This window comes from Rickettsia helvetica (genome assembly GCF_963970025.1).
Taxonomy (GTDB): domain Bacteria; phylum Pseudomonadota; class Alphaproteobacteria; order Rickettsiales; family Rickettsiaceae; genus Rickettsia; species Rickettsia helvetica.
In genome coordinates this window covers 1-57671 of record NZ_OZ018776.1, presented here as the reverse complement: position 1 = coordinate 57671, position 57671 = coordinate 1, and the positions used below count along the sequence as shown (strand labels likewise).

The window sequence follows — 57671 nt, the reverse complement described above, 5'->3', positions numbered from 1 at the left end:
GCGGTTATGCCGAAAGTTAAATAACCGATAATTAGAGTCAAAAGAAACGATATAAAAGTACCGATAAAAGGAATAATAACTAAAAACCCCGTTAAAATGCCAAGTAAAAGAGCAAGATCAATACCTATTACGGTAAATGCAATACTATAATAAGTAGATAATAATAAGCAAATATTTAGCTGTCCTCTTATGTAAGCAGATAACAGATTATTAATGGCCGATAATATTTCAAGGATTTTCGGTCGGGTTTTTATAGGTAATAATGATTTCATGTTTGCAATAATTTTAGCCCAATCACGTAGGAAATAGAATAATATTATAGGTATAAGTAAAAATAAAACAAATATGTTAATGGTAATAATGGTATAACGCCAAAAATTATTAGCAATACTACCAAGTATAGTAAATATACTATTTATAAAATTGCTTAAAGAATTCTTGATTTTATCGGCAATATCCGGTTCTATCGAATAAATTTTTGCCATTATAGGCGGTAATATTTCTGCCTGTAAATAATTTTTATATTTTGGAATATTATTTATAAAAGTAAAAATTTGTCCATAAATTATCGGCACTAAAATAGTTAAGCTTAAGAAAAATATGCTCAAAAATATCAAATAAATTATGCTTGATGCAAATTTATTTGATATTTTAAATTTTGATGCGATAAAACCTATAGCAGGTTGTAGTAAGTAAGATATTATAAATGCGATAAAAAATGGTTTTACTGTGTCTGAAATTAGCATAAAACCGCTTATAAAAAGCCCTAAAAAAACTAGCCAAAATATAGCGGTTCTATTCATATTCTTCTTCCCATTTTCTATACGAAGACCAACTTCAAAAAGAGCTAGGAGTCCACAAGGCGAGGTGAACTGCGTATACTTAATACGTGAGAACCGAAGCTCTTGTAGAACGACAACGCCAATTTTTGAAGTTCATCGAGTATTAAGGTTTTTTAACTACTTGCACGGTGGCAGGACGAAGTAGTCTATCCCTAATTTTATATCCTGATTGCATTAAAGTAATAATGCTATTCGGTACATGATCAGGATGTTCTATCTGCGAAATTGCATTATGTAAATTATAGTCGAACATTGATCCTATTTCCGGCTTTATTTCTTCAATATGATGTTTATGAAAGATTTTGTCCAGCTCATCTTTAGTCATTTGAACGCCTGCAATAATATTTGTGACTTCTACATCAGAATTTGCCGGTTTATGTGCTAATGCTCTTGAAAGATTATCACTAACATTTAGTAGTTCTTTAGCAAATGTAGCAATTGCATAATCTTTTGCTTCGTCACGTGCTTTTTCTAAACGCTTTCTTGTATTGTCTATCTCGGCAGTAGTTCTAATTAGCTTGTCTTTTAGCTCTTCAATTTCTGCTTTTAACGCTGTTATCTCCGGATTTGCCGTTTCAACTATCTCTTCAGCAATATCATTTATTGTTTGTTCATCATTTTCTATATTATCATCTATCATATTATTTACTTTATATTTATATCTTTATTTGAGATATATAGATATAATAAAAACTTTTTCAATGGTATACTCGTTTAATTTGAAAAATTGGCATCGTTACTTTTCGCTTATAATCCTCACGTACTATATATAGGCTGTGGTTGTAAGCTTCAAAGTGCCTTGCTCTTTTCCAAATTAAACTTCGTCTACCGATTCTGTATATTTATTAGGAGTACAAATTGTATTATGAGACAGTCAGGAAGAAAAAGCAACCAATTACGTCCTATTTCATTAGAATTATCCCCGCTTATTAATGCGGAAGGTTCATGCCTTATTAAAATCGGTAATACCCATGTCATGTGTAGTGCTACTTGCGAAGCTACCGTACCGCCATTCTTGAGGGGACAAAATCAAGGCTGGATTACTGCCGAGTATGGTATGCTTCCCGGTTCTACATCACAGCGTATTAAAAGAGAAGCGGCACTCGGAAAACAAGGCGGAAGAACGCAAGAGATACAGCGTTTGATAGGTAGGGCTATGCGATGTGTAATTGACTTGAAGAAACTAGGTGAGAAGCAAATTATCATAGATTGTGACGTTATTAATGCTGATGGCGGTACTAGAACAGCAGCAATAACGGGGAGCTATGTAGCGTTGCATCTAGCTATTAGATCCTTGATGAAAAAGAGAATTTTAAAAGTAAACCCGTTAATTAGTCAAATTGCAGCTATTTCTTGCGGTATATATAAAGGCGAGGCGATACTAGATTTGGATTATTTAGAAGATAGTGATGCCGAAGTGGATAGTAATTTTGTGTTTGCAGGTAACGGTAATTTAATCGAAGTACAAGGCATGGCAGAGAAAAATCCTTTTTCCGAAGAGCAGTTTTTAGCAATGTTAAAACTTGCTAAAGGCGGAGCTGCGGAATTATTGAAACTACAAAATCAAGTGCTGCTTGGGTCTTAGAGACATTAATTATATGGTTCTTTTGATGTTATTCCCGCATAGGCATTGTTGCGTGGACCGGGAAATGCTCTTGATGTCATTCCCGCGTAGGCGGGAATCCAGTAAAACATATAAAAAACTTATTTTTTATATGTTTATTTTATCAAATTATGTAAAACTTCTGTATCAATATTAAAGTTATTTTTCTGGATTCCTGCGGAAGCGGGAATGACATCGTGATACACGCAACAATGCCTATGCGGGAATAACATCGATTCATGCAACCAAACTTCCGCAGGAATAATGGATTTATTAAGTGTATGGATTATCATCAAAAGCAATATGTTCACCTGATAATTGTCTTATCTCGATTGGTATTATTTATAAATACCTTATGATTAAGATCTGTTACTTTAACATTACTATATGGTCCTAAGATCAATTCCTTAATATCACCTATGGGGTTTCAAACGTAACACGCTGATTAGCTCCAATTGTTATTTTATCGGGGGATATATTATATTTGCTGTTCTACTTTCTTCGGTAACAGTAATAGTTCTATATTTTGGATCGTTCATATTTTCCTCTTTGAATGAATTTTAAGTTGTAAAATCATTACTGCAATATTCCATATACTACTTCAATTAAAATTTTTTTTAATTTAGCTCTTTACTCGATTTATAATTACTATTATAGTGCATTTTTTAAATTTAAGCGGCTATGGCATTAAGATTGTATTATGGTCTAATGCTTTATAATTATTTTTGATATTAATAAGGTACATGCCTCGGCATGGTTGTTAGAGCAGGGAAGGTATAGATATATTGTAGGAGGCAGTAAAGTTAATAAGATATCAAAAAATGAGAAAAAGCAAAGAGAAGAAGACGTTCTATACATACATCAGAGGTTAGCAGCCCTACAGGAATATCTAAAAACGATAAATAATTCGGGTCTTCATGCAAAAATCTTACGATAAATAAAAAGATTAGAGCAGAAAATAGTAGAATTATTATCTTATCAAGATGAACAATTTGTAAGTAGTACTATAGAATATGGCATTACCGATAATCAAAATATGGGAGTACATTTTTTGTACAAAGAAGATAAATTTTTGAATGAAAAAAACATAAGCACGGATGCTTCTATTTACTATAAATTGAAGCTATTTGAAGATAACGATTTTGTTATTTCGGCTCAGCCTAAAATTTTAATGAGTAAGAGTAAAAAACTTAAAGAAGATTTTTTAGGGGAAGTATCATTATTAATGGGAATGTCTAAAAATATTCGCTCTGTTACTATCTTTAATCAAAATGTATTTAGCTTTGGACATTCAATTAATAATATAGATTCTCGGAAGATGTATTATAATTTTTCTACTTGCGAGGGAATTAAATTTAAAAACGGCATAATGCTTACTAGTTTTACAAAATACCATATTCGGCAAAATTACGGTTATGTATATGGTAGTTCGGTTTATGAACAGTTAGGTATTGCCAAGATAATTAATTTCGGTAAGGAAAATAAAAATTCAATCACTACTCAAATCGGTTATTTTTGGGATCGCAGCCTTTCAAATAAGAAATATAAAATATCAGGTATAAGTTTTTCAACATGGTTAGATGTATAAATGAAGATATAATATTACAGATAATCAGAGATAAAAACTTATTAGGTAAAAAACAAGCTACTAGTTTAAAAGCTATTATCGAAGAAGCAATTATCGATAATGAGATAATGATTGATATATTATATAGAAAATAAAATATTGCCGCTAATAAGCAATATTTCTTATATACAAGCCTATGTAGTGAATGGTTATTTTATATATGAAGATGTTCACGGTAATAAAATAACTACTATAAAATGATCTAAAAATATTGTTTAGTAATAATAATATTTTTAGATCTATAATGCTGATCAAGAAATATTATTTTTATAAATTATTAGAAAAAAATTTCGCTCATTTAACTAGTATCAAAGCAAAATATGCTCTTGAATTTAAAGTCGGACCGATTATTGCTAAGAATATTAATTATACCAATAAAATAATAATATTTTTTGTCGTGTTTATAGCCACCTTGATTTATCTGCCGGTTTTATTTCATGTTGCTCATAATATAAGCTATTGTTTGCAAAATATTTTAAAATCTCTGTTGTTTATAAGGACAGTAAGAGAATTGCCTTTGGTACGGTTGCATGGTTCTTTTGATGTCATTCCTGTGAAAGATTGCTTGGGTGGATACCAAAGTCGTCATTGCGAGCGACTGAAAGGAGCGTGGCAATACATAAAAATGATAAAAAAATGCTATGCATTTTTTACTGGATTGCTTCGTCAAAATTTTCAATTTTTCCTCGCAATGACGACGAAACCTATCCACGCAACAATGCCTTACATAGACGACAAAGCAAATAGTATCCAAGATTATCAGGCGAAACCAAAAATTTCTCAAAATGAGGAAAAAGCTTTACCGGTTTATACAGTTTTAGTGCCGTTATATAAAGAATTAAGTAAGTTAAGGTCAATAATTAAAAATATTTCATTAATTAATTACCCAAAAGATAAGTTAGATGTTAAAATTATTATCGAAGATGACGATTCTCTAATGATTAAAGAAGTAGCCTTATATAATTTACCGTCTTATTTTCATGTTATACTTGTTCCGAAAAGTCTACCAAGAACTAAAAAGCCGAAAGCCCTTAATTATGCTCTAGAATATTCACGTGGTGAGTATCTAGTAGTATATGATGCTGTGAAGATAAACCTGAATCTGAACAGCTACTTAAAGCTCTAGCAATGTTTAGAAACTTGCCTCTAGAATATGCTTGTCTTCAAGCTAAGCTCAATTTTTATAATAAAAATGAGAATATTTTAACCAAAATGTTTAATATAGAATATAGTTTATGGTTTGAATATATCTTGAAAGGATTTTAAGTTTGCTAAAACTTCCTACACCTCTTGGTGGTACTAGTAATCATTTTAAAACGGATATATATTAAATAAGCTTGGAGGATGGGATGCTTATAATGTAACAGAAGATGCCAAGCTTGGTATAAGAATTTACTCACAGCACTAATAAAGTAGCTATTCTTGATTCCTATACTCTAGAAGAAGCTCCGAATAGTTTAGGTAATTAGCTAAATCAAAGATCATGTTGGATTAAAGGCTTTTTGCAAACATTTTTTGTATTTAAAGCACAAAAAGATAAATATCAAAAGTTTACTTTATTGCAAGTAATAACAATTTATATTTTCATCGGCTTATCTACTTATAATTTTTGGAGTTTACCCTTTATAATATTTTCTATTATTATAAATAAAAATTCTATAATTAATCATTTATGGCTTATTAATAGTGTTTTTTCGCTGTTATATTTATATGGTACTGCTCTGTGTATATTAAAGAATTCTTTAAAAAGCGGAAAAGTAAAATTTCAGGATATAGTAGCTTTGATCTTATGGGCTAGTTATTTTATATTACATTACATACTGTAGCTTCATATAAAGCAGTATTTGAAATAATTTTTTGTCCGTTTAAATGGAGTAAAACTAAACATGGAGTTAGTTTAGAGGATTTTGAGAAAGAATAGACCTCTTATATACTTCGAGTAAATGAAGAGTTGTTATACGAAGTTCGACTTGGAAAAGAGTAATCTAGCTGTAAGCTGAGGAGCAGCAGCGGTTATTAAATGTTCAGCATCCGAGGACTTATAGAGCCATTGTCACTAATTTTTCAAGTTGAACGAGTATATAACCTATCTTATAAAGAAGAATTTGAAAGAGGTCTAATAAAAAAAATTATTCTTTCCCCTTGAACTAATAAAAATAAAACATATATAGTATGTACATTTAAAGATTTAATAATTGGAGGTTAAAATGTCTTTTAAACCATTACATGATAGAATTGCAATAAAGCCTATCGAACACGAAGAAAAAACTAAAGGTGGAATTATTATTCCGGATACCGCAAAAGAAAAGCCGATGCAAGGTGAAATAGTAGCCGTAGGTAACGGTATTCGTAATAAAAAAGGCGAAGTTCATCCTTTAGAGCTAAAAGTAGGCGATAAAGTTTTATACGGTAAATGGGCAGGTACCGAAATTGAAATTAAAGGCGAAAAACTGATCGTTATGAAAGAAAGCGACGTATTTGGTATTATTAATTAATTAATTATTTATTTTAAGGAGAAATTAAATATGGCAACAAAACTTATTAAACACGGCTTAAAAGCTCGTGAGCAAATGCTAGAAGGCATTGATATACTTGCAGATGCAGTAAAAGTTACTTTAGGTCCAAAAGGCAGAAATGTACTTATCGAGCAATCATTCGGTTCACCGAAAATTACCAAAGACGGTGTTACGGTTGCAAAATCGATTGAGTTAAAAGATAAAATTAGAAATGCAGGAGCTCAGCTATTGAAATCAGCTGCTACAAAAGCTGCAGAAGTAGCCGGTGACGGTACTACTACAGCTACGGTACTTGCTAGAGCTTTGGCTCGTGAAGGTAATAAGCTAGTAGCTGCTGGTTATAATCCTATGGATTTAAAGCGTGGTATGGATTTAGCGGTAAGCGCAGTAGTAGAAGAAATTAAAAAATCTAGTAAAAAGATTAATAGTCAAGAAGAAATCGCACAGGTCGGTACTATATCTTCAAACGGCGATAAGGAAATCGGTGAGAAAATTGCTAAGGCAATGGAGGAAGTCGGTAAAGAAGGCGTGATAACCGTTGAAGAAGCAAAGAATTTTAGCTTCGATGTTGAAGTAGTTAAAGGTATGATGTTTGATAGGGGTTATCTATCACCGTATTTTGTAACGAATTCTGAGAAAATGGTTGTTGAGCTTGAAAACCCTTTCATCTTACTATTTGAGAAAAAATTATCAAATTTACAACCAATGTTACCTATACTTGAGGCTGTAGTGCAATCACAACGCCCACTATTAATTATTGCTGAGGATGTTGAGGGCGAAGCTCTTGCAACGCTTGTAGTTAATAGATTACGTGGTGGTTTAAAAGTTGCGGCAGTAAAAGCTCCCGGTTTTGGTGATAGAAGAAAAGCAATGATGGAAGATATTGCTATCCTCACTAAAGGTGAGCTTATTACTGAAGATTTAGGTATGAAGCTTGAAAATGTGAGTATTAAGAGTCTAGGGACGGCAAAAAGAGTAACAATTTCTAAAGAAAATACCGTAATTGTTGACGGTAGCGGTGATAAGAAAAATATTGAAGATAGAGTACTGCAAATTAAATCTCAAATAGCTGAAACTACTTCTGATTATGATAAAGAAAAACTCCAAGAGCGTTTAGCTAAACTTTCCGGCGGTGTTGCCGTGTTAAAGGTCGGCGGTGCTACGGAAGTTGAAGTGAAAGAGCGTAAAGATCGTGTTGAAGATGCACTTGCTGCTACAAGAGCGGCAGTTGAGGAAGGTGTTGTTGCCGGTGGCGGTGTAACATTACTTCATGCATCACAAACTTTAACAAAGCTTAAAGTAGAGAATAAGGATCAACAAGCAGGCATTGAAATAGTAATAGAAGCTTTAAAGGATCCGCTAAAACAGATTGTTGAAAATGCTGGTGAAAACGGTGGCGTAGTAGTTGGTAAATTACTAGAACATAAGGATAAAAATTATGGCTTCAATGCTCAAGATATGCAATATGTCGATATGATTAAAGCAGGAATTATTGATCCGGCTAAAGTAGTGCGTACTGCACTTCAAGATGCTGCTTCCGTTGCTTCGTTAATTATTACCACGGAAACTTTAATTGTTGACGAACCTTCTGATAAGGAAGAGCCAATGCCAATGCGTGGCGGTAGCATGGGTGGTATGGATTTCTAAGTCTATATCTCCATAAGATGGGTAAGCAATAGGTCTAATAAAAACCCGTCTTGTTGTATTGCTCGTTTCCGTCATTGCGAGAGGAGGCATTGTTGTGTGGATCGATTTCCCTGTCATCCCGCGTGAGCTTATAGCAGGATCCAGTTTAAAATACTAAAATTTTAGTATTTTAGTTACTTTTATGGATATCGTGGTCAAGCCACGGTATGACACCGAGTGCGTTTTTTCGATCCACGCAGACAATGCCTCCTTGCAATGACGATTTTAACAACGTTCGTACAACACATGATCAAGTTGCAGTATGACACTGAAAAACTGATTTATGCAACAAATGGGTTTTAAAGCGATTCTTCGCTTAATTTAAAAATAAATTCTTTAATAAAACTCTTCCCCAAAAAATAAAGTATAGAATTTCTTGTAATTATTTCAATAAATGATTGTAAATATTTTTTAATTAATTATAATAGCTCAACCTTTGGTATTTATCCTATGAGCCTGTTAACAAAATAATTTTAAAGCTAATTACATTCTTTTTAACTACAATTATAAGATGTTTTTGAAATAGGGATATCTATTACTGCAAAAATCTTATTAATTTTCGTTTAAAAATCTCTTTAATTATCAATTAAAGTTATTTTTGTTAACAGCCTTAGATAGGATGATCAAAAGGTTTAAAACGGTTTTACGCCTTAATTATTAAGAATAGATTTCTTATTGAAGCTATAGGCAAGGTTAATCTATAATGTATATATTCGTTTAATTTTAAAAATTAGTAATAAAAATTTCTAGCTTTTGGTTGGTTAAACTACGCTAACTAAAATTAGTAAGGTTTTAGAAAAATTACTATTCTTATTTTAAAAAAATCTTATAATTTATACAGTTAAGAAAGACTAAAATAAGATAATTTAAATTTTATATGTAAAACTTAAAAAAATTAGGTTCTAAAAGAAATCTAAATAATGTGAATTTAGGAATACAAGATAAAATAATAGGGTAGTGCGAAGCTCGCCACAAGCTTAATTTTTCCTATTAATATTTCTAAAAATAGCAAATTAATTAGAAATATTAATAGAACTTAATAAGTTTATTGCTTTAATTGGTGTTTAGTTATTCGTAAGTATAACTATTAACTGAATTAGTATAAATTAAGGAGGTAGTTTTGCTCCAAAGGGTTATTAAATATTTAAATCATAATTTATCTAAACATGATATTGCTGCTCAAATAACAGGTAGGATCAAACATCCAATATCAATTTTATATAAATTATATCGTAAGGGTATAAAGTTAGAAGAATTAACAGATATTTTTGCGATAAGAATAGTGGTAATAGATGAAGAGAAATGTTATAAAGCTTTGAAAGTAGTTCATAATCTTTATGAGCATGAAAAGAATAAATTTAAAAATTATATTCTTAAGCCTAAACCAAACGGCTATCAATCTTTGCATACTATTATTATAACTGAAGATAATTATAAAATAGAGATACAAATACGTGATCATAAGATGCATTATCATGCAGAGATCGGTGAAGCTGCACACTGGAAGTATAAAAATAGTTTTTAGCTGATATACACTTCTTTTCTTTCTAAAGTAGTATTGCATACTCCTTTAGAAAGAAGTTTGAAATAATGAGTATCCAAGATGAAAGACGGCTTCTATCTTGGATACAAATTTAATTTGTACTAGTTAGGAGTTGATCTGACAGTATTGAGTAATCAGGCAGCTTGATAAGTTAAGGTCAAGTTGTCTGATATTGTCTCTATATTATCAATATTTTTATTAATTGCAATATAAAGAGAATCTTTAAAAGTTTGCATTGGCGTTTTACCGTAACAATGTTTACCTGAATGAGTTCTTTCATTATTATAACCTACAAGCCAGTTATCTATATCAGTTTGTAGCTCTTCTAATGTAGAATAAAACTTTTTGCGGAATAAAATGTGATAACATTCTTCTTGCATAGTTGTGTGGAATCGTTCACATATCCCATTAGTTTGAGGACTATAGGCTTTAGTTTTAGAATGATCTATATTTTCAATACCAAGATATAACTGATAAGCATGATGCTCAGGCTTGCCACAATACTCCGTTCCTCTATCTGTTAATATCCGAACCAGAGGAATATTATAGCTTTCAAAAAATGGTATAACCCTATCGTTAAGATGGTCTGCACTCGTTATAGCTGTTTTTTCTGTATAAAGTTTACAAATAGCAATAGAATAAGTATCAACGAAAGTTTGCTGATAAATACGTCCTATACCTTTTATATTCCCTACATAATAGGTATCTTGAGAACCAAGATAACCGGGATGTAAACTCTCAATCTCACCGCTTGCTTCACGTTTGTTTTTTACTTTTTCAAGAGCTGTTAACTGTATATCATTTAGAATAATACCGTCGCTTGCTACCTTATTTTCTAAAGCTTTTAAGCGTTTCTTAAAATTTTCTAAATCATGACGAAGCCAAACTGATCTTACGCCTCCTCCTGAAATAATTATTCCTTTCTTGCGTAGCTCATTAGCTGTACGTTCTTGACCATAAGCGGGATATTCAACTGTAATATTAACTATAGCATCTTCAACACTTGCTGGTACTCGGTTCTTTAAACAAGGCTTTCTTCTGCTCATCTCATATAGCGCTTCTTCTCCACCTTGTTCATGAAGCTCTTTATAGCGGTAAAATGTATCTCGGCTATAACCCATTACTTTACATGCTTGCGATACGTTACCTAGTTGTTCTGCTAGTTGTAATAAACCAATTCTTGGCTTTATTATTTTTTGTTGGTATATTGTCATCTGACAGTCTCCTTTTTTTAGAGGTTGTTAAATTTTTGCCGGGTACGAGTATATCTTTTTTTTTGTACCCAACAACTTCTTACTGTCAGATCAACTCCTAACTAGTACATTTAATTTATTTTTTTATTTTGTATTGTTTTGAAGTTTTAAAAAGAAATTTCGTAAACCGACTTTTTGAAATATTTCTTTTTGCTCTGAAGGGAAATGTTGCTTGATAAAATTAGTGCAAACATTTAATAGTTGTTGTTCTACGGTTCGTATTTCTAAATAAGCTGCTATGAGTAAGAAGCTTTCTATAGTTTCTTTTACTGTTTCTAAAGCCTTTTCCGGAGATTTAGCATTTATAGTTTGTAAATTATGTAGGCGATCAAATACTTTAATAAGTGCGATATCATATCTTTGTTCTTGGATTAGTAAATTTAACATTTCACCAGAGCTAATTTTACCATATGGCTTAATTCTTGTTAAACGTTCTACGCTATCGGCAATATTCTTATCAAAAATTTTGCTAATATCAAGCATGTATAAGTATTGTATCCTCTATAGTATCATGAAGAAGGGCAACATTTATCATATATGATTTGTAAAGTTTAGGAGCTTCAAGAGCCGTAAAATCTACAAGCATGATTGCAACTTCTATAGGATGAGAAATAATATAAGGTTCCCCTGATTGACGCATTTGAGAAGCGTGATATTTACGGGTATAATAAGTATCAATATCTTCCATAAACCTACTAATTATTTAAACTTCTTTCAAAAGGAGTATATGCATACAATTAGTATAAAATATTTTTATAAGAAAATTAATAAGATTTTAGAAAGACATGATATTGATAATCAATGGTTAAGCACAAATTAAACTATATCTTGATTTTTAAATAGGGTTAATTTTTGTGATTTTTTTACACAGTTACATTACATTAATATTAATTTTTGTTAATGTAATAAATTGAATATATCACTATAATAATAGCTAGTAGCTTAAGTAAAAATATAAAAATAGTTAATAAAATTTAATCAAGAGAAAAGCATTTTTTTATTTATTCTCAAATATTTTTTCACTTTAGTGGTTTATAACTTCTTGCAATATATTAAAAATTTAGTAAGCATTGTTAATTGTAAAGGTAGATTTATTATTCAATCTATTTTTATTTCAAGAATATTTATAATTTTTAGCAATTAAACTAAGAGGTTATTATGCCGTTAAATTATATGATCACAGCGAGATGGGAAAAAGAGCAAGCTGATTGGTATAATCCATTACATGTTACAATCAAAAATAACACTGATCAGGATCTAAATTCACCTGAAATAAGTTTTGACATTAGTAAAACACAAAATATTAGCGGTGAAGTTAGAGCATATACCGGTTTTGCTCAACAAACATTTACTCCGCCTGTAATTAAAGGAAATTTATTAGAACATTTTTCACTACTAAAGGCTAAAAGTTCTACAACTTTAACGTTTGGCGTTAATTTTTCTAATACTTCTACTTATCCCGCATTACCAGAAAAATTTACTTTAAATGGTAAAGAAATAGTAATACCTGAAGATCATAATCCTCCTACACAGCCAAAAGATATAGAAACAGTTTCTGCTGGCCCTATAAGCATTGGTTTACATTGGCAAGAAAATACTGACAATGAAAACAAGGAGTTGAAGGATATGAAGTACGCTATAAAGCAGCTAATAAAGGTGCAGAGCATACAGTATTTACTACAACCAATAGCATTGCTTTAGGCGGTCTTACTGCAAATACAAACTATGATATTAATATTGTGGCAAAGGACTATGTCGGTAACACTTCTGTTCCAACCACATACCACGCTTCTACAGATGCACCTTTAGCAGGTCCTGCACGTTGGCAAACCGGTACTCAAATTAAAGGTTCTCCTTTTGTTGATGCCACTTCTTGGCCAACACCTCCTATTGATCAGTGGTCTAACGACTCAGGAGTAAAAGGATATTTTCTAGGATTTGTTACAGCTGCTCTTGCTAGTAAAAGCATTGGTCATACCAGCAAAAATACTACAGAAGTAAAAGCTTGTTGGGGTGGTAGCTTAAATATCTATGATGGAAATAATGGTGAGAGTTATAATGGGGATGTAACGGTTTCTGATTATTACAAATCTTATATTAATAACATAAGAGCAAAAGGCGGTGATGTGATTCTGTCTTTTGGTGGTGTATCAAATGAGCCAATAGAAGGACCAATAACAGATATTAAAAAGATTGTTGATATTTATTTAAAAACTATAAATAATTATAAATTAACTGCAATAGATTTTGATTTTGAAGGTGGTTTTTTAGCTCATAATGAAGCTTTAAATAGACATATTTCAGCAATAACTGAAGTAATTAAAGCGAAACCAGAATTAAAAATCTCTTATACTTTACCTGTAGATAGTACTCCTGGTTTAATGGGTTTTAATGGGAACGGCGGAATATTCCTTAAAAAATTGCATGATGCCGGTATTACCCCATCACTTATTAATGGTATGTCAATGGAATTTGGTCAAGGTTCAAGTACAAAGCTTTTTGAGTGTGCTAGACTTTCTCTTGAAGGTGCAGATAATCCAAATCCTGATGGAAGTCAGAGAGGAGCGATAAAACAAATTAAGGAGATTTGGACCAATTTAAGTATAGAACAAATTTACAAAATGACCGGTTTATGTACAATGTGTGCTAAACATCTTAATGGAAAAGTAAACACAGTTAAAAATCAGCGAGAAATAAATGAGTATTTTGTTGGTCCTAAAGGACTTGGAAACGTAAATGGTTGGGATGCTTCAATAGACAAATATCCTGAAAAAGGTGGTGGTGGTTATGCACTATACGACTATAGTAAAGTAGTCACTGCTTATGCACCAGTTTATGAAGTACTAGGGTCATGCAGATCATCATCATTAAAGTTAAAATTATAGCAAAAATTAACAAGATATTGACATCAAATTCAAAGTAAGTCTGTACTAACTACTATAAGTAGGTAAATACAAGACCATTTTTATAAAATTTGGTGTCAATACCTTACTGGTTTAAATTTATGCTAGTCACCAGTCGAGCTAATGGTGAAAAGTAGTTAGGCAGGTTGATAAGTAGTTATCAGCCTGTTTAATTATTGAATTATCTACTCAAAGCTTTTAGACCTTCCTTTAAGCCGTCTTTTATAAATGAAATTTTAGCTTGTTTGCCGTCTGCGGTAATTAGTTCTATATAATTATCATTAGATAAAATCATGTCTAGATCGTCTTTTGTAATAATAGCTAAAGCCTGACAGCCGTTTACCGTACAATTTACGTATTTTCCGGCTGCTATTCGTTTGTCACCGCTATTAATAACTGTACCTGCCGGAATTTGAACATTTGACGGGACTATTTCGATTATCTTTAATTCCTGTTCTTCTTGCTTCCCATTGAAATAACCTATGTGATAAATGGCTAATATTTCCTTTTCTTTATCTTTCTCTAGATTATTAATTTGTTGTGATAAGAAGCAAAGTTGTTTTTTGTCATTATTAAGAGTACAATTTAAAGTCCAAGCCCCGTACTTTTTTGGTGCCGTTGATGCGTTGACGTTTTCTATGCTATACAAAACAAAAGTGCCGGTTATTATAAATAACCCACTAAAAACAAAGGCAATTTTTTTTATACAACCTGTCATATAATTTTTAACCTCCTTAAAAGCGTATCTGTAAACAAATTTTAAAGCTAATTCAATTCTGTATTGCTACAAATTATAAGATTTTTTTGAAATAGGAACTACTATTCCTTCAAAAATCTTATTAATGTTCGCTAAAAAATCTCTTTAATTAACAATTAAAGTTTATTTACAGATACGCTTTAAAACATTTTCTTTTCCTAGAATTTCTGCAATTTCAAATACGCTAGGTGAAGCTGTCATACCTGTTATTAAAGCTCTTACGGGTTTCATAAGCTCATTTAGTTTTAAGCCATTGTTTGTTGCTATTTCTGTAAATTTATTCTGTATGGATTCCTTATCAAACTTCTCAAGTTTGCTTAAGCTTTCTATAACTTGCTTGAGCAAATCTTTATCGCAATTTTCTATAATTTCTTTTGCATCTTGGTTGCAGATGATAGGCGAATCTACGAGATAAATCTGAGCAAGCCATGCTAGATCGAGCAATGTTTCACTTCTAACTAATAAGCTTGGTATTGCTTGTTTTATATAGCCTATTTCCTGCTCACTAACCTTATAATTTTGTTTCAATATCTCTACAGTCTTTGAAGTTAAACTATCATTGTCAAGCATTCTTAAGTAATAAGCGTTAAGGCTATTCATCTTAGCAAAATCAAGCTTAGCAGGTGATTTACCGAGTGAATCAAGATTAAACCATTCTATAGCCTGATTTATTGAGATCATTTCATCATCACCGTGGCTCCATCCAAGACGCAATAAATAATTACACAAACTTTCCGGTAAATATCCCATATCCTTATAAGCTTCAACGCCTAAAGCTCCATGCCTTTTGGATAATTTTGCCCCGCCTGCCCCATGAATTAAAGGTATATGAGTCATGCTCGGTACTTCATAGCCGAAAGCCTGATAAATAGCGATTTGCCTTGCTGCATTGGTTAAATGATCATCACCTCTAATAATATGAGTTATACCCATATCATGATCGTCTACTACAACGGCTAGCATGTAAGTAGCACTGCCGTCTGCTCTTAATAGTACCATATCGTCTATATGAGAGTTTTCAATTACTACCTCGCCTTGTAAGGTGTCATGAATTGTTATGCTGCCCTCTCTTGGAGTTTTTAGACGTATTACCGGCTTAATATCAGTAGGGTAGGTAGACGGATCTTTGTCACGCCACTCGCTATTAAAAATAAAATGCTGTTTATTTTCTAAAGCTTTTTGTCGCTGTCTTTCTATTTCTTCTTGGCTAGTAAAACAATAATATGCTTTACCGTCTTGCAGTAATTTTAACGCCGCTTCTTTATAAAGATCATTGCGTTTAGACTGGAATATAACTTCACCGTCCCAATCAAGCCCTAGCCATTTTAGACCTGAGAATATAGCTTCTACTGCGATGTTCGTTGATCTTTCTTTATCTGTGTCTTCAATGCGAAGCAAAAACTTACCGTTATGATGCCTTGCGAACAAGTAGTTAAAAAGGGCAGTTCTTGCCGAACCTATATGTAAAAACCCCGTCGGTGACGGAGCAAATCTAGTAATTACGCTATTAGTCATTTATTATCTTTTTTAAATATATAATAAGAACTGTGTCATACCATGGCTTGACCACGGTATCTAGAAAAACAATTAAAAATACTAAAATTATTAGCATTTTAAGCTGGATCCCGCGATCAAGTCGCGGGATGACACATACTCTTTCTCCCCAAACATATAAAATAATTTACGTCTATATCATCGTTTAATTTCCATTCATTTTTAGCCAGATCATATACCAAGCCTTTCAGCTCTTTAATTTCAATTTCGGTATCCGTAAGCATTTCATAAATTTCCAACGGTTTTAAGAATTTGCTATAATCATGAGTGTTTTTAGGCACCCAACCTAAAACATATTCAGCAACTATTATTCCAAGTATATAAGCTTTTTTAGTGCGGTTAATCGTAGAAATTATTGCCATACCGTTTGGCTTAATATGCTTCACTAGATTCAGTATAAATTGCTGTACGTTTTCTACATGCTCAATAACCTCGAGACAAATTACCACATCATATAGCTTGTCGCTCTTTAATTCTTCTATAGTAGATTGTAAATAATTTATCTTTACACCGTTTTCCTTAGCATAAGCAGTTGCCGTTTCAATATTACTTTGCAGTGCATCAATGGCCGTAACGTTAAAGCCTTGAGCTGCTAGAGGCGTTGCTACTAGTCCTCCACCGCAACCAACGTCTAATATTTCTAATTTAGAAATATCGTTGTATTGCGTAGTTATTTTCTCTATTATATATTCAAGGCGAATAGGGTTTATGCGATGTAAGATACCGAACTCTCCGTCCTTATTCCACCAATTATGAGAAATTTTCTCAAATTTTTCTAATTCTTTTTTATCAATTGAAGACATAATTTTTATAATATAGAGATGCTTCTTATAATACTAGCCTTAATTTTAATTAGCTGCATATTTGCCCCCCTTGGCTGCATTGCCTTATGGAAGAGATATATTTATTTCGGCGATGGGCTTGCTCATAGTAGTTTTTTAGCGGCTAGCATAAGTATTATAGCACATTTTCCATTAATATATTCAGGTATAATCGTTGCAATTCTTTTTTCGTTTTTTTTGTTTATTTTTAAAAATAATTCTGAAAAAAATGCAGTTATTAATTTGATTTCTAGCTTTATGCTAGCTGTTGCTTTAGTTATTAATTATTTTACTTCTTTGCAGAATAATATAGTGAATTTGTTGTTTGGGGATATTTTATCCGTGTCTTTTAATGATTTGATTATACTTGCAATAGTGTTAATAACTATTATAGGCTTTATAGTATATTTTTATAATCAAATTCTTCTTATAATCATCAATAGAGATATTGCAGTCATAAAAGGCTTAAAGGTTAATATTATTGAGCTAATATTTTTACTGCTGTTATCATTTTCCGTACTTTCTGCTATAAAGATTGTCGGAGTACTTATGGTAACTGCTATTTTACTTATTCCTGCAATGATCGCACGGTTTATAGCATATAGCCCCTCGCAGATGATGATAATATCAATTGTTATCTCTTTATTTATTAATTTTTGTGCCGCACTTAGCTCTTTCTATTTTAACCTACCTTTAACTCCATTGTTTATTATATTAGGTACGTTTATTTATTGTTTGTTGTATTTAAAGCGATTATTATGAACAAAAATGAATTTACTGAATATGTCAAAGAATTGTTAGAACCATATGGTTCAGTAGCCGTTCGTGCAATGTTTGGTGGATATGGTATATATAAGGGTGGTTTTATGATAGGAATTATTATGAGCAATGAAATTGTATTTTAAGTCAGACCTAAGCACTTATGAATATTTTCAATCCTTCGGTTCTGAGCCATTTATATATCAAAGTAAAAGTAAACTTATAACGCTATCATATTGGAAGGTGTTACCTGAAATTATGGAGGATCAAGAGTTATTAGGTAAGTGGTTTAAATTAGCGTTGAATGCTGCTATTAATAGTCAAAAGAAAAATAAATGTCACCCCGTGGTCAAGCCACGGGGTGACACTGAACGGGTTTTTCAAGCCATGCAACGACGCCGGTCAAGCCACGGTATGATACGAGTGGTTTTTCATAATCTCAAGATAGTCAATTTTGCCGTTTGCAAGCAGAGGTATTTCTGAATCGGTAATAATTACTTTCGGTAAATGTAGTAAAGAAATTTGAGCTTTAGATACGGCATCTGCAAAGTTCTCTCTATTTATATCGGAACCGGTAGTAAGTAAAATAATCTTTTCTCCGTGCGTTTTATCGGGAATAGAAATAGCAGCGTGCAAGGAATCAAGATTAATTTCGCTTGCAAGTTCTTCAATTTTTGTAAGAGATATCATTTCCCCTGCTATTTTAGCAAAGCGTTTTAAACGTCCTAAAATTGTTATATATCCTTCAGAATCTATCTTGACTATATCGCCAGTGTCATACCATTCTCTATAAGTATGGTTGCTTTCTAAGTCTAAGTAACCAAGCATGATGTTAGGACCCCTAATGAATAAACGTCCCCCTTCATTTATTCCCTCTACTTTCTCAAGCTTATAATCAATTTTCGGTAATAATCTTCCTACCGTGCCTGCTTTATTATGCATAGGGGTATTGCAAGCTATAATAGGTGCGGCTTCTGTAATCCCATATCCTTCAAAAATACGTATGCCGTATTTATTAAGCCAAAATTGTCTTGTAGATTCTTTTAATTTCTCGCTACCGGCAAATACATAGCGTAATGAGTAAAAATCATATGGGTGAGCGTAATTAGCATAACCGTTTAAAAAAGTATCGGTAGAAATTAATATAGTTGCTCCGATATCGTATATAACTTCAGGAATGCTGCGATAATTTAGTGGAGCAGGATATAGAAACAGTTTAATACCGTTTAAAGTTGTAATAATTGCACCACCAAGACCAAAACAATGAAATAAAGGTAATGAGTTAAATACTATATCTTCAGGGCTAAAAGGTACTTTAGCAGTTATTTGATATCTATTAGTTTGTAAATTTCTGTGAGATAGTAATACGGCTTTAGGTTCACCTTCAGTACCTGAAGTAAAAATTATTACTGCCGGTTTTTCGTCATCACGATTACGACAAAAATAATTGTAATAAGTTTGGGCAAAATAACTTCCTATTTTTGCTTTTAGTTTTAGAGCTGTACCAATCTGATTTTTAAAATCTTCTAAATATATTATTTTAATACCGAAATCTAATAAGTTAGTTATTAATTCATGTAAATTTGCTTTCTCGATAAATTGTTTTGAAGTGTAAACTACTTTAATTTGTGCAAGTTTACAGGAGTTAATAATAGTACTTATGCCGCTGCTCCAGTTAATTATAGCAGGAACATAACCGCTAGATTGCATAGCGTAAAAAGTAATTAACGTATTTGTGGTATTAGACAACATTAAGCCTAAATTTCTGCCAAAGATATTATTCTTTTTGATTAAATCACCTAGGATAAAAGATTTTAATATTAAATCTCGATAAGTAACCGCATTATTTTCAAAATCATCAACTATTTTTTTCTTAAATCCATGAATTTTAGCAGCTTCTATAAGAGATGAGAATAAAGTATTTTTATAGTCTGAACTCTCAAACATCATGTCAGCCATGATATCATAAAGAGTCCTAGATATATAACTGCGTCGTTCTTGATTACTTGTAGCATCCATATTAGCGAATTTTACCGGCGGTAAAACGGTTATAGTAATTTTAGGGAATATTTTTCTTTTTAATATGTTTTTTAATTTTGATAAATGAGTAAATTGAGTTCCGTCTATTCTAACCGGTAAAACGGTAGCACCGGCTTTATCGGCAATCATTCCCGGTCCTTCATATATTTTCATTAAAGAGCCGGTAACGCTTATTCTACCTTCAGGGAAAATTGCTACTTTCTGATCCTTTTGTACTTCTTTTACTAAAGTCTTTATTGCCATTGGATTACTTGGATCAACCGGCAAAGTTTTAGCCATACGCAAAAACGGTTTAATCCACCATATTTTTTGTATATCAGGACTAATTGCAAAAGTCATTTCTTCTCGTAAGTAAGTAGCAATTAGCGGCGGGTCGAGATATGAAATATGATTAGCGACAACTACTACTTTTTTGCCTGCTTTTTGAAAATTTTCAAATCCTTTAACTTCAACCTTATACATAAGATCAAAACAGATTTGGAATATTCTTCGCAATAGCTTAAACGGAATAATTTTAACTTCAGGTATTAAGCGGTAAATATATATAGTGACGATTATATTAGCTAGGCTAATAAACAATATAATCCAGGGTATAGTGAAATTTAGGTAAAATAATAAAGATAAAATAATTGTTGATCCCACCATGAAAATGGAATTGATAAGATTGTTAACGGCAATAATTCGGCTACGATGAGCGGGGTTTGCGTAATGCTGTAATATCGCAAAAAGAGGAACGATATATAAACCACCTATTACCGCTAAGAAAAATAAATCTATAACTATTCGCCAATTATGTCTTTTAGATAAAAATACTAAAATACTTTTTAGCTGAGTAGGTTCATAGTTAACTGAACTAATTCTACTTGCAAAGAATAAATCAATACCGAAAATACTAATGCCTAGGGCTGAAATAAATAGATATTTAATGGTAATTTCATCTTCAAATATTTTGCTACATAAAAACGAACCGACCCCTACACCAAGCGAGAAAACCGCTAAAAATAAGTTAGCAACATTCTCATCAGCTTTAAAAGTTATCTTAGCAAGTAAAGGTATTTGTGAAATTATAGCAGCTCCGATAAACCAAAACCATGAAATACCAAGTATAGCTAAATATATCTGTTTTTTTGCTTTGGCATATTTAATCATATTTATGCTTTCATCTATAATATTAAAATTTATTTTAATATCACGATTTGCGTTTTTAGATTTTGGGGAAAAAAGGCTTGTAATAAAGCCGAGAAAGGCGATGGTAATTAAGGAATAAATTATAAAATTATTGCTGATTGTATAATAGCTGCCGATTATAGTACCGATAAAAATACCGATAAAAGTTCCGGCTTCAACAAAGCCGTTAGCTCCAAGTAGTTCGTCTTTATTTAGGTGATCGGGTAATACGCTATATTTGATTGGACCGAAAAAAGTAGAGTATATACCCATTAAGCAAATAGAATAGAACAGAATTAGCAGATTATTATGATGAAATCCGTAAATTGCAAAGGCAATTATACCGATTTCACAAATCTTAATAATTTTAATAAGATTTGCACGCTCGTATTTATCGGCAATTTGTCCTGCTATGCTTGCGAATATTATGAAAGGTAGTACAAAAGTAGCATTAGCAATTAAAACAAGTAGATTATTATATTTACTTAAAGCTCCTGAAACACCGTAAGTTATAAGGATTACTAGAGCATTTTTTAATATATTATCATTAAGACAACCGCATAACTGCACTATAAAATTTGGTAAAAATCGTCTATCTTTGAAAAGATATAATTTGTTTGTATCCATGATGTAAAATATTTTAAATGCCCATTTTGTTGGATTTTGATGTCATTTCTGCAAAGGCAAAACTTTGTTGTATGAATCCGACGTCATTCCCGCATAGGCGGGAATCCAGTAAAACCTATAAAAAACTTGTTTTTTTAGGTTTGTTAATAATGTGTAGCAATATTAAGGTTATTTTTCTGGATTCTCCCGCCTACGCGGGAACGACATCAGAGCCACGCAACAACGCCTTTAATCGCTCGCAATGACTGTTTTATTACCAATACAATAAAACCTAAACTCTCCAAATATTAGCAATTTATATTAATATGTCAAATTGCATATAGATAAATACTTTTTAATGAGGATGATTTAAATCTTCATAATAATCGTGCATTGCTTCTCTATTAGCAGGAATATTATCATTAGATTTCCCTGTATCTTGTTTGGGAATAAAAATAGAAAAAATTTTACTGATTTTAATTATTATTTCATGTAAACTCATATTTTATTATCCTAAAAGTTATTTTCTATTATAGTATCAATTTTTTCTTTATTATTCTTTTCTTTTTGTACTTTCTTTCTTCTTTGTAAATTCTTTTTTAAAGCAGTTGATAAGTTATTAAATTTAGCTGCTGGTTTGGCTATTGAAGGTTTTTCTTTGGTATCTTCGGTAGATGACATAAATAATTATCTTTTCACATTAGCATTATTATATTATATTATGGATATTTTGAAAAATAAAACTATAAATATCTATGAATCAAAGTAATATAATCTCTCCTGAGTTATTGGATGAGAGAAAAAATATTGCAAGGCAAGGGGGTGGTGAAGCACGAATCAAAGCCCAGCATCAAAAAGGTAAATTAAGTGCGAGAGAACGGATAGAAGTATTACTAGACCCGAATAGTTTCACCGAAACAGGTATGTTTGTGTCCCATAGATGCGATAATTTCGGGATGCAGGATAAAAAGTTTTTAGGTGATGGTGTTGTAACGGGACACGGTACGATAAACGGTAGGTTGGTATTTATTTATAGCCAAGATTTTACCGTACTCGGCGGCTCACTCGGCGAATATCATGCTAAGAAAATCTGCGATATTATTGATCAAGCTATAGCAACTGGGGCTCCCGTAATCGGTATTAACGATTCGGGCGGAGCAAGAATTCAAGAAGGCGTTGATGCTCTTGCCGGATATGGTGAATTATTTCGGCGTAACGTTTTAGCTTCGGGAGTCATTCCACAAATTACCCTAATTATGGGACCTTGTGCCGGTGGTGCAGTATATTCTCCTGCCTTAACTGATTTTATATTCATGGTTAAGAATAGTTCTTATATGTTCGTAACCGGTCCTGATGTAGTTAAAACAGTTACAGGTGAAGAAGTAAGTCAAGAAAAGCTCGGTGGTGCCTATATGCATACCACCAAAAGCGGCGTTGCCGATCTTGCATTTAATAATGATATAGAAGCATTGCTTGAAATTCGTAAGTTCTTTAATTTCCTGCCGTTATCCAATCGTAGTCCTCTTCCCGTTCGTCCGACCGTTGATCCTGCTGATAGAGTTGACATGTCTCTTAGTACGTTAATACCTAATACTCCCAATAAGCCTTACGATATGAAAGAGCTTGTCGAGCGTATCGTTGATGAGGGGGAGTTTTTTGAATTGCAGCCCGATTTCGCTAAGAATATCATTATCGGATTTGGTTATATGGAAGGCTATCCAGTAGGATTTGTTGCTAATCAACCATTGTATTTAGCAGGATGTTTAGATATAAACGCTTCAAGAAAAGCAGCAAGATTCATCAGGTTTTGCGATGCGTTTAATATTCCTATAGTAAGCCTTGTTGATGTTCCAGGGTTTCTGCCTGGTACATCTCAAGAGCATGACGGTATTATTAAGCACGGTGCTAAGCTGTTATATGCTTATGCGGAAGCTACGGTGCCGAAGATTACCGTAATTACCCGTAAGGCTTATGGAGGTGCTTATATAGTTATGAACTCTAAGCATCTTAAAGGCGATATAAATTATGCTTGGTTTAATTCGGAAATCGCCGTTATGGGAGCAGAGGGAGCAGCCGAGATAATATTTAAGGAAGAATGTAAAGACGCACAAGCCAAAAAGCAAAAAATCGATGAGTATAAGAAAGTGGTAACATCGCCTTTTGTTGCGGCATCTAGGGGGTATTTAGATGATATTATAAGACCACAAAATACTAGATGGCGAATATGCAAGGCATTAAATTTCCTACGTACTAAAAAGGTAGAATTGCCTTGGAAGAAACATGATAACTTGCCGCTTTAGCTGTCATCCCGGGATCAAATCGGCGTTGTTGCATAGGTCGTTTTATGTCATTCCTAGCTCAGCATTGTTGAGATACCTAATCGTCATTGCGAGCGACTGAAAGGAGTGTGGCAATCCAGAAAAAATAATAAAAAAGTTCTGTAAATCAGAATTTTTTGCTGGATTGCTTCGTCAATTGCTATGCAATGACGAAAAATACAAGAAAAATTATAACAAAAAACTATGAATAAACCATTATTTGATAAAATTTTAATTGCTAATCGTAGCGAGATCGCCGTTAGGATAATACGTACCTTAAAAAAGATGGGTATAAAGTCGGTTGCAGTATATTCTGAAGCAGATACAAACTCAATGTATGTGCAGTATGCAGATGAAGCTTATTATATAGGTGATTCTCCTGCAACGGAAAGTTATTTATCTATTAAAAATATTATTTCGGCAATCCGTGAAAGTGGGGCAAGTGCAGTACATCCCGGGTACGGTTTTTTATCGGAAAATCCAAATTTTGCCAATATTCTTAAAAGAGAAGGAGTAGTTTTAATAGGTCCTAGTGCTACGACCATTAAGAAAATGGGCGATAAAATCGAAGCAAAGAAAATTGCAATAGAGGCGGGCGTTAGTACTGTTCCAGGTTATATGGGGACTATAAAAGATGTTAAACAAGCTATAGATATTGCTAAAGAAATCGGTTTTCCGGTAATAGTAAAAGCGACTGCCGGCGGCGGTGGACGTGGTATGAGAGTGGTGAATAATCCCGCTGAAATGGCAAATGCTTTTGAGTCGGCAAAGCTTGAAGCAGCCAATAGTTTTAGTGACGATAGATTATTTATTGAGAAGTTAATTCAAACTCCCCGTCATATCGAAATTCAGCTAATTGCCGATCAATACGGCAATAGTGTATGCCTCGGAGAGCGTGAGTGTTCAATACAGCGTCACCATCAAAAAGTAATCGAAGAAGCACCAAGTTCTTTTATTACTGAAGATATAAGGCAAGAAATGTATCGGCAGGTAATATCCTTATCTCAAAAAGTGGGATATTATTCGGCTGGTACTGTTGAGTTTATAGTAGATAGCAATAAAAATTTCTATTTTTTAGAAATGAATACTAGGTTGCAAGTCGAGCATCCTGTTACTGAGCTAATTACCGGTATAGATATCGTTGAAGAGATGATAAAAATCGCAGCCGGCGAGAAATTATCATTTACGCAAGATGACATAAAATTAAAAGGTTGGGCATTTGAATCACGAATTTGTGCCGAAAATCCAAGCCGAGGTTTCTTACCTTCTAGCGGTAGAATTATAGCTTATTCCGAACCTGCAAAGAGTCCTAATATCCGTATAGATACGGGGATTGGGCTTGGCGGTGAAGTAAGTATGTTTTATGACTCAATGATTGCGAAATTATGTACTTACGGTGAAACAAGAGAGCAGGCAATTGAGGTAATGCGTTCTGCTTTGAGTTCTTATATAATTAACGGTATTGCTCATAATATCAGTTTCTTAGAAGCGGTAATACTGCATCCGCGTTTTGTTAGCGGCGATATTTCTACTGCCTTTATTCAAGAAGAATATCCTGACGGTTTTTCCGGAGCTAGTCTAACTTCAGAAGTAACTACCGTATTTTTAGCAACGGCTATTTTTATTTATATATCAGAGCAAAGACGTGCTTCTTTAATTTCCGGCAATATTAACAATCAGGCTAACAAAATAGGTACAAGGTGGGTGGTAACTATCGATGATAAACTATTCCCTGTCTTAATTACACCTGTTGAAAACGGCTATAATATACGTCACGAAAGCGATAGAATATATATTCGTAGTAACTGGAATTTAGGTAATGAACTTTTTACGGCTATCATTAACGGTAAAAAGACAAATGTAAAAATAGAGAATATCAGAACTGGTTATTTATTATCGCATGCAGGTATTAGTGTAAAAGCCTTTGTTCGCTCCCCTCGCATATCCGAACTTGAAGCATTGATGGTCTCAAAAGTAGTGGTAGAAGAAAGCTCTGAACTTGTAGCACCTCTAAGTGGTCAAATTGTTGCGATAAAGGTAAAAGAAGGACAGCAAGTAATAGCAGGACAAGAAATTATGGTTTTAACTGCTATGAAAATGGAAAATCTACTCCTCGCCGAAAGAGATGGGAAAATAGCTAAAATTTACGTTAATGAAAAGGATAATGTTGTAAGAGGACAGATATTATTGGAGTTTGCTTGGGATATACTCTGATATCGTCATTGCAAGGAAAAACTATAAGTTTTGACGAAGCAATCCAATAAAAAACTCTGTAATCAGAATTTTTTTATTATTTTTCTGGATTGCCACGCAAGTACTACGACGGCTCGCAATGACGATTTTTCATACAAAGCAAGCTTACCGCAGGAATGACATTGAACTAACCTTTAAACTCAGAATCGAATATATATTTTGTATCACCGCCTAAAGAAGTTTGCTCTTCATCAAGTGCCTCAAGTCTCTCAAGGGAAAAAGTGCGAAATATACCTGATTTAGAAGGAGTATCTTTTAACAGTGCTTTAATTTCTACGAAATTTTGTAAATCTTTAGATAGTTGTTTTTTGAATTTAGAAAATTTTTGCTTTATTTGTTCTAATGATAAATTCTTATATCCCTTATAATTTGATGAGATACTTGTTAGTAATATTTCATTTAATATATTTTGAAAATGTTTTGATAATTCCGGAGGGTCAAGATTAGTATTGTCAACTTTCTCCCATAATATTAACAGTTTCTTTACTTGAACATTTACATCAGTATATAGATTAGTTGTTACTGTGCCTCCACACCATCCTTGGATATCATACTTAGCACCGTGTTCAAGTCAATATTTTACTACTGAGATATGTTCCTGTTCCGATGCAGGCATTAAAGGTGATTTATTATCAATGCCGTCAATATTTGCTTTTGCATTTAATAATAGTTTAATTACTTTTAGATTACCTTCTGTAGCTGCTGCTGACATAGCGGCAGTTGTAGAAGCATTTTTAGATAAAAGATACTTTACAACTTCTTTTCTGTTTTTTGAATTAATTGCGGTACTTAACGGTGTATTAAAACAATATCAGCATTAACATCAAAGCCGTATATTTCGACAAATTTTTTAATTACTTCAAGCTTATTTTCGTTTATTGCTTTAAAAAAGATTTGCTTATGAAGATCGTTTACATTTTGATTAGCTTGTTCTGCTTCTTCTAAGGTTGTATTTAAATAAGTTGCTCCTTTTATTAAAAGATAACATGTAATATCTGTTTTGTAAGGTTCTTCCAAACCGGCAGCAACGCTTAGTATATTAGAACCATAATGACTAAAATTTACATTCACTCTTTTTTTTCTACAAAATACTTTACTAAAGTTAAACTTTTATTGTGTATTGCTTGTACTAGGTTAGGATTAGGTTCAACGTAAGATTATTAAGTAAATATTCAGCTTGTTTATTATTGTTTTTAAGTGCAAATTCTAATGCTTTGTATTTATTTGCACCTTGAGATATAAGACCTTCCATGAGATTTATTTTATTTAAATTCGGATCATCTAAGCTAGCTATAATATTTAATGCTATTCCGTCTTTAGGATGAAACGCATCAAAATATTGTTTTAAATATTCTAGAGTTATTACATTTTCTGTTTTAGTAGTTTCCGGTTCATTAGTTCTTAAACAGTTTTTAATCCAAGAACCTTTCCCCGGAGCTATGGAGGAGTTGTACATGATAATTTACCTAAATTAATTTATAGCGTGCGTTATATATTAACCTAGGTAAGTTATCAATAAAAATATTAATTATTAATAAATTTACTATCCGTTAAATTTTTTTTAATTTTCAGTTGTACTCTATGCTTCTCTAGCTCTATTTCACTTATATAATCAGGCGTGAAATCTTTAGCAAACTCGCCTAAAGTTTGTTCTTTGATAAAATCTCCATAAATATTGATTATTTTAGATAAATCAAGTTCGCTTATTATCTCAATTAAAATCCTATCAGTTATAGAGAAATCGGCATCTTTACGAGCCTGTTGTATGAAGCGTACAATGTCTCTTGCTATTCCTTCTTCTATTAATTCAGGCGTTAGCTCTAAATCAAGTATGAGTAGGCTACTATTATTTTCAAAACTTGCTGCTCCCTTGATATGTGAATACGGCTCTAAAACTAGCTTATATTCTTTACTATTTAAGGTTTCGCCGCATATGGTTAAACCCACGGCAGTAGCTTCCCATTCACCTTTTTTAGAAGCGGCTATAATCTCTTTCATTTTATGTGGCAGATTTTTACCGAGTATAGGGAAATTAATCGATAATTTTTTAGCTGCGTAATTCTCTAGATCATCACGATAAATTACCGCCTTAATATTAATTTCGTCTTTAATTAAATCTTCAAAATCTTTAAGTTTATCATTATGTTTACTGATGATAGTTATGCTAGCAAGCGGCTGCCTTACCCTGATATTTTCAGTACTTCTAATAAACAGGCTATTACTACAAATATCAAGCACGTTATCCATAGTAGCAACTAACTTGTGATTTACCTCAAAGTTTGAGAGATCAGGGTAGTTGCAGAGATGGACGCTTTTCCCGTCATTGCGAGGCACTGAAAGTGCCGTGGCAATCTTACGAGAATTTCCTGAGATTACCGCGTCGCTACGCTCCTCGCAATGACGTAATCCTTTATATATCGCCTCCGAAATCATAGGTACTAGTGCCGACATCGCAATTGCCATGGTCTCTAAACATGAATACAGAGTATTATAGGCATTTTGTTTATCTGCATCTTTTTCGCTTTTCCAAAATCTTGCTCTACTGCGCCTTATATACCAGTTATTCAACACTTCAAAAAATTCTGAAACTGCATGATAAGCCGTTTGCGTATCAAAATTATCTAAGCTCTCTTCAATTTTTTGTATGGTTATTTTAAGTTTGGATAATATATAAACATCAAGTACATTTTTAGAGCTAAAATCAACCTCGCCTTTAAGCGAATCGGCATTCGCATACATCGTGAAGAAATGGTAAGCATTCCAAATAGGCTTGATAAATAGGCGAAGCGTATCAAATACCATCTTACCGTCTTTATCGATTAACAACTCCTGACCTTTAACAACGTTTGAAGATAGCATCATAACTCTTAAGGCATCTGAGCCGTATTTATCACATAGCTCTAGCGGATCGGCATAGTTATTAAGACGCTTTGAGAGTTTTTGACCGGTAGCGTCTAAAATCACGCCGTGGCATATACAATTTAAAAACGGCGGACGATCAAATAAAGCGGTAGATAGCACTATTAAAGTATAGAACCAGCCGCGTGTTTGAGCTGAATATTCAACTATAAAATCAGCCGGAAAATGATCCTCAAACCATTCTTTATTTTCAAAAGGGTAGTGGGCTTGCCCATATGGCATTGAGCCGCTTTCAAACCAGCAATCAAATACATCTTCTATTCTACGCATTGTTGATTTACCAGTTGGATCGTTGGGGTTGGCCCTCGTAAGCTCATCGATAAACGGACGATGTAAATCAGTAACTTTAACACCAAAATCTTTCTCTAATTCCTCTATAGAGCCGTAAACATCTATGCGTGGATATTTTAGATCATCGGACTTCCATACAGGCAGCGGTGTTCCCCAAAATCTATTACGGCTTATCGACCAATCACGGGCATTTTCAAGCCACTTACCAAACAAATTATCTTTAACATGGAAAGGTATCCAGTTAATTTGCTGATTTAACTCTACCATTCTATCTTTAAACTGCGTAACCTTTACGTACCACGATGGAACGGCCTTATATATAAGAGGTGTATCGGTACGCCAGCAATGAGGATAATTATGAATATACTGCTCGGTTTTTAGCCAATTTCTTTGTTCTTTCAGTTTGATTATTATTTTGTCATTCGCATCAAATACTTGCAAACCCTCTAAGTCAGGAATTTCTTTAGTGAATTTACCGCTATTATCAACAGGGCAAACAAGTGAGATCCCTTTTGACTCGCAAAGGATTTGGTCATCTTCACCAAAACCTGGAGCCATATGTACGACCCCCGTACCGTCACCCTCAACTACGAAATCGCCGGCAAATATTTTAAAGCTATTTGGATGATCCTTGAAATAGTCGAATAAAGGCTTATAGCTTAATCCCTGAAGTTCTGAGCCTTTAATTATCTCAAAATTTTCTTCACCACTAAGTCCTAATTCTTTAGCATATTTAGAGACAGAAGAGGCGGCTATAATATAACAAACATCATTTTTTGGGACTAATGTGTAATCTATATCACTACCGACTGCGAGGGCTAGATTTGACGGTAATGTCCAAGGCGTTGTCGTCCAAGCGAGGATTCTATATTCTTTATATTCACCGTGCGGCAGTTTGTCTCCTAACACAAAACTAACCGTTACAGCTTTATCGGCTCTTTCTCTATAAGAATTATCAAGCCTTGTTTCAAAGTTAGAAAGCGGTGTTTCGCATGCCCACGAATACGGCATTACCCGCATAGATTCATACAATAACCCCTTATTATATAACTCCTTAAATGCCCAAAGGACGGATTCCATAAAATTCTTATCCATTGTTTTATAAGAATTTTTAAAATCCACCCATCTTGCTTGACGAGTTACATATTCTTCCCAATCGCTAGCATATTTCATGACCGAAGCTCTGCAATGTACATTAAACTTCCCTATACCGAAGTTAGTTATTGCAAGACGTCCTGAAATACCAAGCTCTTTCTCTGATTGCATTTCAGCAGGTAGACCGTGACAGTCCCAGCCAAAGCGACGCTCAACTTTTTTGCCTTTAACCGTTTGGTATCTAGCATATACGTCTTTAATAAAGCCGGTAAGCAAGTGACCGTAATGCGGCAAACCGTTTGCAAAAGGCGGACCATCATAAAAAATAAATTCCGGCTCTCCATTCCTATCATCAATAGATTTTTGGAATATATTATTGTCTTGCCAAAATTTTAGTATCTCTCGTTCTAAGCTTGCAAAATCAGCATTTGAACTAACTTCAGGGTAATATTTAGTATTTGTCATTATTTTAGAAATTATTTTTAAAAATATTTTAATTATATGCAAGAGAGGTAATAATACAAGAATTTTAATATATTACTTTTTTAGTTTTCTTTACTTATTAAATTTAGTATAATAATACTATTTAGTAAGTCATATTAAATAATTATTAACATGTATATCAATACTTTAGCCATTACTTCTAAAAGGACAGATCGTTCTACCAAAAAAAGTTAGAGAAATTTTAAATAGCAATATTATTTCTATAGAAATTGATGATAATAACAAAGTTATACTATCGCCTGTTTCAGATGTAGGAGGCATATTTGCAAAATATAAAAAAAATACCGAGCTTTCTTTCAAAGAAATAAGAGATAAAGCTTGGAAAGACAATGTATGTTCACATCATAAAAATGTTAAGGAAATACAATGAAGTATATATGTGATACAAATTTTATTGTTAGATATTTACTTGCCGATGATAAAAATATGTTTAATAAGACAAAAGAAATATTTGAACAAGTCAAAACAGGACAGATTATTTTAATAATAGAATAAACTATATTTACTGAAGTAATATTTGTTCTATCTTCTGTTTATAAAATTTCTCGCGATGAAATCTCTAATACTTTATCGGATCTACTTATTTATAAAGGTATACATTGTGAACAAAGAATATTACCTAAATACTTTAGAATATTATACAAAATGTAATATTCATATAGTTGATTGTATATTATTAGCTAAAGCCAAATCTTTAAATATGCCTTTACTTACTTTTGACCAAAAATTACTGAATTTAGTTAATAAAAACTGAGTATATCTACGTAAACATTCTAACTATAGGGATATTTGAAGGGTCGAGTAGTTTTTTCATTTGTGAGAAAGTTTTTACTATATTTTCTACGGAAGTCTCAATAAATTTATCGGTATCAATATAATGTTCCGATTCGTCTTGTATGTAAAAAAGAATAGATGAGACATAAACCGAGAGTAATAAGCCTCTCTTGGTATAATAGTTAAAATCAAGAGATTTATCGCCGGCATAACGCCAAATAGCATCACAACTACGGAATGCAACTTGAGTGCCTTGTATTGGGTTTAATGCAAAATAAGCAGCATTCTTACTATGAATAATAGGAAGCACGGTTTTGATTCTGATCTTTACAGCTAAAAATATTTTCTCTCTTATTTTTTTTGGTTCTTCTATTGTGCTTAAGCTTTCTAGCATAATATTATCTAAGTAGCTTTCAAAGAATTCTACTATTTCAGATAACCCTTCCGGAAAAACTATTAAGCTATAGCCTTTGGCAAAGTCGCATTTTTCTTCTGCTTCTTCAAGTAGCTTGTTATTCCATTCATTAAACTGTAATAATTCTAATAAAGATTGCACGAAGCTTATTTTTTTGATATGGTGTTCTTCTTGAATGCTCATATTTTTAACCTTGACATATAACTTAATTATAGTGTACAGTCCAATAAACCACAATATCTTTTAAGGAGAGTAATTTTAGTGATACTAGTAAATGTTCACGCCGGTAATTGTGACAATATGCTTAAGAATTTTAAGAAAAAGCTACAAAGAGAGCTTTATTTTCGTAAGATGAAAGAACAGCGTTATTATGAAACACCTTCAGCGAAGCGTGTTCGTAAAGCACAAGAAGCAGCGAGAAGACAGAGAAAATTTGCTCGTAAAAAAATGTTTGATGAATAAAATTTCAAACTATTTAAATACTAAATATAAAGCTAGAAATATTAATATTTCTAGCTTTTTTGTTATGTAGATTACTTCGTAATTTTCCGTCATTGCAAGGAAATTACGTAAGTAATTGACGAAGCAATCTCAGGATATTTAATGAGATTGCCATGCAGCCTACGGCTGCTCGTAATGACGATTAGATACCCACGCAACAATGCCCCGCAGGAATGACAATAAGGTACTTAAAACTTGAAATATTCCCAATTGGCTTTTTTTTATGTTATAAAGAACCGTTATAGTCATATAAACAGTATCTATGCTTAGTTATCTTAAACAAAATTTACATTCTTATTTTTCTAGTAGAATGCTGATTTTTACTTTAATAGCGGCTGCCGTTATTTTTGCCTGTGCCACTTCTTATGTGATATCTTTAGAATCGAAGAATTTTAGTACGATTATTGGATTTTTATTAGTTGATTTAGCAATTTTTTTAATTTTAGGTGTTTTACTAACTCAAAAATTTTTTACTAAAAATAATAATAATGATAGCTCTAAATTACAAAATCGTATTGTAATTGCCTTTAGTTTAGTTGCAGCTATTCCAACTATAATTGTTTCGGTATTTTCTGTTTATTTTTTTAATCTTAGTGTTCAAGCTTGGTTTGATAAGAAGATTTCTACGGTTCTTGATCAATCCGTAATAGTTGCCGAATCTTATATTGCTGAGCATAAATTGCAGCTAAAAGAAACAGCTCTAGCCGTTGCTGAAGATTTAAGCGATATGTATTACGATTTAATTCACAATCCCGTTTTATTTACTAAAACACTTAATACTGAAGCAGAGATGCGTTCGCTTGATGAAGCTATAGTTTTAAACAAATCTACTAATACTATAGTAGCTAATAGTTATTTAAGTTTTTCATTATCATTTGCAACTATTCCCGCACATTTAATTAAAAAAGCGGATTTAGGTGAACCGGTGGAAGTAAAATCCGATCCAACCAAAATAAGGATGCTGATTAAATTAAAAGAATATAATGATGTGTATTTATTAGTCGGTAGATTAGTAGATAATAAAATTATCGACCATATAGATGCAACTAATGGAGCAGCTGCCGAGTATAATAGCCTTAAAAATGAAATAGATAATATACAGATCAAGTTCTCTATAATGTTTATCTTTATTGCCTTATTACTTCTTTTTGTAGCTATAAGTTTCGGGGTTATATTTACTGCTAAAATAGTAAACCCTATTAAAAAATTAGTTACTGCAACCGACAAAGTTAAAGACGGTGATTTAACGGTACAAGTGCCTGAAAATGAAGTAGATAAAGACGAAATAGGAACGCTTTATGCGGCATTTAATAGAATGATTAAGCAGCTTTCCCGCCAGCAGCGTGATTTAGTTATAGCACAGAGGGCTATGGCTTGGTCTGATGTTGCTAAGAAAGTAGCACATGAGATTAAAAACCCTCTAACTCCTATTTTACTTGCTTCTGAAAGATTGCTTAAGAAATTTAGCCCTGAAATTAAGGAAAGGGCAGAATTCGAAAGTTATTTAAAAATGATTATTCGCCATACTAACGATATTAAAAATATAGTATCCGAATTTGTTCTTTTTGCACGTCTTCCTGCTCCTAAATTTACGAAGAGTGAATTAGTTTATTTAGTTAAACATATTGTTGAAGCACGTAAATTACTTAATGATAATATTTTGTATAAATTTGAGTCTAACGTAGATCAATTTGATTTTATGTGTGATGCTACCCAAATAAATCAAGTTATGATCAATTTGTTGAAAAATGCAGAAGAGTCAATAGAAGGGCGAGAATCCGGCAAAATAGAAGTTACTATAGATGTTAAAGACGATTTTACTAGTGTTATTGTAACGGATAACGGTAAAGGATTCCCGCCTGAGCTAATAGGCAAAGCTACCGAAAGCTATGTTACGACCAGCAGTAAAGGTATGGGAGTAGGGCTTGCTATAGTCAAAAGAATAGTAGAAGAACATTGCGGCATTTTAGATATAGCAAACAGAGAAGAAGAGGGAGCAATAATCGATATAAAATTTGATTTAAAAGAGCTGGATTTGAAGGCTCAGCGTTAACAGGTAGTTTCTTAGAAACAAATGAATATGTTTTTTTAATATAAAGAGTTAAGTATTATGAATGAAATAGAAAAAGCACAAGAAAGAGTAAGATTCCGAGGACAAGCTGAAGAACAAGCAAAAAAAAAGTGCAAGCAAAATCTACAGTACCTCAAGGGGGTGTTGATGATCCAAAAGTTACCCATCCAAGAATGCATATGCAGCAGATGTTAGATCATCAAGAACAAGCAAAAAAAGAATCTATCCCGAATAAGATACGTAATATGGTAAACAATCTTAAAAAACCATCGACTCAAAAATCGGTAAATTCCCAAAGTTATGTAGAGAAAGTAAAAAAATATTTGTAAAGCGTGATAAAAAAAGACTTTCACCTTCAAGATAATTATACAGAGGGAGGTTTTTGAACCCTTTGATGATGAGGTTTTAAATAACCCTAATTTAGTGTTAAACGGTGGCACTCCATCCGAAAAATTGTTAGAGGATTTGCTGAATAAATAGGCATTAAATAAAAAAATAAAATAATTTCAAAATTGTAGTTGACAGGTCTGATTATATTGCATATAACTACACCTATCCAAAGCGATAAATGAAAAAAAGTTGCAGTTGTTTTTAAAAGTAAATAATTAGATATAGATAGTGACAGTAAACATGTACATATCACAAAAGTGATAATTAAACCTGTCAATTTTTTATAAGTAAAACTGACAGAATCAAACTTGAGAGTTTGATCCTGGCTCAGAACAAACGCTATCGGTATGCTTAACACATGCAAGTCGAACGGACTAATTGGGGCTTGTTCCAGTTAGTTAGTGGCAGACGGGTGAGTAACACGTGGGAATCTACCCATCAGTATGGAATAACTTTTAGAAATAAAAGCTAATACCATATATTCTCTATGGAGGAAAGATTTATCGCTGATGGATGAGCCCGCGTCAGATTAGGTAGTTGGTGAGGTAACGGCTCACCAAGCCGACGATCTGTAGCTGGTCTGAGAGGATGATCAGCCACACTGGGACTGAGACACGGCCCAGACTCCTACGGGAGGCAGCAGTGGGGAATATTGGACAATGGGCGAAAGCCTGATCCAGCAATACCGAGTGAGTGATGAAGGCCTTAGGGTTGTAAAGCTCTTTTAGCAAGGAAGATAATGACGTTACTTGCAGAAAAAGCCCCGGCTAACTCCGTGCCAGCAGCCGCGGTAAGACGGAGGGGGCTAGCGTTGTTCGGAATTACTGGGCGTAAAGAGTGCGTAGGCGGTTTAGTAAGTTGGAAGTGAAAGCCCGGGGCTTAACCTCGGAATTGCTTTCAAAACTACTAATCTAGAGTGTAGTAGGGGATGATGGAATTCCTAGTGTAGAGGTGAAATTCTTAGATATTAGGAGGAACACCGGTGGCGAAGGCGATCATCTGGGCTACAACTGACGCTGATGCACGAAAGCGTGGGGAGCAAACAGGATTAGATACCCTGGTAGTCCACGCCGTAAACGATGAGTGCTAGATATCGGAAGATTCTCTTTCGGTTTCGCAGCTAACGCATTAAGCACTCCGCCTGGGGAGTACGGTCGCAAGATTAAAACTCAAAGGAATTGACGGGGGCTCGCACAAGCGGTGGAGCATGCGGTTTAATTCGATGTTACGCGAAAAACCTTACCAACCCTTGACATGGTGGTCGCGGATCGCAGAGATGCTTTCCTTCAGCTCGGCTGGACCACACACAGGTGTTGCATGGCTGTCGTCAGCTCGTGTCGTGAGATGTTGGGTTAAGTCCCGCAACGAGCGCAACCCTCATTCTTATTTGCCAGCGGGTAATGCCAGGAACTATAAGAAAACTGCCGGTGATAAGCCGGAGGAAGGTGGGGACGACGTCAAGTCATCATGGCCCTTACGGGTTGGGCTACACGCGTGCTACAATGGTGTTTACAGAGGGAAGCAAGACGGCGACGTGGAGCAAATCCCTAAAAGACATCTCAGTTCGGATTGTTCTCTGCAACTCGAGAGCATGAAGTTGGAATCGCTAGTAATCGCGGATCAGCATGCCGCGGTGAATACGTTCTCGGGCCTTGTACACACTGCCCGTCACGCCATGGGAGTTGGTTTTACCTGAAGGTGGTGAGCTAACGCAAGAGGCAGCCAACCACGGTAAAATTAGCGACTGGGGTGAAGTCGTAACAAGGTAGCCGTAGGGGAACCTGCGGCTGGATTACCTCCTTAAAGACTAAATTAGTATATTGCTTATATTTATATAAGTAATTACTCAGTCCAAATATTTACTGTCACTATCTTTAACTAATTGTTTGCTTTTAAGGCTATAATTTTCTTTTCTTTCTTCAATTTCCTATATCTTTTTTCAAAAACAATACTATCTTTTCTAAAGGAAGAGTTAAAGTAATGAGTAACAAAACTTATTTGCTTATATACTCATTAGATTTCTTGCAAAATTAACTTCTAGAGGTAATTTGTACGTCAATCCGGTGACTCGAATCTTCACGTAGATTAACTACGCTGCGGTTCTGCATTCCGTGTTTCCTTCAAATTACCTCTAGAAGTTAATTTTGCAAGAAATCTATTTTATTTGAAAAATTGGTGGTAATGTCTTTGTAAGACCTCAGATGCTGAACGTTTAATAACTGCCGCCACTCCTTCAGCTTACAGCTAGATTACTCTTTTCTAAGTTGTGTAATGTTGTTGTGTGGATCGATTTTCCATTGTCATCCCCCCCCGCGGGCGAGCTTGTAGCGTGGGATTCAGCTTAAAATACTAATATTATTAGTATTTTAAATTGTTTTTATGGGACCCCGAGGTCAAGCGAACTAGGTGACACAGTGGATTTTACCGGTCCACGCAACAATGCCAAGTTGGGTCGAAGTATACTACTCTTCATTTTACTTCGGAGTATACTGCAAGCAAATGAAGAATAGCAAAAATAAAAAAATAAATTAAATTTGTATACAAGATGGAAACCGCCTTTTATCTTGGATGCTCATTATGTTAAACTTCTTTTAAAAGTAGTATTACATACTCCTTTTAAAAGAAAGGAATATACTCCTAATAAATGAAAAGTAGTCGAAATAAAAAAATAGACTTCTTGCATATCCTCCTTCTAAAGGTAGTTTGTCCACAGAATCTAGTAATTCTTGACATATTTTTATATTAATAATATCTTTCTATTAAAATTTGGGAGATATTTAGATTAACTTATGAAAATTGCTAAATCACAGGCAAAGATACTTTTTTCAGCATTAAATGAATAGAATAACACTGGTTTACTTGATGATAATACGACTATATTACTTAAAAACGATATAGAAATATTAAATTTTGATTGGAAGAAATTAGCTAGATATTCTTTTTGGGTTTCTTTAATATGTATAGTTATTGCTATTAATGCTATTTTGTCTGATCGTTATCTACGCGAATTATTATAATATATTTTTAATGCCCCGTATCTGCTGAAATTTATTACCTTATCAACTTTATCGGGAATAATTTATTTTGTTGGTTTTAAAAGACAGCAACAAAAACCAGAGAAAATTTTTAGCAATGGGGCAGTATTATTTTTAGGGGTCTTAACCACTGTTTATGCTATTTATCAACTAGGAAAAGCATTTGATTCAGGGGGTGGGACATTTTTCCATTTTATTGCTTGTATCTTTTATTGTTTATGCCCTATTAGGATATTTCTCTAAATCAAATTTAATTTGGTGCTTTGCTTTATAGGTAGTTGGATGGGAGCAGAAACCGGGTACATGTCAGGATGGGGAGCATATTACTTAGGTATGAATTATCCATTACGTTTTATATTATTTGGAGGAATATTAACATTCTCTGCTCTTGCACTAGAAGAAAATAAAAAATTCAATCATTTTACTCAAGTAACTCTTGTAGTTGGTTTATTATATTCATTTATTACAATGTGGTTATTATCAATATTTGGAAATTATGACCCTGAAGATTATTACTTAAAGTCGGTAAAGCCGATAGAATTATTTCATTGGTCTTTATTATTTGCCTTAATGTCCGGAGCAGCTATTTATCACGGTTTAAAACAAGATAATTCGGTAACTAAAGGATTTGGAGTTACTTTTTTATTTATTAATTTATATACAAGATTTTTTGAATACAACTCATAAAGCAGTATTTTTTACAATTCTAGGAATAAGCTTTTGGTGGCTTGGAAGCAAAGCAGAGAAAATTTGGAATCTTACTACAAAAAAATAATTAATATATAAAGTTCTGCTTTTGTAAGGAACGTATATTCAGATAGAACTTAAAAAATTGGCAGCAATGTCTTTGTAAGTCCTCGGATGCTGAACATTTAATAACTGCTGTCATTCCTCGTCTTGTGGATTCCTTGCTCTTTTTAGCTATAAATTATAAGATTTTTTTGAAATAGGATATATCCTCTCAAAAATCTTATTAATTTTCGCTAAAAAATAGCTTTAATTATCAATTAAAGCTATTTTGTTAACAGTCCCATAAAGTAGTTTTTAAGCAATAAAATATAATAAATATCCTACAATAATATTAAAAAATATTAAGGGTAAAATATATGAATTATTTAGGATACGGTGGTATTTCTCTTGGAACAATACTTGTAATAGTAATATCATTTAATGTGAACAAATCGATATTATGGGCTATCATTCATGGATTTTTTGGTTGGTTTTATATTGTGTATTACTTGTTATTTAGAAAATAATAGGAATCATCTACGAGAATAAAAGCTTTAAGTTGCTTTAAAGATTGAAGTTTGTTAATCTCTACAAAAATATATTTGAGATTATATGATAACTACATATTTAAAGGAAAATAATTCTATAGTAAAAAATGAAGAATATATTATTAATGAATCCACATTATGGATTGATTTATTCAATATAACCGATGAAGAAAAAGTAATAGTAAAAAATACATTAAATATAGAAATACCGACTTTAAAGGACATATCGCAAATTGAGATTTCCGAGAGGTTATATGTTGAAAATGAGGCGTTATATCTCACTATTACGGAACTCGTTAATAAAGAGCAAGAATTGCCTGAAACACATTCTATAGTATTTATTTTATATAAAGGTTGTCTTATAACCGTTCGTTACATAGAATTAATACCCTTTAATGACTGTATAAATAAATTTGCTAAGCAGCTTAATAACAAACATAATGCAGAAAATATTTTATTTATATTACTTCGTAATATGGTAACAAGATTATCGAATATTGTACAGTCGATTAGTATGGATATTGATGATTATGGACGTTTAATACTTGATAATAACATTAATGATTTGCGTATAGATCATACCAATGTATTAAAGAAAATAGGTCGAAAAGGTGATTTACTTTCTAAAAGCCGTGAGTGTTTATTTTCTTTAACTATGGCTATTCAATATATTTTAAAATCTCCACAAATAACTCAAAATAAAGCATCTAAGGATCTATTAGATACATTGCTTCGAGATGTAGACTCAATAATTAATTTTTCACAATTTATATCTAGCGAGATTGCAAGAACCCTAGACGCAGCACTTGGTATGATTGCAATGGAACAAAATAATATTATTAAAATTTTCTCATTGGTTACTATATTTTTTCTCCCACCCACTTTAATAGCCAGTATTTACGGCATGAACTTTACCGTAATGCCTGAGCTTAAATCGCCGTATGGTTATCCTATAGCCTTATTCTTAATGCTATTATCTACAATTATTACCTATAAATATTTTAAGAAACGAAAGTGGTTGTAAGTTTTTATTGAGAATAGTTCGATAGAATTTTACATAAAAATCAATGACCGTATTTTATAGTCAATTGATTTGGACTCGCCTACTACGTTGCTCGTCGCTCTCCTACTAGTTATAGGTTTCGCGCTCCTTGCTCATTGTATGCAAATCCAATTGAATTGACTATATGACATTGACACTATCTTAATTATTATATTACCAAAAGTTAAAATTTCTTAAATTTCAATTTAATAATAATTAGGATTTAAATGTGAGCGAATTAGATTTTGAAGTAGAAAAGACGAGTTTTATATTAAGTGTTATTGATATTATTGAAGAGTATATAAAAGCAGAATTTTTATTTGATTATGAAAAGCAAAAAGAAAATTTTCAGTATCTTTATAATAATTTAAAGTACCTTGAATTATCGATGCCTATTGAAAATGCTGAAGTTATGAAAGAGTTTTTTAGATTAAAATCAGAATTTAGGAAGTATGTTAAAGATAAAAATAAAAATGTAGATGATGAATTTTTACAAGCAATATATATATTTAGTCTTCTAAATTTATAAAAGAAAAAATTGTAGAAATAGAGAATAAAATAGAGCGTATTAAAAATGGTCAACCTGAAAATGAAGAAGAAAAAGAGGCTTATAACTGGAGTAAGAGTAATGAATTAAAGCAAAAAGAAATAGAAAATGCTTATAAGAAAAAACAAGATACGGAAAGTATAGACAGTTATAAACAATTAAGTGCAGAGGTACAAGCGTTAAGATCTAAATCATCAATAGAAAAGACGGAGGATCATTTATTAGTTAAAGATGGAATGTTAAGTGCAGAAGAAATAGAATCTATTATTTCAAACTATCCATTGTTAGAGATAGTAGCTAGTAGTTATTCCAGGGAAAATAATATAACTGAAGCTAGAATTATAGTAAGAAGATTATTTGAAATTGCCCGTAATTATTATGAAGATGATAAGTAAAAAGGCATAAATGAACTTGAAGCAATAAATGATACAAAAGCAGCTTATCTTCTTAATGAAAATATTCAAAAATTACTTAAACAAAAGCAACTTAGTGTTAAAGATATTGATTACGTAGTTGGTAATGAGTTAGAGAAGTTATGTGAATTAATAGCAGGAAATAGTACAATCCTTACTCTTAATAGTGACCAAATACATAACAGTAATGATTTTTTTGATTTAGCAATATTAGATAGGTTAGAAGAAACTCTCAAAAAATTATCCGATGATTTTACGGTAAATGATGAGCGGATAAAATTCTATAGAACACTAACAGAAGAAAATGATAAAAAATTCTTTTTTGAAAATTGGAAGTTAATAAAATGGTTTTCTGATTCCATAACTTATAAGGAACTATTGCAGTTGTTACCTAGTAAAAAATTCTTATTAGATCTCTTAAAAGATAAAAATCTATATAAATTAGCAGAAAAAATGACTATTTCTAAAAATGAGTTACTTGAAATGTCAAAAGAGGCACAAGAAAATTATTTAAAAGAAATAAAGGTTGAAGATTGTTTAGATATTCATTTAGACTCTATGGATACTCATAATATCAAATTCATTGGTACTACCCTAACTATAGCATCAGATGTGACTTTTAATAATATCTCATTCAATTCGGATGCCACCTTAATGATAGAAGCAGGAAGGTCTTTGAATATCGCTGGTCTACTAACTCTAGGATCAAATATTGTTTCAAAAGGTATAATAGAAAATATAAATAATGGTCAATCAGTAATTCACAAAGGAATAACTTCTGAAATTCTTTTAAATAACACTATTGCACTCAATTTAAATTTTATGGAAGAAAATACGGATAGTAATTCAGATATAACAATATTGGGAAATACTGATCCGGAGATTTAATAAACAATATTGCAAGTTCTTTCTACACTCTATTTTTATCCTTTTTCGCCGGTTACTTTATAGTCTTATTTTTAATGCTATTATCTATAATTATTAACTATAAATTTTTATTGATAATATATAGTTTTATATGATTTTTCCTTATTAAAAACTTAACAGCTATTAATAAAAATATCAACTCTATCTTGACTTTTTTAAAGATTACCATATTCTATGGTAATTCCATAGAATATGGTAGCTAAGTTAATTGTATAAGGATGTAAATATGCAAAAAATATTGCTTAAAGGCCCGGATATAAGTATGAAAAATGAAAATCCTGATATCAAGGAAATAAAAACCTTAGCTGACTTACCTTCAGGTACAGGTAGTGAATATTTTATAAATGCACATGGATCAGAGTTTTTCTATAAACCTACTAATTTAGGTTTATGGGGAAAAATTAAATCATATTTTATGCCTGAGCCTTCTTACTTATCAATGAGTATATTTTCTGATGAAGGTACAACTTCTATGTTAGATATTACACTGCTTAATAAAATACAAAATAATACCACTGAAAATCAATGTAATATTGTTCACATATTTTCTTGTCATTCAGGTGCAGCTCAACATCATTTAGATTGGATACAGGGCAATATGGTGTTATGCACTTATAATAAAGCCAGCGATGCAAATATTATACTATTAGCTCAAAATAATTACGATGCTAGAACAAAAAATGACTCTTCACTGATTGAATATATAAGAGATAATTTTCATTTATTAGCAGCGTCAGATTTTAGTATAAGCTATAAATTAGACGATCAAATTTATAGTTTTTCTTTAAGTGCTAATAAAATTAAAAACATGAAAAGCATCGAGGAGTTGCCGGCTTTTCTACATAAAGAATATGAAGCTTTTGTAAAATTTTATAAAAATATTCATGCGGAATATCATGAATCATATCCCGAAATATTTAACTTAAATATAGAAACAAAGCCGAAAGGATTAACATACGCTGACTTAATCAGCGTATTTAGTAGAGCTTTCACCTTAGAAACATATAATTTTAATAAATTTTCTCTAAGCAAGATAGAGACTATGTTAAATCAGAAAGGATTATACACTAATACTAGTATGGATGACGCTATAGAGCAAGGGAATTCTAAGCTATTAATGTGTTTACTTAATTATGGTAATACTAAAGTAAATTCCTATAATCTTAATAAGGCTATAGAGAAAGGTGATTTAGATATTCTAAAAGCTGTACTTGAGCATAGTACTACAAAAATAGAATCATGTAATCTTAATAAGGCTATAGAGAAAGGTGATTTAGATATTCTAAAAGCTGTACTTGAGCATAGTACTATAAAAATAGAATCATGTAATCTTAATAAGGCTATAGAGAAAGGTGATTTAGATATTCTAAAAGCTGTACTTGAGCATAGTACTACAAAAATAGAATCATGTAATCTTAATAAGACTATAGAGAAAGGTGATTTAGATATTCTAAAAGCTGTACTTGAACATAGTACTGCGAAAATAGAGTTCTATAATCTTAATAAGGCTATAGAGAAAGGTGATTTAGATATTCTAAAAGCTGTACTTGAACATAGTACTACAAAAATAGAATCATATAATCTTGATAAGGCTATAGAGAAAGGTGATTTAGATATTCTAAAAGCTGTACTTGAACATAGTACTACAAAAATAGAATCATATAATCTTGATAAGGCTATAGAGAAAGGTGATTTAGATATTCTAAAAGCTGTACTTGAGCATAGTACTACAAAAATAGAATCATGTAATCTTAATAAGGCTATAGAGAAAGGTGATTTAGATATTCTAAAAACTGTACTTGAACATAGTACTGCGAAAATAGAGTTCTATAATCTTAATACAGTTATAAAAAAAGGCAATCTAGAAATTCTAGATATTGTACTTAAGCATCCTAATATAGAGGTAAACAGCTATAATATTTATACGGCAGAAGAGAAGCATAATTGGGAAGTTATTGAATTAGTAAAAAAATATTATAATTCTACTATAAATACTATTACGTCTGAAGAAACTACTATAGATACAACACTTACTGTAGTAGAAGAAGTACCGGTATTAGGAGAGGGGATAGAGGGAACATAAGTAATAAAAAATAAAGTCTGAATTTTGCTACAAGCTCGGCATCGTTGCATGGATACCCAAGTCATCATTGCGAGCAACTGCAGGTGTTATTACATGGTTCGATTCTTCTTGTGTCATCCTGCGAGCTTGTAGTGGGATCCAGTTAAAAATATTAAAATTATTAGTATTTTAAGTTGTTTTATGGATACTGTGGCCAAGCCACGGTATGACACCGAATGCGTTTTTTGATCCACGCTGGTAATGCCAAGTCATTCAATAAAATCTAAATATTTCTTAGAATCATTTTACTTAATTCATAATTCAAGTGTGAGAAGTTTATCTCTTCAAATCCTTTTCTTGGAATAATAATCATTGCGAATTTTATAGCCTTGAAGCTAGAATCACTAACAATAATTCTAATTAGATGTCGTATACGCCTTTTAATTTTATTGCGAACCATGGCTTTTTTATTTAGCTTTTTGCTAACTTTGATCCCTAAAAAGACGTTATATTTTGATTCAAGGAAAATTTTAGGAAGTGTTTTTGCTATTACCAAAATAAAATATCTTTCATGGAACTTCTTTCCAAATTTATTTATAAGTTCAAATTCTTTTTGATTTTTTAAAGAGGTAATAGACAATTTGATAAGTCAGATTATTTTAAGCAGATAATTTATGTCTACCTTTAGCACGGCGTCTTCTTAAGATTGTTCTTCCGGATGGAGTAGCCATTCTAGTTCTAAAACCATGTCTTCTTTTTCTAACTAAGTTACTAGGTTGAAATGTACGTTTCATAATATTTATACCGAACGAAAATAAAAATTAATTGTTATAAATATATCATCCCATGGTCTCTTTACAGGATCTTGTATCACAGCCTGTGTCCTGAGATCCCGTGGTCAACCACGGGATGATAATTAAACTAAATATGTGCTTTTGCTTTTTCTATGATACTTGCGAATCCGTCACTGTTATTGACAGCAAGTTCTGCAAGTACTTTACGATCTATATCAATTTCTGCTTTTTTAAGAGCTCCCATAAATTGAGAGTAAACAAGCCCATGTTCTCTTACTGCTGCATTTATTCTTTGAATCCATAAGCCTCTAAAATCACGCTTACGGTTTCTACGATCTCTATAAGCATACTGGAGGGCTTTTTCTACTTTTTCAATAGCTACTCTAAAACAGCTATTAGCTCTACCTCTATAGCCTTTGGCTAATTTGAGGATTTTTTTATGTCGATTTTTGGCAATTTTTCCTGATTTTGCACGTGTCATTGCTGTAGCTCCTAATTAATTAATTTATACCGTACGGTAAAAAATATTTTTTAATATTATATCCGTCTTGAGGACAAAGTATTGTAGTTCCTCTAAGGTTACGAATTTGAGCTTTAGTACGACGACGTCTAAAGTGGTTTTTACGTGCTTGAGATGCAATAACCTTGCCGCTAGCAGTAAGTTGAAAACGCTTCTTTACAGCGGATTTGGTCTTTAATTTAGGCATAATTTTTCCTTATTTTGGTATTTCTAGATTTGCCGGTAATAATTTAGGCATACCAAAGCCATATTACCGATGAAACCTAGATAATAGTTTTTTTATTAATTATTGCAAGTTTTTTTTTAAGGCTTATATACGCACCTTAACATAGATACTATCAGTAAATAAATTTTTAATTAAAACTAAATTAGTTATTGATTTTTTAAGAAAAATTCATATTCTAGGTGTAAATTCAATCTAAAATTAAAATTCTATGAAAAACACTAATTTTTTTGCAGCTCCTACTGATACTAACTTCAAGTTCAATATAAAACATGGGGATGCGGTTAAATTTCATATCCCTGAAGGTAGCAGCGTTGGAGTAAATGCTGAAATGCTCGGATTGCTTGAAACTAGCCCTCATATTAAATTTACATGTAATAAAAATTCAGAATCAGGAAAGAGTTATCAGCCTTTTATTATAAATGATAAGTTAGAGATAACTCCTTTAGGTGATGCACCTATGAATAATATTGTAGAACTCGATTAAATTTTTATTGAGCAAACAACTCTATTATTTTTTTAAGCTATTTGCTATAATGGGAATGCTGAATACATATTAATACTGAAAATGTTCGGACAAAATCCTAAAAGAAGCATATTAAACGGTGATGGTACTAAGTTAGAGGTACAGTCTATTTTTAAGACTATACAAGGGGAGGGCATTTTTGTAGGTTGCCCTGCGATCTTTATTAGGCTTGGGGGATGTAATCTTGCTTGTAATTTTTGTGATACGGAGTTTGAGGATTTTGAGTTAGTAGATATAGATAAGATTTTAAATAAAGTAGAAGGCTTGGTATTAAATTCTAAAAATGAAAAATCAATTAATTTAGTAGTAATAACCGGCGGTGAGCCGATGCGTCAACCTATAGAATTATTATGCTGGAAGTTACTAGACCTGGATTTTAAAGTCCAAATAGAGACTAACGGTACGTTATATCGCTCTTTGCCAAATGAAGTGTCTATAATTTGTTCGCCGAAAGCGGGTAAAAACGGTTATAGTAAAATAAGAGAAGATTTACTGCCTAAAATTAGTGCGGTGAAATTTATCGTTGCTAAAAATATTATGGAATATAGTTTCATACCGGAAGTAGGACAAATAGCTTATAATATACCGGTTTTTATTCAACCTATGGATCAAAACGACCAAAGACTTAATGACGAAAATAATGAGTTAGCAGTAAAATTAGTACTAGAAAGCGGTGCTAGGTTATCTTTACAAACTCACAAATTTTTGGGAATTGAGTAAAGTATATTGGGTATTTTACAAATATGTCTTGAATTTTTTATTACTTACAACTATTATGATCTATTTTAAAGCTAGAGTATTTAGAGAAATGAGTAAAATATTAGAACTTGAAGCGAAATCCCGCACGGAATTCGGTACGGGAGCAGCAAGAGCATTGAGAAGAGAAGGGCGTGTCCCGGCTATTATTTACGGAGCGGGTAAAACACCTGTTAGTATTTCTTTAGAAGAAAAGGAAATAACTAAATATTATAGAAAGCCGGCTTTTATCTCTCAGTTAATTAATTTAACAATTGATAAGAAACAATATAAAGTATTACCGAAAGCTGTGGAGTTGCATCCCGTGACGGATATAGTATGCCATGTGGATTTTGTCTTTTTAGAAGAAAAAGCCCAAAAAATGGAAGTACCTGTAGTATATGAAGGGAAAGAAAGAGCTTTGGGCGTTAAAAGAGGCGGATATTTTAATATAGTCAAAAGAAGAGTTACTTTATTATGTGATGTTAATAATATCCCAAGAAACGTAACTATCGACGTTACCAATATGCCTATTGCTACTTCGCTAAAATCTTCAAAAATAGAATTACCGAAAGGATGTAGTTTTGCTACAAAAAAAGAATTTGTTCTTGCAACGATTATAGGACGTAGAGGAGCAAAAACCGAAGCTGAAGGGGAACAACAAGCCGCTGAAGCAGGGAAGTAACATCGCTCCGGCAGAGGAGACGTTGCATGGGCCGGTTTTTTCGTCATTGCGAGGAGTCGTAGGCGTTGTTGGTTAGCGCGTTTTATGTCATTCCTGCGTATGCGGGAATCCAGTAAAACCTATAAAATACTAGTTTTTTTAGGTTTATTTTGTCAATAATGTGTAGCAATATTAAGGCTTTTTACTGGATTCCCGCATACGCAGGAATGACATTCTGAATGTTCATACACTTCTTCCAAATCATATTTCTTCAAAAATTTTCCATCACATTTATTTTAGGTAAATTATTATGATTCTTGTTATTGGTCTTGGTAATCTGGGAAAAGAGTATCAATATACGAGGCATAATATTGGTTTTATTGCTATAGAGAAAATAGCAGAGCAATATAATTCATCATTTAGTACAAAGAAAAAATTCAATTGCGAGATTGCTGAAAGTACTAAGGATGGACAAAAGATAATTTTTATAAAGCCTACTACTTACATGAATTTATCCGGTAAGTCAGTGATATCGGTGAAAACATATTATAATATCCACCCCGCAAAAATCTTTGTTATTCATGATGATATTGATTTAGAAACAGGTAGAATAAAATTTAAAACGGGTGGCGGTGACGGTGGGCATAACGGTTTAAAGTCGATTGATGGGGTTATAGGTAATAATTATAACCGGATTAGAATTGGAGTCGGTAGACCGCAAAATAATCAGGATATAGCAGATTACGTACTTAATAATTTCTCTAAACCGGAGTATGAAACAGCGTTGCAAGCTATAGATAAAATAGCTAATAATTTTGGTTTGATATTAGAAAATAAGTTAGAGGCATTTAATGTATACCAAAATCGTCATTGCGAGCAGCCGTAGGCTGCGTGGCAATCTCAGGAAATAATAAAAAACTCCTGAGATTGCTTCGTCAATTACTTCGTAATTTTCCTCGCAATGACGGATAAACCGATCCACGCAATAATGCCACGCGGGAACGACATAGAAAGGAAAAATTTATGAAGCAAGATTTTGAAATTGTTTATGCTGATGAAATGGATAGAACTCATAGAACTATAATTATTGAGGCTTTGAACAAAGATGCTAGAGAAAAAAAGGGGTTAGTAGGAGATATTGAATCTTTTTCATTTTCCTGTTTAGATCAGGATAAAAATTTTGTTGCAGGAATTAGCGGTATGAGTTCTTGAGGGGATTTTATATTGATTCACTTTTTGTTAATGAAAATATAAGAAACCAAAATTACGGTACTTTACTAATGCAAAAGGCCAAGGATTTAGCACGTGAATGAGGCTGTAATTTTATTCATCTTGTTACTATGGACTTCCAAGCAAAACCGTTTTATGAGAAACTGGGGTATAAAATTGAATTTGCTATGCACGGTTACGAAAAAGATTCTATAATGTATTATTTACGGAAAAATTTATGACACTAAAACTTGGAATTGTTGGGTTACCGAATGTCGGTAAGTCGACGTTATTTAATGCCTTAACGACAAGCCAGGCTGCGGATGCCGCTAATTATCCGTTTTGTACTATTGAGCCTAATAGCAGCAAAGTTTTAGTGCCGGATGAGCGTTTACATAAACTAGCAAATTTAGCTGGAAGCGGTAAAATTATTCCGTCTTATATTGAGTTTGTTGATATTGCAGGGCTTGTTAAAGGAGCAAGTAAAGGGGAGGGGCTTGGTAATAAATTCTTATCTCATATCAGGGAAGTCGATGCAATACTGCACGTACTGCGTTGCTTTGAAGATGAGGATATAACGCACGTACATAATAAAGTCGATCCGTTACATGACCTCGAGATTATTGAAACGGAGTTAATACTTGCCGATATAGAATCGGTTGAAAAGCGTTTAGCAACAAGTGCAAAACGCTTGAAGTCAGGCGATAAAACAATGGCAGAGCAGATAGAGCCGTTAAAAGAGGTTTATAAAGTACTGGCAGACGGTAAACCTGCAAGAGTATTAAATGAAGCTTTAGGAGTTGATAATTTAAAGCAATTGCAGTTCATTACCTCTAAACCCGTTTTATATGTATGTAACGTACTTGAACAAGATGCCGTTGTCGGTAATGAATTTACAAAATTAGTAGCAGAAAGAGCAAAGAAAGAAAATGCTAAAAGCGTTGTAATTTCTTCAAAAATAGAGGCTGAGATTGCTTTACTTGAAAACATGGAAGAAAAAGAAGAGTTCTTAAAATTTATAGGTTTAGATGAAACAGGGCTTAGTAAAGTCATTAAAGAAGGGTATAATCTCTTAAGCCTTAAAAGCTTTTTTACCATAGGTCCTAAAGAAGCTCATAGCTGGACTTTTAAAGACGGTACACTTGCACCTGCCGCCGCCGGTATTATTCACACCGACTTTGAAAAAGGCTTTATTAGAGCCGAAGTTATCAGCTATGAAGATTATATAAATCTCGGTAGTGAAGCAAAAGCCAAGGAAGTAGGCAAAATGCGTTTAGAGGGTAAAGAATATAAAATGCAGGACGGGGATATAGTACATTTTAGGTTTAATATTTAAATACTTAAAGTATTATTATCCTAGCTTATAGATGTCATTCTCGTACAGGCTTGCTTGCGCGGATAGATAAAACTCACTGTGTCATGCCGTGGCTTGACCACGGCATCCAGTAATTTTAGTATTTTAACTGGACTCCGTGGTTAAGCCACGTGGTGACAACCCATATATTACAACACTTATGAAAATTATTGCAAAAATTTCGGCATGGATGCTTCTATGCGTATTTATTTTATCACCGACCACGGAGACAATTTACGCTTCAGGATTACCGAATTTAACCAAATATTTCGGTATTAACGGCGGTATCACTCAAACTACCTCTACATTATATTTTTTAGGATTTGCTCTTGGTATATTAACACTTGGGAGATTATCGGATATTTACGGCAGGAGGCCTATAGCTTTATTAGGGATTATTATGGCTTTTTCATAGAAGCTCCCTTTATTTTTATTGATAAAATGAAAGTTATACCGTCTTTTTACGGTAAATTAGCATTTTTTTTATCTTTTGCCGCTATCTTTGGAGGGGTTTTAGGAGGGTATTTGATAAAAAAACGCCATATAAACGATAAAAAAGTTATTTGTTTCAGCTAATCAAAGTCTTACAATCGCTATGATATTTGCACCGATGATGATTCATATGGTTGGGCATAATCTACTTATCCCTATGACGCTTCGTTATGCACTGGAGGATTATGCTAAAGTAACAGGTATTGTGGCCGGCTCAATATTCGGTGCAATATACTACGTAGTTATCGCTGCTGTAACTTATTTGGTTTCTAAAATACACGGCGAAACGATAAGCAATTTTGCTTTATTATGCTTCGTTTTAAGTATTAGCTCTGCTATTTCGTTTTACTGTATTTGGGTTTTATATAAGAAAAAGTCAAGCATTCCTAACTAAAAACAGGTGTTGTCATTGCGAGCAGCTGTGGGCGTTGTTGCATGGCTCGTTTAATGTCATTCCCACGAAAGCGGGAATGACATTAAGAATTTTTAATTTCTCTCTTTATTAGGGAGGCAAAAGAATATTATGCTACAATCTCATTATAACCTGGTACATCATCTGTATGCTCTTCACCCTCAAGAGTAATATCCTCTTTTAAGGCTTCCATACTACAACTACTAAATACATCAAGGTTATTCTGCTCGCTTTGCCATTTTAAACTAGCTTTTTCAAAACTGACAATACACTCTTTAATTTCTTCTAATGTATAATTTTCTGCTTTCTGTAAAAAGTTATCTATATCGTTTTTTAACGTTGGATTCTGCTCACTAAATGCATTGAAAAATTTCTTAATGCCGGTTAATAATTCTTCTTTTTCATACTCTGTATCTTCTTCAAAACCTTCATCATCAGAGTCTAGAGCTTGAGCTATCGGTTTATTAATTGCCTCTTTATTGTTTTCTATATTCTCTTCTTCTTCAAAGCCTTCATCTATCAAATCTACAGTTTGATTAGTCGCTTGTTCTTTATGTAAATTATCAAGCAAGTTATCGCATAATTTTTGAATTAATTCGTTATTCTCCTGCACATATTTACGTCCTATTTCTTCTAATCTTTCAATATTTTTAGGACTTGCATCATCTAAACTTGCAGTCTTTTTAGTAATAGGTAATCCTATTTCAAAAAATTCATCTTCTCCTGGTAAATCATTTTTAACCTCGATAGTGGAAGAATTTTCCATATTGTTCATAAGTCTGCTTACTAATTTTCCTTTCACAAGCCAACCTATTACTCCGTCAAAGCCGATTTTAGGTATGGCACTCGTAGGTTCGATGTCATTACTGAAATTGAATGCACAAACCATAGTATTGTCTAATATCTCTTTCTGCTCTTCACGTGTGAGGGTTTTCTCTTCGCGTATATGATTTTGCTCTTTATGTATATAACCTTTTTTAAGCAACTTTAAAACTTCATTTGCCGGTCTGTTAGCATCGAGTCCCCCATCTGCATATGCATAAGGAGTACCTGAAGCATAATCATATCCTTGCACGGCCGCTTGATCCATAATAGGTTTAAAATATGTAGGTGCCGCTGTTGTTGCAAGTAATACGTCTTTTACCCTAACATGAGGGCTATAACCGTGAAAGCTGTCAAAAATTGCTAATTTTCCACCGTTAGTAGTCAAATCATTTACTGGAATAACAAGGCGGGAAGTAGTATTGTCCATTCTATTATCGCCTAAATATTTTTCTAATAATTCTTTTAAAGGCTTCTGACTATATTTATGAGTAAATAACTGCTTAACTGAACCTAAGGAAGTATCAGGAAATATATCACTTGCACTCGACTTAAATATCTCAAGGGCTTTTCTAGCACTATATTTTGCTTCTTTTGAACCTGGTTCTTTCGGAATTGTTAATAATGCAGCGATAAGACCACCGACACTAGTACCGGAAATAATAGGAAATAGTTCAGAAATAGATTTTCCTGTTCTCTCCTCGATTTCTATAAGTACCATTAACTCGGATATACCTTTAATTCCACCGCCGGAAAGTGCAAGTACTCTATTAGTTTTTGCATTATCAATTTTTTCTGCCATAACAATACCGTAAAGATTTACATTGTGCGGCAATATATAATAAAAGTTAATAATTGTCAATAAATTTATCCATATAAACTTAATAAAATTTAACCTATAAAATAAAATTGTAACTATTAGTAAAGAAGACTTGATTAATAATTAATATTTTAGTATATAGCTAAGATTATAACTATAATGGTATAAGATATGCTTAAATCTAGTGATTATGACATCGACCCTAAGTTATGATGAAGTAAATAAAATGATGCCATCAGTAATGAAAGATTTAGATAATATTGAAGATAATAATGGCTTATGGAAAAAAAGAACTATTGAAGTATCTTGCAAAAAATGAAAGAGTTAAAGCGTTAGCATTCATGGATTGTTTTGAAGGAAATACAGGAAAACTTTAAAGATTAAGGATATAGTAAACTATAACCTTAAGGATATTGAAAGTGCATCTACTACCTTTACAGGGCATAATATAGATGACTTATCCTATACAAATGACTCGTATAATCTTAATGAAATTGCAAATACTTTACTGGGATTTATAAAAATATACTTTCCTGATAATTAAAACCTTAATTCTACTATAAATAATGCCGCTAAAATATATTAACTTTGATAGTTCTTCTGATGAGGACTCAAAAGAAAATTGTACTTCGCCTCAACATCTTGATTTTTTACTTAGAAATATACTAAATATTAATTATATAAGTACTTCTGAAGGATTAAAACTTAGACTCGGTTTAATATTACATAATTTAGCCGATAGATTTTTTAAATATTCTACTATTAGAAATATTTATAAGAAAATTAAATCTGAAATATTAACCTTAGATAATGATTATTATGAAGAAAATTTTAATATTATCAAAACTGTTTTTAATAAACATTTTAATAAATTATTTAAAGATGAGAACAAAGAAAATATCAATGATACGGATTATCAAAAGCTATTGCATTTCGTATTTAATCCAAATTGCTCTATTCCTAAGATATTTACTTTAAACAAGAATATTACTGCTGATCATGTCAAAAGAGTATTATTAGAAGAATTGCAAAATAGTAATATCAACTTAAAAAGCACAAGTAAGAACCCATTTTTACAATACATAATTCTAAAGGATTTTTAGCTTTTGCTGAAATGATTGGCAGGAACAATAAAAATCAGTTAAAGCACCGGGTTTTAGAAGAAACAAACAGTGATTTATCTACTAATATGAAGATAGCAAATACTAAAGAAGAAACTTTTACAATTAATCATATAGTACATTATAAAACCGGTAATGTACAAACAGATGTACCGGGCTTAGGAAAATATGGTGAAATTTTATCTAAATTTGAGCAAGAACACGAATATAAATGTGCTATTATAAAACGCATATTTGAAGTTGTACATGCTAAAGAATCGACGCAAAATATAGAAGAATTACCACGAAAACTAAATTACTTTGCTGAAAAGTTGACACATTTGCTATTTATAGTTGAGATGCATAGAAATAATACAACCTTATTTACAGCTCCAATGTTTCTAGAACTTATTGATAAAAGTAGTATATTTTTATCAGATAAGGAGTTTTTTCCTATGTTTGTACCACATACTATTGCTCAAATAAGGGGTATACTTAAAAACTATAAATATGTGTTACCAAATTCCTGTCCAATAGATTATGACACTACAAATGTACAAAACGGCAATCTATTACTTGTCAAAGAAGGTAATATATTAATAGAATGGCTTAGTGAAAAATTAAATAATTATAAATTAGCAAATATAGCACTGGTATTTGATACTTTAGCTTTAATACAAAATTATAAAAACAAAAATAAATATAGATAATATCAAAATCAATGACATCAAACATTTTTTAGAAAAAGTTAATAAACTAGAACATTGCCCTACAGATTTGCTAAATTCACTAAATAAAAATTTAGCTGCTTTAGTTTGTAAAGCAGGAGAACATAATTTAAAGTTCACAAAAACTAAACTTCTTGAAAAAAAGGAATTTCCTCAAGGGTTAAAGGATTTAATTGAAATAACTTATTGTGAATTTACTGGAAGCTTAAAAAATATTGAAGAGTTTTTAGCTTAAAAACAAGCATCTCGCAAGAAAGAAATCAAAAAAATATTACCCGAAATTCTACAAATTTTATGTGATAAAATAAAAGAATGGTATGACATTGATGCACCTGAATATATTACAAGTACTAAGACAGTAGAAGAACAAGTATTAAAAGATATTACCTTAAAATTTAATCAAACTATTTCTCCTAGCTCGTCTAGAAAGAGATTAAAACTATCCCTTGCTAAAAAAAGAGATATATATAATGAAAATGATGATGATAGTAATCAAGCTTTGGAAACAACTGATATGGATGTAAAAACAACTGCTATAGACGATAGTATGAAAAAATATTTTAAACTAATGGGAGAACATACTAATACTATATACGATTAAAAACAGTATTAATATTATAGTCTTTTTGAGGTCCTAGAACTTGGTAGCTAAGAGTAAAAGAATCAGGATTTAAAAATATATAGGTAGCATTATATTGATCGCTGTCGCATAAGTGACTACCTACAGCTTTTATACTCTTTTGCTTTGAAGAATTGTTTTTGCAAAACTTCGGAGGACTCGCATGCTCACCTATTAAGTATAGGCTGTGTGTGCTCGCTCCTCGTTTTACATTCCAATTCTCCAAATCATTTGAGTATACACTATCCGTATCAACAAATTTTAATTGATAAAATAAGCTATTTGCAGGAGCAATAAAATATTTTGTAATATTATTATTCTTAAAAATGTATCTATATTCTTTATTAGCGTGGATTTGATAATCGTAGTCGTTATAGTGAATTTGCAATTCCTCTTTATAGATTAATTCATTTAAACTTTCAGATAGGAAATATGCTACCCCCTCACCGTAACCATAATTATCTATAATTCTGTTAATCCGGTATTTTCCGGATAATCTTGAAAAAAGTTCTTTTACTGAATTGTTTTTTGAGAGCATTTGGTATATATCTATGTCATTCCTGCGCAGGCTTGCTTGCGTGGATCGAAAAACCCGTTCAATGTTATACCGTGGCTTGACCATGGTATCTAGAAAACAACTAAAAATACTAATATTATTAGTATTTTTAACTGGATCCCGCGATCAAATCGCGGGATGACAGAGATGGAAGTGAGCCATGCAACAAAGTCAGCTTGACCACGGTATGATATTTAGTTCTGCAATATTTTCATTAGCAAATTAATCTCTTCGCGTAATTCTATATCGTTTTTCAGTAATTCTTCTACTTTCTTAATAGCATGCATAACCGTCGTGTGGTCTTTTTTACCGAATTTTTTACCGATATCTGCAAGGCTTTTCAGCGTTAATGCTTTACTAAGATACATAGCTATTTGACGCGGTCTTGCAACTTCTCGTAATCTCCGCGACGAAGACATATCGGATAACTTAATATTATAACGACTAGCTACCTTTTTCTGAATATCTTCAACGGTAATTATTCTTTCATTAGAACGTAATAAATCTCTTAAAATATTTTGTGTATTTTCGAGTGTAATTTCTTTTAAAGTAAAATTAGAATGAGCAATCACCTTATTTAACGCTCCTTCAAGTTCTCTAACGTTTGAAACGATTTTAGATGCTAAAAAATCAATTACGTCTTTCGGTATTTTAACACTCATCTGCTCAATCTTAGATTCTAGAATGCCGAGTCGCAGCTCATAAGTAGTGCTATGAACGTCGGCAACTAAGCCCCATCCAAGACGAGATTTTATCCGATCTTCAATATTATCTAAATCTGAAGGCGACCTATCACAAGAAATAACCATTTGACGGTTATTATCAATCAATGTATTAAAAGTATGGAAAAATTCTTCCTGCGTACTATCTTTACCGCAAATAAATTGAATATCATCAATCATTAACACATCAACTGAGCGAAATTTCTCTTTAAACGAGATTACTTCTTTGTTACGCAGAGCTTTAACAAACTGATACATAAATTTTTCTGCCGACATGTATATCACTTTGCGGTTTGGGTTATTCTGCTTGATATACCAACCGATTGCATGCATTAAATGAGTTTTACCAAGCCCTACGCCGCCATATAGAAAAAGCGGATTAGACTCAGAAACCGCACCTGATGATTCCGCAACTGCTCTTGCTGCTGCATAAGCTAGCTCATTTGGGGCTCCAACCACAAAATTATCGAAAGTAAAACGTACATCAAGGGTTGAAAAGATATTTGCTGAATTAAGTTCACTGCTGCCGATATCGGCAAAAGTCTTAGTAGGTAATTCTATAACTGTTTGGGTTGTTCCAGGTAACTCTTTAGTAATTATTTCAATTGATTTAATGGTATTATTATAATGTTGAAATAGTTGCAATATGACCATAGAGTACTTGGATTTTATCCAATCTCTAACAAAGTTAGTAGGTGCACAAAGAATAACGGTATTTAATGAAGATTCTATAAAATTGACTTTACTAAACCAGCTATTATACAGAGTTTCACCGTAATGATTGTAAAGATCTTGAGCCACGTGACTCCAGACATTTACATAATTATCACCTTGATCCGTTAAAATTATTTGATTAGTACTCAC

58 protein-coding genes, 1 rRNA gene and 6 pseudogenes (1 of these 65 running past the window's edge) are annotated in these 57671 nt (G+C 32.4%); 41 read left to right on the top strand and 24 right to left on the bottom strand.

Going from position 1 to position 57671, the window contains the following annotated elements; genetic code table 11:
• Positions 1-803: the 5' portion of an AI-2E family transporter gene (locus AB1146_RS00335; protein ID WP_010421821.1), read on the bottom strand. It extends 253 nt beyond the left edge of the window; the window shows 803 of its 1056 coding nt (coding positions 1-803); the start codon lies at positions 801-803; the stop codon falls past the left edge of the window.
• A 142-nt stretch (positions 804-945) separates the two neighbouring features.
• Positions 946-1482 (bottom strand): nucleotide exchange factor GrpE, encoded by a 537-nt coding sequence (grpE, locus tag AB1146_RS00330; RefSeq protein ID WP_010421823.1) that lies wholly within the window; start codon positions 1480-1482, stop codon positions 946-948.
• Between the two features lie 225 nt (positions 1483-1707).
• Between grpE and rph the strand changes: the two genes are divergently transcribed.
• The 8 genes from rph to AB1146_RS00290 all read left to right on the top strand — a co-directional run bounded on the left by rph (position 1708) and on the right by AB1146_RS00290 (position 9799).
• A complete protein-coding gene (gene rph / locus AB1146_RS00325; RefSeq protein ID WP_010421827.1) occupies positions 1708-2427 on the top strand; it encodes a ribonuclease PH in 720 nt (239 codons plus the stop codon).
• A 1069-nt stretch (positions 2428-3496) separates the two neighbouring features.
• Positions 3497-4033: a hypothetical protein gene (locus AB1146_RS00320; protein WP_040611414.1), complete on the top strand. Its 537-nt coding sequence runs from the start codon at positions 3497-3499 to the stop codon at positions 4031-4033.
• The gene (locus AB1146_RS00315; RefSeq protein ID WP_232203671.1) at positions 4018-4167 is read left to right on the top strand and encodes a hypothetical protein; all 150 of its coding nucleotides are present in this window, start codon (positions 4018-4020) and stop codon (positions 4165-4167) included. Before AB1146_RS00320 ends, AB1146_RS00315 begins: the two co-directional genes overlap by 16 nt.
• A gap of 149 nt (positions 4168-4316) precedes the next feature.
• Positions 4317-5198, top strand: coding sequence for a glycosyltransferase (locus AB1146_RS00310; RefSeq protein WP_355404007.1), 882 nt, complete (start codon positions 4317-4319; stop codon positions 5196-5198).
• Between the two features lie 376 nt (positions 5199-5574).
• Positions 5575-5898: a hypothetical protein gene (locus AB1146_RS00305; protein ID WP_232203673.1), complete on the top strand. Its 324-nt coding sequence runs from the start codon at positions 5575-5577 to the stop codon at positions 5896-5898.
• A gap of 381 nt (positions 5899-6279) precedes the next feature.
• Positions 6280-6567: a co-chaperone GroES gene (locus tag AB1146_RS00300; protein WP_010421837.1), complete on the top strand. Its 288-nt coding sequence runs from the start codon at positions 6280-6282 to the stop codon at positions 6565-6567.
• Positions 6568-6597: 30 nt separating this feature from the next.
• The gene (gene groL, locus AB1146_RS00295) at positions 6598-8235 is read left to right on the top strand and encodes a chaperonin GroEL (RefSeq protein ID WP_010421840.1); all 1638 of its coding nucleotides are present in this window, start codon (positions 6598-6600) and stop codon (positions 8233-8235) included.
• A gap of 1159 nt (positions 8236-9394) precedes the next feature.
• The gene (locus AB1146_RS00290) at positions 9395-9799 is read left to right on the top strand and encodes a bifunctional (p)ppGpp synthetase/guanosine-3',5'-bis(diphosphate) 3'-pyrophosphohydrolase (RefSeq protein WP_010421843.1); all 405 of its coding nucleotides are present in this window, start codon (positions 9395-9397) and stop codon (positions 9797-9799) included.
• Positions 9800-9951: 152 nt separating this feature from the next.
• Here AB1146_RS00290 and AB1146_RS00285 read toward each other — a convergent pair whose 3' ends face one another.
• The 3 genes from AB1146_RS00285 to AB1146_RS00275 all read right to left on the bottom strand — a co-directional run bounded on the left by AB1146_RS00285 (position 9952) and on the right by AB1146_RS00275 (position 11758).
• Positions 9952-11031 (bottom strand): IS481 family transposase, encoded by a 1080-nt coding sequence (locus tag AB1146_RS00285; RefSeq protein ID WP_010420735.1) that lies wholly within the window; start codon positions 11029-11031, stop codon positions 9952-9954.
• Positions 11032-11154: 123 nt separating this feature from the next.
• Positions 11155-11553 (bottom strand): hypothetical protein, encoded by a 399-nt coding sequence (locus AB1146_RS00280; protein WP_232203674.1) that lies wholly within the window; start codon positions 11551-11553, stop codon positions 11155-11157.
• Complete coding sequence (locus AB1146_RS00275; protein ID WP_232203675.1) at positions 11546-11758, bottom strand: hypothetical protein; 213 nt, start codon at positions 11756-11758, stop codon at positions 11546-11548. Before AB1146_RS00275 ends, AB1146_RS00280 begins: the two co-directional genes overlap by 8 nt.
• 470 nt (positions 11759-12228) lie before the next feature.
• Here AB1146_RS00275 and AB1146_RS00270 point away from each other — a divergent pair, with 470 nt between their 5' ends.
• Both AB1146_RS00270 and AB1146_RS00265 read left to right on the top strand, forming a co-directional pair.
• Positions 12229-12771: a hypothetical protein gene (locus AB1146_RS00270; protein ID WP_010421849.1), complete on the top strand. Its 543-nt coding sequence runs from the start codon at positions 12229-12231 to the stop codon at positions 12769-12771.
• Positions 12772-12809: 38 nt separating this feature from the next.
• A complete protein-coding gene (locus AB1146_RS00265) occupies positions 12810-13955 on the top strand; it encodes a hypothetical protein (RefSeq protein ID WP_010421852.1) in 1146 nt (381 codons plus the stop codon).
• A 199-nt stretch (positions 13956-14154) separates the two neighbouring features.
• Here AB1146_RS00265 and AB1146_RS00260 read toward each other — a convergent pair whose 3' ends face one another.
• The 3 genes from AB1146_RS00260 to ubiG form a co-directional block, all read right to left on the bottom strand.
• Positions 14155-14691 (bottom strand): invasion associated locus B family protein, encoded by a 537-nt coding sequence (locus tag AB1146_RS00260; RefSeq protein ID WP_010421855.1) that lies wholly within the window; start codon positions 14689-14691, stop codon positions 14155-14157.
• 162 nt (positions 14692-14853) lie between these two features.
• Positions 14854-16245 (bottom strand): glutamate--tRNA ligase, encoded by a 1392-nt coding sequence (gene gltX, locus AB1146_RS00255; RefSeq protein WP_010421857.1) that lies wholly within the window; start codon positions 16243-16245, stop codon positions 14854-14856.
• Positions 16246-16361: 116 nt separating this feature from the next.
• Positions 16362-17087 (bottom strand): bifunctional 2-polyprenyl-6-hydroxyphenol methylase/3-demethylubiquinol 3-O-methyltransferase UbiG, encoded by a 726-nt coding sequence (gene ubiG / locus AB1146_RS00245; RefSeq protein WP_010421860.1) that lies wholly within the window; start codon positions 17085-17087, stop codon positions 16362-16364.
• Between the two features lie 18 nt (positions 17088-17105).
• Between ubiG and AB1146_RS00240 the strand changes: the two genes are divergently transcribed.
• From AB1146_RS00240 to AB1146_RS00230, 3 genes are read left to right on the top strand one after another with little or no spacing between them, the layout of a single operon-like run.
• Positions 17106-17867: a metal ABC transporter permease gene (locus AB1146_RS00240; RefSeq protein ID WP_010421862.1), complete on the top strand. Its 762-nt coding sequence runs from the start codon at positions 17106-17108 to the stop codon at positions 17865-17867.
• Entirely contained in the window at positions 17864-18010 is a 147-nt protein-coding gene (locus AB1146_RS00235) for a TfoX/Sxy family protein (RefSeq protein WP_269572114.1), read from the top strand. Before AB1146_RS00240 ends, AB1146_RS00235 begins: the two co-directional genes overlap by 4 nt.
• The gene (locus tag AB1146_RS00230; RefSeq protein WP_269572115.1) at positions 17994-18347 is read left to right on the top strand and encodes a TfoX/Sxy family protein; all 354 of its coding nucleotides are present in this window, start codon (positions 17994-17996) and stop codon (positions 18345-18347) included. Before AB1146_RS00235 ends, AB1146_RS00230 begins: the two co-directional genes overlap by 17 nt.
• Here the strand turns inward: AB1146_RS00230 and AB1146_RS00225 are convergent.
• The 3 genes from AB1146_RS00225 to AB1146_RS00215 form a co-directional block, all read right to left on the bottom strand.
• Positions 18267-21698 carry an acyl-[ACP]--phospholipid O-acyltransferase gene (locus AB1146_RS00225; protein WP_010421865.1) on the bottom strand — a complete coding sequence of 1144 codons (3432 nt, stop codon included), beginning with the start codon at positions 21696-21698 and terminating at the stop codon, positions 18267-18269. The genes AB1146_RS00230 and AB1146_RS00225 overlap by 81 nt on opposite strands.
• A 334-nt stretch (positions 21699-22032) precedes the next feature.
• Positions 22033-22179 carry a hypothetical protein gene (locus AB1146_RS00220; RefSeq protein WP_010421867.1) on the bottom strand — a complete coding sequence of 49 codons (147 nt, stop codon included), beginning with the start codon at positions 22177-22179 and terminating at the stop codon, positions 22033-22035.
• An 11-nt stretch (positions 22180-22190) separates the two neighbouring features.
• The gene (locus AB1146_RS00215) at positions 22191-22358 is read right to left on the bottom strand and encodes a hypothetical protein (protein WP_010421869.1); all 168 of its coding nucleotides are present in this window, start codon (positions 22356-22358) and stop codon (positions 22191-22193) included.
• A gap of 74 nt (positions 22359-22432) precedes the next feature.
• On the opposite strand from AB1146_RS00215, the gene AB1146_RS00210 reads away from it, so the two are divergent.
• From AB1146_RS00210 to AB1146_RS00200, 3 genes and pseudogenes are all read left to right on the top strand, one after another.
• The gene (locus AB1146_RS00210) at positions 22433-23977 is read left to right on the top strand and encodes an acyl-CoA carboxylase subunit beta (RefSeq protein WP_010421871.1); all 1545 of its coding nucleotides are present in this window, start codon (positions 22433-22435) and stop codon (positions 23975-23977) included.
• A 63-nt stretch (positions 23978-24040) separates the two neighbouring features.
• Positions 24041-24164 (top strand): annotated as a pseudogene (locus tag AB1146_RS00205) (zinc ABC transporter substrate-binding protein); the annotation flags it as partial.
• Positions 24165-24199: 35 nt separating this feature from the next.
• Positions 24200-26209 (top strand): acetyl/propionyl/methylcrotonyl-CoA carboxylase subunit alpha, encoded by a 2010-nt coding sequence (locus AB1146_RS00200; protein WP_010421873.1) that lies wholly within the window; start codon positions 24200-24202, stop codon positions 26207-26209.
• Between the two features lie 610 nt (positions 26210-26819).
• Here AB1146_RS00200 and AB1146_RS00195 read toward each other — a convergent pair.
• The 4 genes from AB1146_RS00195 to ileS form a co-directional block, all read right to left on the bottom strand.
• Positions 26820-27029, bottom strand: coding sequence for an ankyrin repeat domain-containing protein (locus AB1146_RS00195; protein ID WP_083831781.1), 210 nt, complete (start codon positions 27027-27029; stop codon positions 26820-26822).
• Between the two features lie 8 nt (positions 27030-27037).
• Entirely contained in the window at positions 27038-27319 is a 282-nt protein-coding gene (locus AB1146_RS00190; RefSeq protein WP_010421877.1) for a hypothetical protein, read from the bottom strand.
• 58 nt (positions 27320-27377) lie between these two features.
• Entirely contained in the window at positions 27378-27704 is a 327-nt protein-coding gene (locus tag AB1146_RS00185; protein WP_010421880.1) for a hypothetical protein, read from the bottom strand.
• A 68-nt stretch (positions 27705-27772) separates the two neighbouring features.
• Positions 27773-31018, bottom strand: coding sequence for an isoleucine--tRNA ligase (gene ileS, locus AB1146_RS00180; RefSeq protein WP_010421882.1), 3246 nt, complete (start codon positions 31016-31018; stop codon positions 27773-27775).
• Positions 31019-31423: 405 nt separating this feature from the next.
• On the opposite strand from ileS, the gene AB1146_RS00175 reads away from it, so the two are divergent.
• The gene (locus AB1146_RS00175; RefSeq protein ID WP_269572117.1) at positions 31424-31552 is read left to right on the top strand and encodes a hypothetical protein; all 129 of its coding nucleotides are present in this window, start codon (positions 31424-31426) and stop codon (positions 31550-31552) included.
• A 106-nt stretch (positions 31553-31658) separates the two neighbouring features.
• Positions 31659-31811, top strand: coding sequence for a PIN domain-containing protein (locus AB1146_RS00170; protein WP_232203676.1), 153 nt, complete (start codon positions 31659-31661; stop codon positions 31809-31811).
• A gap of 6 nt (positions 31812-31817) precedes the next feature.
• Here the strand turns inward: AB1146_RS00170 and AB1146_RS00165 are convergent, their stop codons facing one another.
• Positions 31818-32429, bottom strand: a complete 612-nt coding sequence (locus AB1146_RS00165) for a COQ9 family protein (RefSeq protein ID WP_010421888.1) — start codon at positions 32427-32429, stop codon at positions 31818-31820.
• Positions 32430-32507: 78 nt separating this feature from the next.
• Between AB1146_RS00165 and rpsU the strand changes: the two genes are divergently transcribed.
• The 6 genes from rpsU (at position 32508) to AB1146_RS00135 (ending at position 40544) form a co-directional block, all read left to right on the top strand.
• The gene (rpsU, locus tag AB1146_RS00160) at positions 32508-32708 is read left to right on the top strand and encodes a 30S ribosomal protein S21 (RefSeq protein ID WP_010421890.1); all 201 of its coding nucleotides are present in this window, start codon (positions 32508-32510) and stop codon (positions 32706-32708) included.
• Between the two features lie 301 nt (positions 32709-33009).
• Positions 33010-34800 carry a sensor histidine kinase NtrY-like gene (locus AB1146_RS00155; RefSeq protein ID WP_010421891.1) on the top strand — a complete coding sequence of 597 codons (1791 nt, stop codon included), beginning with the start codon at positions 33010-33012 and terminating at the stop codon, positions 34798-34800.
• 128 nt (positions 34801-34928) lie between these two features.
• Positions 34929-35147, top strand: coding sequence for a hypothetical protein (locus tag AB1146_RS00150; protein ID WP_010421894.1), 219 nt, complete (start codon positions 34929-34931; stop codon positions 35145-35147).
• A 365-nt stretch (positions 35148-35512) separates the two neighbouring features.
• A 16S ribosomal RNA gene (locus AB1146_RS00145) occupies positions 35513-37011 on the top strand.
• Positions 37012-38546: 1535 nt separating this feature from the next.
• A complete protein-coding gene (locus AB1146_RS00140; protein WP_198005282.1) occupies positions 38547-38930 on the top strand; it encodes a hypothetical protein in 384 nt (127 codons plus the stop codon).
• A 654-nt stretch (positions 38931-39584) separates the two neighbouring features.
• A complete protein-coding gene (locus AB1146_RS00135) occupies positions 39585-40544 on the top strand; it encodes a magnesium transporter CorA family protein (protein ID WP_010421898.1) in 960 nt (319 codons plus the stop codon).
• A gap of 47 nt (positions 40545-40591) precedes the next feature.
• Here AB1146_RS00135 and AB1146_RS08460 read toward each other — a convergent pair.
• Positions 40592-40707: pseudogene (locus AB1146_RS08460) on the bottom strand (palindromic element RPE2 domain-containing protein); the annotation flags it as partial.
• Positions 40708-40791: 84 nt separating this feature from the next.
• Here AB1146_RS08460 and AB1146_RS00125 point away from each other — a divergent pair.
• The 4 genes from AB1146_RS00125 (at position 40792) to AB1146_RS00110 (ending at position 44532) form a co-directional block, all read left to right on the top strand.
• Positions 40792-41091 carry a hypothetical protein gene (locus AB1146_RS00125; protein ID WP_010421900.1) on the top strand — a complete coding sequence of 100 codons (300 nt, stop codon included), beginning with the start codon at positions 40792-40794 and terminating at the stop codon, positions 41089-41091.
• 254 nt (positions 41092-41345) lie between these two features.
• Positions 41346-41504, top strand: coding sequence for a hypothetical protein (locus AB1146_RS00120; protein WP_010421903.1), 159 nt, complete (start codon positions 41346-41348; stop codon positions 41502-41504).
• 402 nt (positions 41505-41906) lie between these two features.
• On the top strand, positions 41907-42410 hold the full coding sequence (locus AB1146_RS08455; RefSeq protein ID WP_010421906.1) for a hypothetical protein: 504 nt from the start codon (positions 41907-41909) through the stop codon (positions 42408-42410).
• Between the two features lie 265 nt (positions 42411-42675).
• Positions 42676-44532, top strand: coding sequence for an ankyrin repeat domain-containing protein (locus AB1146_RS00110; RefSeq protein ID WP_010421909.1), 1857 nt, complete (start codon positions 42676-42678; stop codon positions 44530-44532).
• A gap of 262 nt (positions 44533-44794) precedes the next feature.
• Here the strand turns inward: AB1146_RS00110 and rnpA are convergent, their stop codons facing one another.
• The 4 genes from rnpA to rpmI all read right to left on the bottom strand — a co-directional run bounded on the left by rnpA (position 44795) and on the right by rpmI (position 46012).
• Positions 44795-45151 carry a ribonuclease P protein component gene (rnpA, locus tag AB1146_RS00100; protein ID WP_010421911.1) on the bottom strand — a complete coding sequence of 119 codons (357 nt, stop codon included), beginning with the start codon at positions 45149-45151 and terminating at the stop codon, positions 44795-44797.
• Between the two features lie 19 nt (positions 45152-45170).
• Positions 45171-45305: a 50S ribosomal protein L34 gene (gene rpmH, locus AB1146_RS00095; protein ID WP_010421915.1), complete on the bottom strand. Its 135-nt coding sequence runs from the start codon at positions 45303-45305 to the stop codon at positions 45171-45173.
• A 127-nt stretch (positions 45306-45432) separates the two neighbouring features.
• Complete coding sequence (gene rplT, locus AB1146_RS00090) at positions 45433-45786, bottom strand: 50S ribosomal protein L20 (RefSeq protein WP_010421917.1); 354 nt, start codon at positions 45784-45786, stop codon at positions 45433-45435.
• A gap of 19 nt (positions 45787-45805) precedes the next feature.
• Complete coding sequence (gene rpmI, locus AB1146_RS00085) at positions 45806-46012, bottom strand: 50S ribosomal protein L35 (protein ID WP_010421919.1); 207 nt, start codon at positions 46010-46012, stop codon at positions 45806-45808.
• Between the two features lie 247 nt (positions 46013-46259).
• Between rpmI and AB1146_RS00080 the strand changes: the two genes are divergently transcribed.
• From AB1146_RS00080 to AB1146_RS00040, 9 genes and pseudogenes are all read left to right on the top strand, one after another.
• Positions 46260-46535 (top strand): hypothetical protein, encoded by a 276-nt coding sequence (locus AB1146_RS00080; protein WP_010421921.1) that lies wholly within the window; start codon positions 46260-46262, stop codon positions 46533-46535.
• An 81-nt stretch (positions 46536-46616) separates the two neighbouring features.
• Positions 46617-47294 (top strand): 7-carboxy-7-deazaguanine synthase QueE, encoded by a 678-nt coding sequence (locus AB1146_RS00075; protein WP_010421922.1) that lies wholly within the window; start codon positions 46617-46619, stop codon positions 47292-47294.
• 88 nt (positions 47295-47382) lie between these two features.
• Positions 47383-47994: a 50S ribosomal protein L25/general stress protein Ctc gene (locus AB1146_RS00070; RefSeq protein WP_010421924.1), complete on the top strand. Its 612-nt coding sequence runs from the start codon at positions 47383-47385 to the stop codon at positions 47992-47994.
• 289 nt (positions 47995-48283) lie between these two features.
• The gene (gene pth, locus AB1146_RS00065; protein WP_010421926.1) at positions 48284-48859 is read left to right on the top strand and encodes an aminoacyl-tRNA hydrolase; all 576 of its coding nucleotides are present in this window, start codon (positions 48284-48286) and stop codon (positions 48857-48859) included.
• Between the two features lie 137 nt (positions 48860-48996).
• A pseudogene (locus AB1146_RS00060) lies at positions 48997-49182 on the top strand (GNAT family N-acetyltransferase); the annotation flags it as partial.
• Positions 49182-49241: pseudogene (locus AB1146_RS00055) on the top strand (GNAT family N-acetyltransferase); the annotation flags it as partial. The pseudogenes AB1146_RS00060 and AB1146_RS00055, both read left to right, overlap by 1 nt.
• A gap of 12 nt (positions 49242-49253) precedes the next feature.
• Positions 49254-49424, top strand: a pseudogene (locus AB1146_RS00050) (GNAT family N-acetyltransferase).
• Positions 49421-50518: a redox-regulated ATPase YchF gene (gene ychF / locus AB1146_RS00045; protein ID WP_010421936.1), complete on the top strand. Its 1098-nt coding sequence runs from the start codon at positions 49421-49423 to the stop codon at positions 50516-50518. The pseudogene AB1146_RS00050 and the gene ychF overlap by 4 nt, the downstream one beginning before the upstream one ends.
• 178 nt (positions 50519-50696) lie before the next feature.
• Positions 50697-51422 (top strand): annotated as a pseudogene (locus tag AB1146_RS00040) (hypothetical protein).
• Positions 51423-51549: 127 nt separating this feature from the next.
• Here the strand turns inward: AB1146_RS00040 and AB1146_RS00035 are convergent.
• Positions 51550-53064, bottom strand: coding sequence for a patatin-like phospholipase family protein (locus AB1146_RS00035; RefSeq protein WP_010421939.1), 1515 nt, complete (start codon positions 53062-53064; stop codon positions 51550-51552).
• Between the two features lie 208 nt (positions 53065-53272).
• Here AB1146_RS00035 and AB1146_RS00030 point away from each other — a divergent pair, with 208 nt between their 5' ends.
• The 4 genes from AB1146_RS00030 (at position 53273) to AB1146_RS00015 (ending at position 55145) form a co-directional block, all read left to right on the top strand.
• Positions 53273-53401: a hypothetical protein gene (locus tag AB1146_RS00030; RefSeq protein WP_269572118.1), complete on the top strand. Its 129-nt coding sequence runs from the start codon at positions 53273-53275 to the stop codon at positions 53399-53401.
• Positions 53402-53648: 247 nt separating this feature from the next.
• A complete protein-coding gene (locus AB1146_RS00025; protein ID WP_010421942.1) occupies positions 53649-54185 on the top strand; it encodes a hypothetical protein in 537 nt (178 codons plus the stop codon).
• Positions 54186-54196: 11 nt separating this feature from the next.
• Entirely contained in the window at positions 54197-54892 is a 696-nt protein-coding gene (locus AB1146_RS00020) for a hypothetical protein (protein ID WP_010421945.1), read from the top strand.
• Between the two features lie 67 nt (positions 54893-54959).
• A complete protein-coding gene (locus AB1146_RS00015) occupies positions 54960-55145 on the top strand; it encodes a hypothetical protein (protein WP_010421947.1) in 186 nt (61 codons plus the stop codon).
• 352 nt (positions 55146-55497) lie between these two features.
• On the opposite strand, the gene AB1146_RS00010 is transcribed toward AB1146_RS00015, so the two are convergent.
• Entirely contained in the window at positions 55498-56067 is a 570-nt protein-coding gene (locus AB1146_RS00010) for a DUF6314 family protein (protein WP_010421949.1), read from the bottom strand.
• A gap of 212 nt (positions 56068-56279) precedes the next feature.
• Positions 56280-57671 (bottom strand): chromosomal replication initiator protein DnaA, encoded by a 1392-nt coding sequence (gene dnaA, locus AB1146_RS00005; protein ID WP_010421951.1) that lies wholly within the window; start codon positions 57669-57671, stop codon positions 56280-56282.

Coding starts and splice junctions, on each gene's coding strand:
- grpE (WP_010421823.1), bottom strand. CDS start 1,482: ATGATAGATGATAATATAGAAAATGATGAACAAACAATAAATGATATT.
- rph (WP_010421827.1), top strand. CDS start 1,708: ATGAGACAGTCAGGAAGAAAAAGCAACCAATTACGTCCTATTTCATTA.
- AB1146_RS00315 (WP_232203671.1), top strand. CDS start 4,018: ATGGTTAGATGTATAAATGAAGATATAATATTACAGATAATCAGAGAT.
- AB1146_RS00310 (WP_355404007.1), top strand. CDS start 4,317: ATGCTGATCAAGAAATATTATTTTTATAAATTATTAGAAAAAAATTTC.
- AB1146_RS00300 (WP_010421837.1), top strand. CDS start 6,280: ATGTCTTTTAAACCATTACATGATAGAATTGCAATAAAGCCTATCGAA.
- groL (WP_010421840.1), top strand. CDS start 6,598: ATGGCAACAAAACTTATTAAACACGGCTTAAAAGCTCGTGAGCAAATG.
- AB1146_RS00285 (WP_010420735.1), bottom strand. CDS start 11,031: ATGACAATATACCAACAAAAAATAATAAAGCCAAGAATTGGTTTATTA.
- AB1146_RS00280 (WP_232203674.1), bottom strand. CDS start 11,553: ATGCTTGATATTAGCAAAATTTTTGATAAGAATATTGCCGATAGCGTA.
- AB1146_RS00275 (WP_232203675.1), bottom strand. CDS start 11,758: ATGGAAGATATTGATACTTATTATACCCGTAAATATCACGCTTCTCAA.
- AB1146_RS00270 (WP_010421849.1), top strand. CDS start 12,229: ATGCCGTTAAATTATATGATCACAGCGAGATGGGAAAAAGAGCAAGCT.
- AB1146_RS00260 (WP_010421855.1), bottom strand. CDS start 14,691: ATGACAGGTTGTATAAAAAAAATTGCCTTTGTTTTTAGTGGGTTATTT.
- gltX (WP_010421857.1), bottom strand. CDS start 16,245: ATGACTAATAGCGTAATTACTAGATTTGCTCCGTCACCGACGGGGTTT.
- ubiG (WP_010421860.1), bottom strand. CDS start 17,087: ATGTCTTCAATTGATAAAAAAGAATTAGAAAAATTTGAGAAAATTTCT.
- AB1146_RS00240 (WP_010421862.1), top strand. CDS start 17,106: ATGCTTCTTATAATACTAGCCTTAATTTTAATTAGCTGCATATTTGCC.
- AB1146_RS00235 (WP_269572114.1), top strand. CDS start 17,864: ATGAACAAAAATGAATTTACTGAATATGTCAAAGAATTGTTAGAACCA.
- AB1146_RS00230 (WP_269572115.1), top strand. CDS start 17,994: ATGAAATTGTATTTTAAGTCAGACCTAAGCACTTATGAATATTTTCAA.
- AB1146_RS00225 (WP_010421865.1), bottom strand. CDS start 21,698: ATGGATACAAACAAATTATATCTTTTCAAAGATAGACGATTTTTACCA.
- AB1146_RS00220 (WP_010421867.1), bottom strand. CDS start 22,179: ATGAGTTTACATGAAATAATAATTAAAATCAGTAAAATTTTTTCTATT.
- AB1146_RS00215 (WP_010421869.1), bottom strand. CDS start 22,358: ATGTCATCTACCGAAGATACCAAAGAAAAACCTTCAATAGCCAAACCA.
- AB1146_RS00210 (WP_010421871.1), top strand. CDS start 22,433: ATGAATCAAAGTAATATAATCTCTCCTGAGTTATTGGATGAGAGAAAA.
- AB1146_RS00200 (WP_010421873.1), top strand. CDS start 24,200: ATGAATAAACCATTATTTGATAAAATTTTAATTGCTAATCGTAGCGAG.
- AB1146_RS00185 (WP_010421880.1), bottom strand. CDS start 27,704: ATGTACAACTCCTCCATAGCTCCGGGGAAAGGTTCTTGGATTAAAAAC.
- ileS (WP_010421882.1), bottom strand. CDS start 31,018: ATGACAAATACTAAATATTACCCTGAAGTTAGTTCAAATGCTGATTTT.
- AB1146_RS00175 (WP_269572117.1), top strand. CDS start 31,424: ATGAAGTATATATGTGATACAAATTTTATTGTTAGATATTTACTTGCC.
- AB1146_RS00165 (WP_010421888.1), bottom strand. CDS start 32,429: ATGAGCATTCAAGAAGAACACCATATCAAAAAAATAAGCTTCGTGCAA.
- AB1146_RS00155 (WP_010421891.1), top strand. CDS start 33,010: ATGCTTAGTTATCTTAAACAAAATTTACATTCTTATTTTTCTAGTAGA.
- AB1146_RS00140 (WP_198005282.1), top strand. CDS start 38,547: ATGTCAGGATGGGGAGCATATTACTTAGGTATGAATTATCCATTACGT.
- AB1146_RS00135 (WP_010421898.1), top strand. CDS start 39,585: ATGATAACTACATATTTAAAGGAAAATAATTCTATAGTAAAAAATGAA.
- AB1146_RS00120 (WP_010421903.1), top strand. CDS start 41,346: ATGTTAAGTGCAGAAGAAATAGAATCTATTATTTCAAACTATCCATTG.
- AB1146_RS00110 (WP_010421909.1), top strand. CDS start 42,676: ATGCAAAAAATATTGCTTAAAGGCCCGGATATAAGTATGAAAAATGAA.
- rpmH (WP_010421915.1), bottom strand. CDS start 45,305: ATGAAACGTACATTTCAACCTAGTAACTTAGTTAGAAAAAGAAGACAT.
- rplT (WP_010421917.1), bottom strand. CDS start 45,786: ATGACACGTGCAAAATCAGGAAAAATTGCCAAAAATCGACATAAAAAA.
- rpmI (WP_010421919.1), bottom strand. CDS start 46,012: ATGCCTAAATTAAAGACCAAATCCGCTGTAAAGAAGCGTTTTCAACTT.
- AB1146_RS00080 (WP_010421921.1), top strand. CDS start 46,260: ATGAAAAACACTAATTTTTTTGCAGCTCCTACTGATACTAACTTCAAG.
- AB1146_RS00075 (WP_010421922.1), top strand. CDS start 46,617: ATGTTCGGACAAAATCCTAAAAGAAGCATATTAAACGGTGATGGTACT.
- AB1146_RS00070 (WP_010421924.1), top strand. CDS start 47,383: ATGAGTAAAATATTAGAACTTGAAGCGAAATCCCGCACGGAATTCGGT.
- pth (WP_010421926.1), top strand. CDS start 48,284: ATGATTCTTGTTATTGGTCTTGGTAATCTGGGAAAAGAGTATCAATAT.
- ychF (WP_010421936.1), top strand. CDS start 49,421: ATGACACTAAAACTTGGAATTGTTGGGTTACCGAATGTCGGTAAGTCG.
- AB1146_RS00035 (WP_010421939.1), bottom strand. CDS start 53,064: ATGGCAGAAAAAATTGATAATGCAAAAACTAATAGAGTACTTGCACTT.
- AB1146_RS00030 (WP_269572118.1), top strand. CDS start 53,273: ATGACATCGACCCTAAGTTATGATGAAGTAAATAAAATGATGCCATCA.
- AB1146_RS00025 (WP_010421942.1), top strand. CDS start 53,649: ATGCCGCTAAAATATATTAACTTTGATAGTTCTTCTGATGAGGACTCA.
- AB1146_RS00020 (WP_010421945.1), top strand. CDS start 54,197: ATGATTGGCAGGAACAATAAAAATCAGTTAAAGCACCGGGTTTTAGAA.
- AB1146_RS00010 (WP_010421949.1), bottom strand. CDS start 56,067: ATGCTCTCAAAAAACAATTCAGTAAAAGAACTTTTTTCAAGATTATCC.